This window comes from Allobosea sp. BE125, from assembly GCF_031456075.1.
Taxonomy (GTDB): Bacteria; Pseudomonadota; Alphaproteobacteria; order Rhizobiales; family Beijerinckiaceae; genus Allobosea.
Genome location: NZ_JAVDTY010000022.1, coordinates 1 through 49,566 on the forward strand (window position 1 = coordinate 1; position 49,566 = coordinate 49,566).

The 49,566-nt window shown below is 66.5% G+C and carries 42 protein-coding genes; 16 read left to right on the forward strand and 26 right to left on the reverse strand.

Annotated elements, in window-relative coordinates; translation table 11 throughout:
* Nucleotides 1-150: 150 nt before the first annotated feature.
* Entirely contained in the window at nucleotides 151-441 is a 291-nt protein-coding gene (locus J2Y55_RS29675; protein ID WP_310160468.1) for a peptidoglycan L,D-endopeptidase MepK, read from the reverse strand.
* Nucleotides 442-969: 528 nt separating this feature from the next.
* Here J2Y55_RS29675 and J2Y55_RS29680 point away from each other — a divergent pair.
* The 3 genes from J2Y55_RS29680 (at nucleotide 970) to J2Y55_RS29690 (ending at nucleotide 4,010) form a co-directional block, all read left to right on the forward strand.
* A complete protein-coding gene (locus tag J2Y55_RS29680; protein WP_310160469.1) occupies nucleotides 970-2,142 on the forward strand; it encodes a M20 aminoacylase family protein in 1,173 nt (390 codons plus the stop codon).
* Between the two features lie 111 nt (nucleotides 2,143-2,253).
* Nucleotides 2,254-3,360, forward strand: a complete 1,107-nt coding sequence (locus J2Y55_RS29685; RefSeq protein WP_310160471.1) for an NAD(P)/FAD-dependent oxidoreductase — start codon at nucleotides 2,254-2,256, stop codon at nucleotides 3,358-3,360.
* The gene (locus J2Y55_RS29690; RefSeq protein ID WP_310160473.1) at nucleotides 3,357-4,010 is read left to right on the forward strand and encodes an IMP cyclohydrolase; all 654 of its coding nucleotides are present in this window, start codon (nucleotides 3,357-3,359) and stop codon (nucleotides 4,008-4,010) included. Before J2Y55_RS29685 ends, J2Y55_RS29690 begins: the two co-directional genes overlap by 4 nt.
* Before the next feature lie 15 nt (nucleotides 4,011-4,025).
* Here J2Y55_RS29690 and eda read toward each other — a convergent pair whose 3' ends face one another.
* From eda to J2Y55_RS29730, 8 genes are all read right to left on the reverse strand, one after another.
* On the reverse strand, nucleotides 4,026-4,670 hold the full coding sequence (eda, locus tag J2Y55_RS29695) for a bifunctional 4-hydroxy-2-oxoglutarate aldolase/2-dehydro-3-deoxy-phosphogluconate aldolase (RefSeq protein ID WP_310160474.1): 645 nt from the start codon (nucleotides 4,668-4,670) through the stop codon (nucleotides 4,026-4,028).
* A 26-nt stretch (nucleotides 4,671-4,696) separates the two neighbouring features.
* Nucleotides 4,697-5,410 (reverse strand): 6-phosphogluconolactonase, encoded by a 714-nt coding sequence (locus J2Y55_RS29700; RefSeq protein WP_310160475.1) that lies wholly within the window; start codon nucleotides 5,408-5,410, stop codon nucleotides 4,697-4,699.
* Nucleotides 5,407-6,909, reverse strand: coding sequence for a glucose-6-phosphate dehydrogenase (gene zwf / locus J2Y55_RS29705; RefSeq protein WP_310160476.1), 1,503 nt, complete (start codon nucleotides 6,907-6,909; stop codon nucleotides 5,407-5,409). Before zwf ends, J2Y55_RS29700 begins: the two co-directional genes overlap by 4 nt.
* 152 nt (nucleotides 6,910-7,061) lie before the next feature.
* On the reverse strand, nucleotides 7,062-7,856 hold the full coding sequence (locus J2Y55_RS29710; RefSeq protein ID WP_404979072.1) for an ABC transporter ATP-binding protein: 795 nt from the start codon (nucleotides 7,854-7,856) through the stop codon (nucleotides 7,062-7,064).
* Nucleotides 7,844-8,716, reverse strand: a complete 873-nt coding sequence (locus J2Y55_RS29715) for an ABC transporter ATP-binding protein (protein WP_069693542.1) — start codon at nucleotides 8,714-8,716, stop codon at nucleotides 7,844-7,846. Before J2Y55_RS29715 ends, J2Y55_RS29710 begins: the two co-directional genes overlap by 13 nt.
* 4 nt (nucleotides 8,717-8,720) lie before the next feature.
* The gene (gene nikC / locus J2Y55_RS29720) at nucleotides 8,721-9,611 is read right to left on the reverse strand and encodes a nickel transporter permease (protein WP_310160478.1); all 891 of its coding nucleotides are present in this window, start codon (nucleotides 9,609-9,611) and stop codon (nucleotides 8,721-8,723) included.
* 9 nt (nucleotides 9,612-9,620) lie between these two features.
* Entirely contained in the window at nucleotides 9,621-10,646 is a 1,026-nt protein-coding gene (locus J2Y55_RS29725) for an ABC transporter permease (RefSeq protein WP_310160480.1), read from the reverse strand.
* 158 nt (nucleotides 10,647-10,804) lie between these two features.
* Nucleotides 10,805-12,394, reverse strand: a complete 1,590-nt coding sequence (locus J2Y55_RS29730; protein WP_310160481.1) for an ABC transporter substrate-binding protein — start codon at nucleotides 12,392-12,394, stop codon at nucleotides 10,805-10,807.
* 254 nt (nucleotides 12,395-12,648) lie between these two features.
* On the opposite strand from J2Y55_RS29730, the gene J2Y55_RS29735 reads away from it, so the two are divergent.
* From J2Y55_RS29735 to pobA, 4 genes are all read left to right on the forward strand, one after another.
* A complete protein-coding gene (locus J2Y55_RS29735; RefSeq protein ID WP_310160482.1) occupies nucleotides 12,649-16,056 on the forward strand; it encodes a transglutaminase family protein in 3,408 nt (1,135 codons plus the stop codon).
* 9 nt (nucleotides 16,057-16,065) lie between these two features.
* Nucleotides 16,066-18,636, forward strand: a complete 2,571-nt coding sequence (locus J2Y55_RS29740; protein ID WP_310160483.1) for a circularly permuted type 2 ATP-grasp protein — start codon at nucleotides 16,066-16,068, stop codon at nucleotides 18,634-18,636.
* The gene (locus J2Y55_RS29745) at nucleotides 18,633-19,511 is read left to right on the forward strand and encodes a transglutaminase family protein (protein ID WP_310160484.1); all 879 of its coding nucleotides are present in this window, start codon (nucleotides 18,633-18,635) and stop codon (nucleotides 19,509-19,511) included. The genes J2Y55_RS29740 and J2Y55_RS29745 overlap by 4 nt, the downstream gene beginning before the upstream one ends.
* Nucleotides 19,512-19,661: 150 nt before the next feature.
* On the forward strand, nucleotides 19,662-20,834 hold the full coding sequence (gene pobA / locus J2Y55_RS29750) for a 4-hydroxybenzoate 3-monooxygenase (RefSeq protein WP_310160485.1): 1,173 nt from the start codon (nucleotides 19,662-19,664) through the stop codon (nucleotides 20,832-20,834).
* Nucleotides 20,835-20,875: 41 nt separating this feature from the next.
* On the opposite strand, the gene J2Y55_RS29755 is transcribed toward pobA, so the two are convergent.
* Entirely contained in the window at nucleotides 20,876-21,232 is a 357-nt protein-coding gene (locus J2Y55_RS29755; RefSeq protein ID WP_310160486.1) for a winged helix-turn-helix transcriptional regulator, read from the reverse strand.
* Between the two features lie 101 nt (nucleotides 21,233-21,333).
* Here J2Y55_RS29755 and J2Y55_RS29760 point away from each other — a divergent pair, with 101 nt between their 5' ends.
* Nucleotides 21,334-22,347 (forward strand): zinc-binding alcohol dehydrogenase family protein, encoded by a 1,014-nt coding sequence (locus J2Y55_RS29760; protein WP_310160488.1) that lies wholly within the window; start codon nucleotides 21,334-21,336, stop codon nucleotides 22,345-22,347.
* Between the two features lie 33 nt (nucleotides 22,348-22,380).
* On the opposite strand, the gene J2Y55_RS29765 is transcribed toward J2Y55_RS29760, so the two are convergent.
* From J2Y55_RS29765 to J2Y55_RS29775, 3 genes are all read right to left on the reverse strand, one after another.
* Nucleotides 22,381-24,222, reverse strand: coding sequence for a chloride channel protein (locus tag J2Y55_RS29765; RefSeq protein ID WP_310160490.1), 1,842 nt, complete (start codon nucleotides 24,220-24,222; stop codon nucleotides 22,381-22,383).
* A 180-nt stretch (nucleotides 24,223-24,402) separates the two neighbouring features.
* Complete coding sequence (locus J2Y55_RS29770) at nucleotides 24,403-25,848, reverse strand: aldehyde dehydrogenase family protein (RefSeq protein WP_310160491.1); 1,446 nt, start codon at nucleotides 25,846-25,848, stop codon at nucleotides 24,403-24,405.
* Between the two features lie 118 nt (nucleotides 25,849-25,966).
* Entirely contained in the window at nucleotides 25,967-26,623 is a 657-nt protein-coding gene (locus J2Y55_RS29775) for a glutathione S-transferase family protein (RefSeq protein ID WP_310160492.1), read from the reverse strand.
* 182 nt (nucleotides 26,624-26,805) lie between these two features.
* On the opposite strand from J2Y55_RS29775, the gene J2Y55_RS29780 reads away from it, so the two are divergent.
* Complete coding sequence (locus J2Y55_RS29780) at nucleotides 26,806-28,020, forward strand: polyhydroxyalkanoate depolymerase (protein WP_310160494.1); 1,215 nt, start codon at nucleotides 26,806-26,808, stop codon at nucleotides 28,018-28,020.
* A gap of 28 nt (nucleotides 28,021-28,048) precedes the next feature.
* Here J2Y55_RS29780 and J2Y55_RS29785 read toward each other — a convergent pair whose 3' ends face one another.
* The 6 genes from J2Y55_RS29785 to J2Y55_RS29810 all read right to left on the reverse strand — a co-directional run bounded on the left by J2Y55_RS29785 (nucleotide 28,049) and on the right by J2Y55_RS29810 (nucleotide 34,144).
* A complete protein-coding gene (locus J2Y55_RS29785; RefSeq protein ID WP_310160496.1) occupies nucleotides 28,049-30,607 on the reverse strand; it encodes a patatin-like phospholipase family protein in 2,559 nt (852 codons plus the stop codon).
* Nucleotides 30,608-30,727: 120 nt separating this feature from the next.
* Entirely contained in the window at nucleotides 30,728-30,880 is a 153-nt protein-coding gene (locus J2Y55_RS29790) for a hypothetical protein (RefSeq protein WP_310160498.1), read from the reverse strand.
* A gap of 94 nt (nucleotides 30,881-30,974) precedes the next feature.
* Nucleotides 30,975-31,655, reverse strand: coding sequence for a phosphatase PAP2 family protein (locus J2Y55_RS29795; protein WP_310160500.1), 681 nt, complete (start codon nucleotides 31,653-31,655; stop codon nucleotides 30,975-30,977).
* A 50-nt stretch (nucleotides 31,656-31,705) separates the two neighbouring features.
* Nucleotides 31,706-32,602 (reverse strand): diacylglycerol/lipid kinase family protein, encoded by an 897-nt coding sequence (locus tag J2Y55_RS29800; RefSeq protein ID WP_310160502.1) that lies wholly within the window; start codon nucleotides 32,600-32,602, stop codon nucleotides 31,706-31,708.
* 56 nt (nucleotides 32,603-32,658) lie between these two features.
* Nucleotides 32,659-33,549: a transglutaminase-like domain-containing protein gene (locus J2Y55_RS29805; RefSeq protein WP_310160504.1), complete on the reverse strand. Its 891-nt coding sequence runs from the start codon at nucleotides 33,547-33,549 to the stop codon at nucleotides 32,659-32,661.
* A 214-nt stretch (nucleotides 33,550-33,763) separates the two neighbouring features.
* Nucleotides 33,764-34,144, reverse strand: coding sequence for a PRC-barrel domain-containing protein (locus J2Y55_RS29810; RefSeq protein ID WP_310160506.1), 381 nt, complete (start codon nucleotides 34,142-34,144; stop codon nucleotides 33,764-33,766).
* Nucleotides 34,145-34,367: 223 nt separating this feature from the next.
* On the opposite strand from J2Y55_RS29810, the gene J2Y55_RS29815 reads away from it, so the two are divergent.
* Nucleotides 34,368-34,628 carry a glycine zipper domain-containing protein gene (locus J2Y55_RS29815; RefSeq protein ID WP_069690024.1) on the forward strand — a complete coding sequence of 87 codons (261 nt, stop codon included), beginning with the start codon at nucleotides 34,368-34,370 and terminating at the stop codon, nucleotides 34,626-34,628.
* Nucleotides 34,629-34,707: 79 nt separating this feature from the next.
* On the opposite strand, the gene hutC is transcribed toward J2Y55_RS29815, so the two are convergent.
* The gene (gene hutC, locus J2Y55_RS29820) at nucleotides 34,708-35,463 is read right to left on the reverse strand and encodes a histidine utilization repressor (protein WP_310160507.1); all 756 of its coding nucleotides are present in this window, start codon (nucleotides 35,461-35,463) and stop codon (nucleotides 34,708-34,710) included.
* A 60-nt stretch (nucleotides 35,464-35,523) separates the two neighbouring features.
* Complete coding sequence (locus tag J2Y55_RS29825; RefSeq protein ID WP_310160508.1) at nucleotides 35,524-36,885, reverse strand: formimidoylglutamate deiminase; 1,362 nt, start codon at nucleotides 36,883-36,885, stop codon at nucleotides 35,524-35,526.
* A gap of 120 nt (nucleotides 36,886-37,005) precedes the next feature.
* On the opposite strand from J2Y55_RS29825, the gene hutI reads away from it, so the two are divergent.
* From hutI to J2Y55_RS29850, 5 genes are all read left to right on the forward strand, one after another.
* Nucleotides 37,006-38,214 (forward strand): imidazolonepropionase, encoded by a 1,209-nt coding sequence (hutI, locus tag J2Y55_RS29830; RefSeq protein ID WP_310160521.1) that lies wholly within the window; start codon nucleotides 37,006-37,008, stop codon nucleotides 38,212-38,214.
* Nucleotides 38,211-39,746, forward strand: a complete 1,536-nt coding sequence (gene hutH, locus J2Y55_RS29835) for a histidine ammonia-lyase (protein ID WP_310160510.1) — start codon at nucleotides 38,211-38,213, stop codon at nucleotides 39,744-39,746. The genes hutI and hutH overlap by 4 nt, the downstream gene beginning before the upstream one ends.
* A 265-nt stretch (nucleotides 39,747-40,011) precedes the next feature.
* Entirely contained in the window at nucleotides 40,012-40,818 is an 807-nt protein-coding gene (gene hutG / locus J2Y55_RS29840) for an N-formylglutamate deformylase (RefSeq protein ID WP_310160511.1), read from the forward strand.
* Complete coding sequence (gene hutU / locus J2Y55_RS29845; RefSeq protein WP_310160513.1) at nucleotides 40,815-42,482, forward strand: urocanate hydratase; 1,668 nt, start codon at nucleotides 40,815-40,817, stop codon at nucleotides 42,480-42,482. The genes hutG and hutU overlap by 4 nt, the downstream gene beginning before the upstream one ends.
* Before the next feature lie 2 nt (nucleotides 42,483-42,484).
* A complete protein-coding gene (locus J2Y55_RS29850; protein WP_310160514.1) occupies nucleotides 42,485-43,066 on the forward strand; it encodes a HutD/Ves family protein in 582 nt (193 codons plus the stop codon).
* Between the two features lie 30 nt (nucleotides 43,067-43,096).
* Here J2Y55_RS29850 and J2Y55_RS29855 read toward each other — a convergent pair whose 3' ends face one another.
* From J2Y55_RS29855 to J2Y55_RS29875, 5 genes are all read right to left on the reverse strand, one after another.
* Complete coding sequence (locus tag J2Y55_RS29855) at nucleotides 43,097-44,290, reverse strand: class I SAM-dependent methyltransferase (RefSeq protein ID WP_465247569.1); 1,194 nt, start codon at nucleotides 44,288-44,290, stop codon at nucleotides 43,097-43,099.
* 143 nt (nucleotides 44,291-44,433) lie between these two features.
* The gene (locus J2Y55_RS29860) at nucleotides 44,434-45,219 is read right to left on the reverse strand and encodes an ABC transporter ATP-binding protein (RefSeq protein WP_310160516.1); all 786 of its coding nucleotides are present in this window, start codon (nucleotides 45,217-45,219) and stop codon (nucleotides 44,434-44,436) included.
* Complete coding sequence (locus tag J2Y55_RS29865) at nucleotides 45,216-45,989, reverse strand: ABC transporter permease (protein WP_310160517.1); 774 nt, start codon at nucleotides 45,987-45,989, stop codon at nucleotides 45,216-45,218. Before J2Y55_RS29865 ends, J2Y55_RS29860 begins: the two co-directional genes overlap by 4 nt.
* Entirely contained in the window at nucleotides 45,986-46,495 is a 510-nt protein-coding gene (locus tag J2Y55_RS29870) for a mismatch-specific DNA-glycosylase (RefSeq protein WP_310160518.1), read from the reverse strand. Before J2Y55_RS29870 ends, J2Y55_RS29865 begins: the two co-directional genes overlap by 4 nt.
* 5 nt (nucleotides 46,496-46,500) lie before the next feature.
* Nucleotides 46,501-47,460: an ABC transporter substrate-binding protein gene (locus tag J2Y55_RS29875; protein WP_310160519.1), complete on the reverse strand. Its 960-nt coding sequence runs from the start codon at nucleotides 47,458-47,460 to the stop codon at nucleotides 46,501-46,503.
* A gap of 287 nt (nucleotides 47,461-47,747) precedes the next feature.
* On the opposite strand from J2Y55_RS29875, the gene J2Y55_RS29880 reads away from it, so the two are divergent.
* Nucleotides 47,748-49,304: an acetolactate synthase large subunit gene (locus J2Y55_RS29880; protein ID WP_310160520.1), complete on the forward strand. Its 1,557-nt coding sequence runs from the start codon at nucleotides 47,748-47,750 to the stop codon at nucleotides 49,302-49,304.
* Nucleotides 49,305-49,566: the final 262 nt, after the last annotated feature.

Here is a 49,566-nt window from a genome sequence, read left to right on the forward strand (position 1 = left end):
AACTCGGCTGCCCTGAAACCCGGTGCATCGCGATCAATCCCCTTTATCCAAAGGGAATCACGACACTGCCGGTTATGCAAAGGTCTCCTACGGGAAAGGGTTCCCCGCGTTTCGTTGGAGCTTCTCCCGCGAGGGGAGAAGGAAAAGGCCTCAGCGCCGCCGCTGCGCCAGCTGCGCGTATTGGCGCCTTGCGCGCTTATGGCCGTACCAGGAGGCTTCGCGCTCGCCGACATCGACATGCACGAGTCCGCCCGGATAGGAGCCGACGCCGCCGGTACTCTCCAGCGCCTTGGCGGCCGCGACAGCGGCCCGCGTCGAGGTTGCGAGCGGCCTGAAATCCACGGCCTTGCCGCCGTAATGCTGGGAGTGGCGGGCATGACGGCCGCCACAGGTCGAGGTGATCTGGATCGGACCGATCTTGGCCACGAGTTCGCTGATCATCGCCAGCGTTTCGGGCTTCAGGCAACCCAGCCCCTTGACCTGCGGCTGGAAAGAAATTTTCTCGATGGGAAGGTTGGCCCAGGCGGCCACAGGTACGCAAGCTGTGAGAGACAAAGCCAAGATCAAACGACGCATAATCTACCAGGTACGATTGGGGATGATGGGAAGGCTCAAGCCACCAAATCCTGGTCTGGCAGAGCATGTGATTGCGGACCTATTCTATCGATAAGGCCAAATCATGGCTGAGCCGGCAGAGCTCATCTTTGCAGATCGCTCCAGCGGCCTTCCGACAGATTGTGCCTCGCCCGGAAATAGCCACGACGCCGCTAAGGGCAGCCGGATTTCGACTTCGGAATCCGGGCAGCGGGACTACGGCAGGAGCTGACATCCGGCTCGCGCATTCACCATGCCGCCACCTCCTCCCCCTCATGCCGCAAACGGCTTGGACGGGGCAGGCGAGCCGCGCTAGCTTGCGCGCCTGGGCCACCCGTTTCCTGCGAAGCGCCCCGCAACCCTTTCGAGGATATGATGCCGAAATCCGAACTCATCGCCGCGCTCACCCCCGAGATCAGTGCGATCCGTCGCGATTTCCACCGGCATCCCGAACTGCAATACGACGTCCACCGCACCGCCGGCATCGTCGCCGAGAAGCTCAAGGCCTGGGGCGCCGACGAGGTCGTGACCGGCATCGGCCAGACCGGTGTCGTCGGCGTGATCAAGGGTAAGGGCCAGGATTCGGGCAAGATCATCGCCATGCGCGCCGACATGGACGCGCTGCCGATCCATGAGGAGACCAATCTCGAGCATCGCTCGACCGTGCCTGGCAAGATGCACGCCTGCGGCCATGACGGGCACACCGCCATGCTGCTCGGCGCTGCGAAATACCTCGCCGCCACCCGCGATTTCGACGGCACCGCCGTGCTGATCTTCCAGCCGGCCGAAGAGGGCGGCGCCGGCGCCAAGGCGATGATCGACGACGGCATGATGGACCGCTTCGGCATCCAGGAAGTCTACGGCATGCACAACAAGCCGGGGCTGGCGATCGGCAATTTCGAGATCCGCAAGGGGCCGACCATGGCCGCCGCCGACCGCATCCACATCAAGATCGAGGGCAAGGGCGGACACGCTGCTGCGCCGCACCGCGTCAATGATCCGATCGTCGCCGCCTGCCAGTTGGTGACGGCGCTGCAGACCATCTCCTCGCGCAACGCCGACCCGCTCGACTCCGTCGTCGTCTCGGTGACGGCGGTGAATGCCGGCGAGGCCTTCAACGTCATCCCGCAGACAGTCGAGATCAAGGGCTCGATCCGGACACTGACGCGCGAGATGCGCGAGCTGGCGCAGAAGCGCGTCACCGAGATCACCGATGGGCTGATGAAGGCCTTCGGCATGAAATACGACCTCGAATACCATCTCGGCTATCCCGTCACCGTCAACCATGCCGGCCAGACCGATTTCGTCACCAGCGTGACCAAGAACGTCTTCGGCAAGGATGCGATCGACACCGAGGTGCCGCCGACGATGGGGTCGGAAGATTTCTCCTACATGCTGGAGGAGCGCCCGGGCGCCTTCATCAATATCGGCAACGGCGATTCCGCCGGCCTGCACCACCCCGCCTATGAGTTCAACGATGCGGCGATCCCGGTCGGCGTCACCTATTGGGCAAGCCTGATCGAAATCTCCATGCCGCAGCGGGCGTGATGGCAAGCCGCGACGTATTCCCTTCTCCCCTGTCGAAGTCGGCTGCTGCCGACTTCGACAGTTTGGGCTGCCCATCTCGGGCAGGCCCGAGATGGGTGGGAGCAGGCAAATATGAGTGACATCGATTGCCTGGTGATCGGGGCCGGCGTCGTCGGCCTTGCCACAGCGCGGGCGCTTGCGCTCACCGGCCGCGAGGTCGTGATCGCGGAGGCGGCTGACGGCATCGGCACCCAGACCTCGGCGCGCAACAGCGAGGTCATCCATGCCGGGATCTATTATCCGCCGGGCTCGCTGAAAGCGCGCGTCTGCGTCGAGGGCCGCAAGCGCCTCTATGCCTATCTCGCGGAGCGCGGCCTGCCGCACAAGGCCTGCGGCAAGCTGATCGTCGCGACCTCGGCCAGCCAGCGCCCAGCGCTGGAGACGATCCTGGCGCGGGCCAAGGCCTCGGGCGTCGAAACCGTGCGCTGGGTCGATGCGAGCGAGGCCAGGGCGCTGGAGCCGGAGGTCGCCTGCGAGATCGCCCTGCTCTCGCCAGAGACCGGTGTCGTCGACAGCCATGCGCTGATGCTCTCCCTGCTCGGAGAATGCGAGGCGGCCGGCGGCTCGCTGGCGCTCAACACGCCGATCCTGGGCTGGCGGCGCGAGGCGGAAGGCTTCAGCGTCGATTTCGGCGGCGACGATCCGGCGACCTATACGGCCCGTACGATCGTCAATTCGGCCGGTCACGGCGCGCCGCGCCTGCTCGCCAAGCTCGAAGGCTTCCCGGCAAGCCATGTGCCGGTCCAGCACTTCGCCAAGGGCAATTACTTCTCGCTGCTGGGCAAGCAGCCCTTCTCGCATCTGGTCTATCCGGTGCCGGAGGCGGCAGGCCTCGGCATCCACGCCACGATCGACATGGCCGGGCGGGTCAAGTTCGGGCCCGATGTCGAATGGGTCGCGGACGATCAGGACCTGGTGGTCGACCCAGCGCGCGCCGAAAAATTCTATGCCGCGATCCGGACCTATTGGCCGGGCCTGGCGGACGGCGCGCTCGTCGCCGACTATGCCGGCATCCGGCCCAAGCTGCATTCAGCGAGCGAACCGATGCCGGATTTCCGCATCGACGGGCCGCAGGTCCATGGCGTCGACAATCTGGTCAACCTGCTCGGCATCGAGAGCCCAGGGCTGACGAGTTCGCTGGCGATCGCGGAGATGGTGGTGGAGAGGCTGGCAGCATGAGCCGGGCCGCTTCCTCCTATGTCGGGCGGATCATCGGCGCCGGCCGGACGCCTGACGGAAATCTCACCGTCGCCTACCGCGTATCCAGCCGCTCCTTCCCGAACCGGCACGCGGAGCGCATCGGCGATATGGTTAGGATCGTGCCGCGCGCGGGCTCGGCGGATGCGGCGTCGGACAGCCCCTACATCGCCTATGAATGCCTGCTCTGGAACGAGCGCCATATCGTGGCGAGCAATGGCACGCAGACGAGGCCGATTTTCGAGCGCCTCAAGGCCGGCAACACAGTCAGGGATGCGCTCGTCGCCGTCCTCGCCGGCCTCGACAGGGAGTTCGACTCCCACGATACGCCTCGAATCTGCGCCGTTCTCGATCGAAGCAGCGACGTGGCCTATCTTGCCAGCGTGACCGAAGACGCCCTCTCCGTCACGCCGGTCGTGCTGCGCCCGGGGACGATGGCCTACATCTCGACCTATGGAAGCCCGTTGCCGGCTTCAGACCAGACCGACCCCGCCTTCGTGGCAACCACAGCGTTACAGGCCTGCCGGCATGTGATCGACGGCTCGCTCTTCTCGCGCTTCGACAACCCTGTCTGCTCAACGGCCTGCGTCGCCGGCAAAGCCGGCGTCGATATCGCCGTCCTCAACCCTTGAGAACTCAGGTCGGCGTCAGCCCCGCAGCGCCTTGACGCGCTCGCGCGCCTCTTTGGCGAGCTGCGTCACTCGCGCCCAGTCGCGATTGACGATCGCGTCCGCCGGCACGAGCCAGGAGCCGCCGACGCAGATGACCTGCTTCAGCGCCAGATAATCGGCGAGATTGTTGAGGCCGACGCCGCCGGTCGGGCAGAATTTCATCTGCGGGAACGGCCCCGACAGCGCCTTCAGCGCCGAGGTGCCGCCGGCCTGCTCGGCCGGGAAGAACTTGCAGGTCAAGCGCCCGGCTGCAACGGCGCGCATGCAGTCGGAGGCCGTGGCGACGCCGGGCAGCCAGGGCAGGCCGGCCGCACGCATGGCGTCGTCCACCGCCTCGCTGAAACCGGGGCTGACCACGGCCTGGGCGCCGGCCTCCTTGACGTCGGTGACCTGGGCCGGCGTCACCACCGTGCCGGCGACGCTCAGGATTTCGGGCACCTCGCGCGCGATCGTCTCCAGCGCCGCCAGCGCGGCGGGACGGCGCAAGGTGACCTCGATCACGTCGATGCCGCCCGCCAGCAGCGCGCGCGCCAATGGCACGGCGAGATGCGCGTCCTCGAGCACCACGACCGGCACGACGCCGCAGGCGGCGAGCCGCGCGATTTCAGGTTCATTCGACATGGGCGAAACTCCGTGAGGCTCCGGCTCTAAGCCTTCGCCCAGTAGACGTCGAGCCCCTGCGGCCGTCCAAGCAGCAATCCGACAGGATAAGCGCCGGGCAAGGCCTGCGCCGTGGTCAGGATCTCTGCCTTCTCCGCACCGGAGACGAGGAGCGACGCCCAGGCGGCCCCGGCAAGTCGCGCCGGCGAAAGCGAGATGCGCGCCGGCAGGCCGGCGGGATGGGCCGCCACCGCATGGAGACCGCGCCCGGTCATCGCGGCTGCCGGCTCGCCAGGAAAGAGCGAGGCGACATGGCCGTCCGCGCCCATGCCGCTGACCAGGATGTCGAGCGCCGGCAGGCCTGCAAGCTCGGCCGAGACCGCGCCCGCCGCGGCGTCGAGATCGCCGGCGGCGCGATGAAAGGACAGGAAGCGCGCCCTGCCTCCGCCCAGCTGCGCGAAGGCCTGGCCCAGCGGCGCGAAGGCTGCACGGATCATGCGCTCGTTCGAGGCGGGATCGTCGGCTGAGACGAAGCGCTCATCGGTCGGCAACAGCGTGACCTTGTCCCAGGCGAGATCATGCGCGCCGAGCGCCGCCAGGAAACGCGCCGGCGTGGTGCCGCCCGGCACGGCGACGAGCGCGGAACCTCGTGTGGCAATGACGGCGCGCAGCCGCACCGCGACCGCCTCGGCCAGCGCCTCGGAGGCGTCGGCCAGCGTCTCGAAGCGATGCCAGATCAATGGCCCCGAAGTGATCATCATATCAGGTCCGGATCGGCCCAGGAGCGACCTTCGCGCTCGATCAGGCCGATCGCCTGCGAGGGGCCCCAGGAGCCGGCGGTATAGCGATGCGGATGCAGGCTGTAGTCCTGCCAACCGGCGATGATCGGATCGACCCAGGCCCAGGCCTGCTCGACCTCGTCGCGATGCATGAACAGGGTCTGGTCGCCGCGGATGACATCGGTCAGCAGGCGCTCATAGGCATCGGGCGTGCGCTCGTCGAAGGCGGTGGAATAACGCAGGTCGAGCTGGCGCGGCACGACCTTGAGCCGGCCCGAGCCCGGCACCTTCATCATCAGCTGGAGCTGCACGCCGTCATTGGGCTGGAGCCTGATGACGAGCCGGTTGGCATCGAGCCGGTCGCAGCTGCCGCCGCCGAAGATGGAATGCGGAACGGGCTTGAAGGTGACGGCGATCTCGGAATAGCGCTGCGCCATGCGCTTGCCCGTGCGCAGATAGATCGGCACGCCCGCCCAGCGCCAGTTGTCGATCTCGCAGCGGATCGCCACGAAGGTCTCGGTGTTGCTGGCGTAGCCGAGCTCGTCGGTATAGCCGCGCACGCGCTGGCCATCCATCTGGCCCGGGCCGTACTGCCCGCGCACAGTGTAGCGCTGGACATCGGGGCCGACGATCGGGCGCAGCGCCTTCAGCACCTTGATCTTCTCGTCGCGGACCGCACCGGCCTCCAGCATGTTGGGCGGCTCGATGGCAAAGAGGGTGAGCAGCTGCATGAGATGGTTCTGGACCATGTCGCGCATATGCCCGGCCTTGTCGTAATAGCCGGCGCGGCTTTCGAGCCCCACGGTCTCTGCCACCGTGATCTGGACGTTGTCGATGTCGCGGCTCGACCAGGAGCGCTCGAACAGCGTGTTGGCGAAGCGCAGCACCAGGAGGTTCTGCACCGTCTCCTTGCCGAGGTAATGGTCGATCCGGTAGGTCCGGCTTTCCGGCAGGATCGCCGCCACGGCGTCGTTGATCTCGCGGGCCGAGGCGAGATTGTGCCCCAGCGGTTTCTCCAGGATGACGCGCGAGGTCGGGGTGAGGATATCGGCCTTGGCGAGGTTCTGGCAGATCGGGATGAAGAGCTCCGGCGGCGTCGAGAGATAGAAGGAGCGCACCCGCTCCGAATCGCCGAGCGCATCCTTCAGCGCGCCGAAGGTCTCGGGCTTGAGCGCATCGGCCAGGACCACTGTCAGACGGCGCAGGAAGGCCGCGACCTGCTCGGCCGCGAGGCCTTCCTCGTTGAGGCGATTGGCGACCTGCTTGGGCAGGCCCTCGAGATCCTCCGGCTTGCGGACGATGGCGAGGATGCGGCTCTCTTCCGGCAGCACGCCCTCCCGGTTGCGCTGCGCCAACGCGGGAAAGAGCTTGCGCAGGGCGAGATCGCCGCCGGCTCCGAAAATCACCAGATCGAAGGGCGGCACCGGGGTGCGCTCGGGCGCAGCTTCGGGCCTCAGCGCGCGATCGGCGATGGCATCCATGGGGGTCGACTCCGTCTTGGCCTGTCATGCTTGGCCGGTCATGCGGCTCCACTAAAGCTTAGAGCATGCGGGCTGCGACAAGAATGAGGCGTCGGCGTCGCTTTGCCAAACGCCATGAGCGCGCAGCAGCCCCGCCCGGACCGCTGGGGCCCTCAGGCGGGGATGGCCGCAGCCTGGCGTTTGAAGCCTTCGCTGGCAGTGAGGAGCTGCTGGGCATAGGCGGTCTGGGGCGCACGCGCGGCGAGTGTTGCGGCCGTCATCTCCTCGACGCCGCGGCCGAACTGCATGACGTGCAGGCGCTCGCACATATGGGCGACGACGGCGAGGTCGTGGCTGACCAGGATATAGGTGAGCTTGCGCTCCTGCCGCAGCGCCTGGAGCAGGTTCAAAACCTCGGCCTGGATCGAGACGTCGAGCGCCGAGGTCGGCTCGTCGAGCAGCAGGATCGTCGGCTCCAGCACGAGCGCGCGCGCAATCGCGACACGCTGGCGCTGCCCGCCGGAAAGCTGGTGCGGATAGCGGAAGCGGAAGGACGGCGGCAAGCCGACATCGGCCATGGCGCGGCCGATCCTGGCCTCGGCGTCGCGGATGCCGTGGATGGTCAGCGGCTCGGCCAGCGCATCGTCGACCGTCTTCTTGGGATGCAGCGAGCCGTAAGGATCCTGGAAGACCATCTGGACCTGGCGGTGGAAGGCCTTGTCGCGGATCTTCGGCTGCGCCTTGCCGAGGATGGCGATCTCGCCGCTCCAATCGCGGTTCAGGCCGGCGAGCACGCGCAGCACGGTCGATTTGCCGGAGCCGGATTCACCGACGATGCCGTAGCTCTCGCCGGGCTGGACGGTGAAGCTGAGGTCCTTCACGACATGGGCGTCACCGAAGGAGACGTTGAGCTTGTCGAGGGCGATGGCGGGTTGGGCGATGGCGGGTTGTGTGGTCATGCCAGCCATGCCGGGTCGCGGGTGAGGGTTGCGAGCTTTGCCTTGGGATGGTCGAGGTCCGGCAGGCAGCCGAGCAGGCCGAGCGTATACGGGTGGCGCTGCGACCTTGCGGCTTCGTCGGCGAGCTCGGCGGCCGGCAGCGTCTCCATCGCCTTGCCGCCATACATCACGATGACGCGGTCGCAGAAGGACTGCACCAGATGCAGATCATGGCTGATGAAGATCAGCCCCATGCCGCGCTCGGTGACGAGATCGTCGAGGATCTTGAGGATCTGGAGCTGGACGGTGACGTCGAGCGCCGAGGTCGGCTCGTCGGCGATCAGGATGTCGGGCTCGGCGATCAGCATCATCGCGATCATCACGCGCTGGCCCATGCCGCCCGAAACCTCATGCGGATAGAGCTCGTAGACACGTCCCGGCTCGCGGATCTGCACGGCCTCCAGCATGGCGAGGCTGCGCTCCCTGGCCTCGCGCGCACTCGCCTTGTGGTGGACGCGATAGGCCTCGGCGATCTGCTCGCCGACGGTCTGGACCGGATTGAGCGAGAATTTCGGATCCTGCATCACCATCGAGATATGGCGGCCGCGCAGCTTGCGCCGCGTGCGCTTGTCCATGGTGAGCAGGTCCTGGCCGCGATAGACCAAGCGATCGGCCAGGACCTCGCCGGGATAGGGGATGAGGTCGAGGATGGCGCGCCCGGTCATCGACTTGCCGGAGCCGGATTCGCCGACGATGCCGAGCCGCTCGCGGCCGAGCGTGAAGGAGAGCCCGCGCACGGCGCGCACGATCCCGGTCGGCGTGTGGAAATTGACCCGGAGATTGTCGAGTTCGAGCAGCGGCTGTTCGGTCGGCGTGGTCAAGGCGCGCATCGTCTCACCTCTGGTCCATGACGTCGCGCAGGCCGTCGCCAAGCAGGTTGAAGCCGAGCGCGACGACGCAGATGGCAAGACCCGGGAAGGTCGCGACCCACCACTGGTCGAAGATCTGCTCGCGGCCGGCCGAGATCATCGCGCCCCATTCCGGGATCGGCGGCTGGGCGCCCAAACCGAGGAAGCCGAGGCCCGCCGCGGTCAGGATGATACCGGCCATGTCGAGCGTAGTGCGCACGATCAGCGAGGGCAGGCAGAGCGGCACGACATGCTTCCAGACGATGCGCCATTGCGAGGCGCCCTGCAGGCGCACCGCCGCGATATAGTCCTGCTGGCGGATGATCAGCGTCTCGGCGCGGGCGACGCGGGCATAGGGCGGCCAGGCGGTGATCGCGATCGCGATGACGGCATTCTCCAGCCCCGGCCCGAGCGCGGCGACGAAGGCGAGCGCCAGCACGAGGCGCGGAAACGCCAGGAAGACGTCGGTGATGCGCATCAGCAGGCGGTCGACCCAGCCGCCGAGATAGCCCGAGGTCGCGCCAATCAGGAGGCCGACCGGCCCGACCGTAATGACGACCAGAAGCACGATCACCAGTGTGACGCGCGCGCCGTAGACGATGCGGCTGAAGATGTCGCGGCCGAGCGAATCCGTGCCGAAGAAATTGACGGCCGAGGGCGGCAGCAGGCGCTTGTCGAGATTTTGCGCGAGCGGGTTATGCGGTGCGATCAGCGGCGCGAAGGCGGCGATCAAAAGCAGGGCCACGACGATGACCAGGCCGGCGACCGCGAGCGGGTTGCGCTTGAAGGCGAGCCATTGCCGGTAGAGCTGGCCGAGCCTGGCCTGGCGGCGGGAGGTCGGGGAATCGGTGGTGAGATAGTCGGTCCAGGTCGTCATGGCTCGCCCTCACCGCGTCCTGGGATCGACCAGCCGGCCGAGGATATCGGACAGCAGGTTGACGCCGATGAAGACCGCACCGACCACCAATGTGCCGCCGAGCACGGCGTTCATGTCGGCGTTCAGCAGGGAGTTGGTGATGTAGCGGCCTAAGCCCGGCCAGGCGAAGATCGTCTCGGTCAGCACCGAGCCTTCGAGCAGATGCGCATAGGAGAGCGCGATCACGGTGATGAGCGGCACGAAGGCGTTGCGCAGCGCATGGCGCCAGATCACCCGGAACTCCGACATGCCCTTCACCCGGGCGGCGATGACATATTGCTGCTGCAGCTCGGTGATCATGAAGCTGCGCGCCATGCGGCTGATATAGGCCAGGCTGAACAGGCCAAGCACCGCCGAAGGCAGGATGAGATGCGACCAGGCATCCCAGAACGCCTCCCATTCGCCCTGGATCGCCGCATCGATCAACAGCACGCCCGTCATCGGCGTGACGAAGTCCTGATAGGCGACGCCGATGCGGCCGGGTCCGCCGACCCAGCCGAGCTTGGCGTAGAACAGCAGGAGCCCCATCAGGCCGATCCAGAAGACCGGGATGGAGTAGCCGAACAGCCCGACGACGCGGGCAATCTGATCGGGCCAGCGGCCCTGATAGACCGCCGCGAGCACGCCCAGCGGAATGCCGAGCGCCACGCCGATCAGCGTGCCCAGCGTGGCGAGTTCGAGCGTGGCGGGGAAGACGCGCTTGATGTCGTCGACGACGAGATTCGAGGTCAGCACCGACTTGCCGAGATCGCCGCTGAAGACCTTGCCGACATAAACGGCGAATTGCTGCCAGAGCGGCTTGTCGAGGCCGAGCACGGCGCGCGCGGCGTCATAGACATCGGCCTTTGCATTGTCGCCGACGACCGCCAGCACCGGGTCGATCGGGATCACGCGGGCGATGACGAAGGTCACCAGCAGCAGGCCGAAGATCGTGATCGCCACGGTCGACAGCTCGCGCCAGGCGAGCTTGCCCCAGCGGATGGATCGCCCTGTCATGCTTGCCGCCATATCGACCGACCGCTTCTTGTTGCTGGCGCGTATGTCACCCTGCTTGGCCTAGACCCGAGGCTTGTAACCTCAAGGCTTGGCCTAAACCCAAGCAAGAACCCCGCCGCGGCCTTTTGAGCCGCGGCGGTTCGATCGGAGGCCCGATCTCAGTTCTTGCTGAGCGTCGAGTAGAGGTTGCTGGCCGAGCCCGGCCCCAGGATCAGCCCATCGACATTCTTGCGGTGGGCCGCGACCTCGACCTGCTGGAACATGATGACGAAGGGCGAGACCTTCTGGTGCTCGCGCTCCATCCCTTCATAGCCGACCTTGCGCTTGTCGCTGTCGGTCTCGAAGACCAGCGCGCCGGTCTTCTTGCTCATCTCGGGGATGTCCCAGGCGTTGCGCCAGGCGAGCGTCTTGGAGCGGGCATCCTCGGCATTGTTCTCGTTGATGGCGAAGGTCTCGGCGTTGGTGTGCGGGTCCTGATAGTCCGGGCCCCACTGGCCGATATAGATGTCGTGCGTGCGTGCACGATATTTGGTCAGCGTCTGCTTGCCGTCACCGGGGATGAGTTCGAGCTTGATGCCGGCCTGGGCCCAGTTCGCCTGGACCGCCTGGGCGATGTCGGTGATCGGGTTGACCGAGCGGGTGTCCATGGTGATGGAGAAGCCGTTCGGCAGGCCGGCCTTGGCGAGCAGCTCCTTGGCCTTGGCCGGGTCGAACTTGTAGGGCCGGTCGTCGATGGCGCCGAGGAAGCCCTTGGGCAGGAAGGCCTGGTGCGGCTTGTAGGTGCCGGCCACGATGTTGCGCTCGATCGAATCGTAGTCGACCAGGTATTTCAGCGCCTCGCGCACCTCGGGCTTGGCGAGGTTGGCGTTCTTCTGGTTGAGGCCGAGATAGAGGATGTAACCCTTGTCGCCGACCTGCTGGACGATATCGGCGTTGCTCTTGATCGAATCGAGCTGGTCCTTCGACAGGTTGCGGGCGTAGTCCACGTCGCCCTTCTCCAGCAGCAGCCGCTGAGAGGCGGGCTCGGCGACATGGCGTACGACGACCCGCTTCACCTTCGGCGCGCCCATGAACCAGTCGGGATTGGCCTCGAGCGTGTATTGCTCGTTGGCGCGCCAGGCGCGCAGCTTGTAGGCGCCCGAGCCGGCCGAGTTCTGCTTGAGCCACTCATAGCCGAAATCGCCGGCCTTCTCGTTCGCCTTGACCAGCTTGGAATCGACGATCACCGCGACGTTGGCGGTCAGGCAGTTCAGGAAGAAGCTCGGCGCATAGGGCTTGTCGACCGTGATGGTGACGATCTTGTCGTCGACCGCCTTGACCATCTCGGTGACGTTGTCCTTGGTCAGGCCGAACTGGGTCAGGATGAAGCCCGGCGACTTGTTGAGCACGACAGCGCGCTGGAACGAGTAGACCACGTCGGCGGCCGTCAGCGGGTTGCCCGAGTGGAACTTGACGTTGGGCTTGAGCTTGAAGGTGTAGGTCTTGCTGTCGGGGCTGATGGTCCAGCCCTCGGCGAGGTCGCCATAGAGCTTGGAGGGATCGGCCAGATCGAACCGCACCAGCTTGTCGTAGACATTGCCGACGACTTCGCCGCCGGAGAATTCGAACACTTCGGCGGGATCGAGCGAGATGATATCGTCGATCTGCTTGGCCATCACGACCGTGTCCTTCGGCGTCTGGGCCATGGCGGTGGTCGCCATCAACGCCGTAAAGGCCGATACCGTCAGCAATCTCGCAACATGACGCATGGAAATCCCCATCGTTTGATTTCGCCGGCCTTTCGGTGGCCGTTCAGTCCAATGTGGAACCAGTTGCGGGGCGATGTCCAGCGGCGCCGCGAAGAGCCCAGAGGCAAGCGCTGTGGAGAACTGCCTAATTCTTGCGCACACACTGCGATTGCGGGCGTGCCCTTGCGCAAGTTGCGCCTTTGCGGGTTTTGCCGGCATCGCTAACGTGTGATGGCCCGGCACCCCGCCGGACGACGACAAGCAGGTGCCAAGCCTTGGCCATCATCGCCGCGCTGAACCACGTCACCCATTACAGCTATGACCGGCCGGTCACGCTGGGGCCGCAGATCATCCGCCTGAGGCCGGCGCCGCATTGCCGGGCCGCGATCAACAGCTATTCGCTGAAGGTCACGCCGGCCGAGCATTTCGTGAACTGGCAGCAGGATCCCAGCGGCAACTGGCTGGCGCGCTTCGTCTTTCCCGAGCCGGTGAAGGAATTCCGCATCGAGGTCGACATCGTCACCGAGCTCTCGATCATCAATCCGTTCGACTTCTTCGTCGAGACCGACGCCGAGATCTTCCCCTTCGCCTATCCGGAAGAATTGCGCGCGGAGCTTGCGCCCTATCTCGTCACCGAGCCGGCAGGCCCGCTGCTGGCGGCCTATCTCGCGACGATCCCGCGCGAGCCGACGAACACGGTCAATTTCATCGTCGATCTCAACGCGCGGCTGGCACAGGGCATCGCCTACGGCATCCGCATGGAGCCCGGCGTCCAGGAGCCCGAGCACACGCTCGATATCAAATCCGGTTCCTGCCGCGATACGAGCTGGCTGCTCGTCCAGATCATGCGCCATCTCGGCTTCGCTGCGCGCTTCGTTTCCGGCTACCTGATCCAGATGAAGGCGGATATCGACCCGCTGGAAGGCCCGCGCGGCACCGACAAGGATTTCACCGACCTCCACGCCTGGGCGGAGATCTACATCCCCGGCGCCGGCTGGATCGGGCTCGACCCGACCTCTGGGCTGCTCACCGGCGAAGGGCATCTGCCGCTGGCGGCGACGCCGCATTACCGCTCGGCCGCGCCGGTCTCGGGTGTCGCGAGCTATGCCGAGACCACATTCGACTTCTCGATGAGCGTGGCGCGCGTGCATGAGGTGCCGCGCATCACCCTGCCCTTCTCGGACACATCCTGGAGCGAGCTCGATGCACTCGGCGAAAAGGTCGAGGCCGATCTCAAGGCCGGCGACGTCCGCCTGACCATGGGCGGCGAGCCGACCTTCGTCTCGATCGACGACCAGAGCGGCGAGGAATGGAACATCGCTGCCGTCGGCCCGACCAAGCGCCAGCGCGCCGATGTGATGATCCGCCGCCTGCGCGAGCGCTTCGCGCCGGGCGGCATGCTGCATTACGGCCAGGGCAAATGGTATCCGGGCGAGAGCCTGCCGCGCTGGGCGTTTGCGCTCTATTGGCGCACTGACGGCGAGCCGATCTGGCGCGACGCCGCGCTGATCGCACGCGAGCCCGGCGCACCGACCGGCGGCGACCGCGAATTGGAGGCCGCCGCCTCGATCCGCGACGCCGAGGCGCTGGCGGCCGGCCTCTCGGAGAAGCTGGGGCTGGGCGCCGATTATGTGCTGCCGGCCTATGAGGACACCGGTCACTGGCTGCTGAAGGAGGCGCAGCTTCCCGACAATGTCGACCCGCTCGACCCGCGCCTTGCCGATCCGGAAGAGCGGGCGCGCATGGCGCAGGTCTTCCAGCTCGGATTGGGCAAACCGCGCGGCTATGTCATTCCGGTGCAGCGCTGGCAGTCCCAGGCCGGCGACCGGCGCTGGCGCTCGGAGAAGTGGAAGCTCCGGCGCGGCAAGCTCTTCCTGGTGCCGGGCGACTCGCCCGTGGGCTATCGCCTGCCGCTGGGCTCGCTGCCGGTCGTGCCGAAGGACGAGTTTCCCCATATTCACCCGCAAGATCCGATGGAGCCGCGCGGAACCCTGCCGCCGGCCGCCAGCCTGGGCGGCGGTGGGACGGCGCCTGCAGCTGTGAACGGCGCGCAAGCCGCGCCTCCTGTCGCCGCGCCGCCCGCGCACCACCAGATGTCGCGCTCGGTCGAGACACAGGGCGAAGGCAGCGCGCAGGACCGCACCGAGCAGGAGATCGGCGGCGAGCATGTCCGCACGGCGCTGAGCCTCGAGGTCCGCGACAACATCCTGTGCGTCTTCCTGCCGCCGGTCGAGAAGCTGGAGGATTATCTGGAGCTGATCGCCAGCGTCGAGGCGGTGGCGCAGGAGCTGAACCTGCCCGTCCATATCGAGGGCTATTCGCCGCCCAACGATCCGCGCCTCAACGTCATCAAAGTCACGCCCGACCCCGGCGTGATCGAGGTCAACATCCACCCGGCCAAGAGCTGGCGCGAGGCGGTGGATATCACGCGCGGTGTCTATGAGGAGGCGCGGCAGTCGCGGCTCTGCGCCGAGAAGTTCATGGTCGATGGCCGCCATACCGGCACCGGCGGCGGCAATCATGTCGTGCTCGGCGGCTCGACGCCGCCCGATAGCCCGTTCCTGCGCCGACCGGATCTGCTCAAGAGCATCATCCTGTACTGGAACAGGCACCCGTCCCTGTCCTTCCTGTTCTCAGGCCTCTTCATCGGGCCGACGAGCCAGGCGCCGCGCATCGACGAGGCGCGCTTCGACCAGCTCTACGAGCTGGAGATCGCCTTGGCGCAAGTGCCGGGGCCGGGCGCGCCAAGCATTCCGCTCTGGCTGGTCGACCGGCTGTTCCGCAACCTCCTGGTCGATGTCTCCGGCAACACGCACCGCACCGAGATCTGCATCGACAAGCTCTATTCGCCTGATGGCCCGACCGGCCGTCTCGGGTTGATCGAGTTCCGCTCCTTCGAGATGCCGCCCGATGCGCGCATGAGCCTCGCGCAGCAGCTCCTGATCCGGGCGCTGGTCGCCTGGTTCTGGCGCGAGCCGCAGAGCGGCAGCCTGGTGCGCTGGGGCACGACGCTGCATGACCGCTTCATGCTGCCCGAACTGGTCTGGCAGGATTTCAAGGACGTGCTCGCCGATCTCGGCCGCGCCGGCTATGCCTTCGACCCGGTCTGGTTCGAGGCGCAGGCCGAGTTCCGCTTCCCGTTCTACGGCAAGGTCGAGCATGGCGGCGTCGAGCTCGAACTGCGCCAGGCACTCGAACCCTGGCATGTCATGGGCGAGGAGGGCGCGATCGGCGGCACGGTGCGCTATGTCGATAGTTCGGTGGAACGACTGCAGGTCAAGGCCAAGGGGCTCGTGCCCGGCCGCCACCTCATCACCTGCAATGGCCGCCGCATGCCGATGACGCCGAGCGGGAGCGCCGGTGAGGCGATCGCCGCCGTGCGCTTCAAGGCCTGGCAGCCGAGCTCGGGCCTGCACCCGACGATTCCGGTGCATGCGCCGCTGACCTTCGACATCGTCGATACCTGGGTCGGGCGCTCGCTCGGAGGCTGCGTCTACCATGTCGCCCATCCCGGAGGGCGCAATTATGAAACTCCTCCCGTGAATTCCTACGAAGCGGAGGCGCGCCGGCTCGCACGTTTCGAAGCGATCGGGCATAGTCCTGGCGCGCTGGCGATTCCGCCGGAAGAGCGCAGCGTCGAATTCCCGCTCACCCTGGATTTGCGGCGCCCCACAGGAGTATAAACGCAAGCGATGGCGTTGCAGGGCCGATCACCGTCGACGCGCGTGAAAGCGGAGCGGCGCAACGCTCTGCTGGCCGGTTATCGCCCGCTGGCGGGCGCGTATGACGAGTTCATGGCGCAGGATGGCAGCATCCGCCCGCATTGGGAGCCGTTCCTGACGGAATGGAGCGCGCTCTCGCAGGACGAGCTCAACCAGCGCTTCGGCCTCGCCGACCGGCATGTCCACGACACCGGCGTCTCCTACCGCGTCCATGGCGATATCGACGAGCGCGATCCGCAGGCCGGCGAGCGCGCCTGGCCGTTGAGCCATGTGCCGCTGGTGATGACGGGCGCGGAATGGCAGACCATAGCGGCCGGCGTCGCGCAACGCGCGCAATTGCTGGCCTCCTTGCTCGACGACATCTACGGCCCCGGCGAGATGGTCGCGAAAGGCCTTCTGCCTGCGGCGGTCGTCACGGGAAGCCCGGACTATCTGCGCCCGCTCCATGGCGCGCCCGATGGCGGTTCCCTGCAGCTTTACGCCGCCGATCTCGGCCGCGGGCCGGACGGGCGCTGGTGGGTGCTGGGCGACCGCGCCCAGGCGCCGTCGGGCGCCGGCTACGCGCTGGAGAACAGGCTGGCGCTGGCTCGCGCCTTTCCCGACCTGTTCCGGACGATGAACATCGAGCGGCTGGCCACCTTCTTCCAGGGTTTCCGCGCCGGGCTCGTCGCCAAGTCCAGGCGCGTCGAGCCGCGCATCTGCCTGCTGACGCCCGGGCCACTGAACGAGAGTTATTTCGAGCAGGCCTATCTCGCGCGCTATCTCGGTTTCCTGCTCGTCGAGGGCGGCGACCTGATGATGCGCGACGGCCGCATCCATGTCCGCACCATCGCCGGACCCAAGCGCGCCGACGTGATCTGGCGGCGCATCGACGGCGATTTCTCCGACCCGCTTGAACTGAACGCGCGCTCGGCGCTGGGCGTGGCCGGGCTCGTGCAGGCGGTGCGCCAGGGCCATGTCCATGTCGCCAATGGGCTCGGTTCCGGCGTCGTCGAGGCGCGCGCGCTGATGGGCTTCATGCCCAAGCTGGGCAAGCAGCTTCTCGGCGAGGAGCTGATCCTGCCCAATGTCGCAACCTGGTGGTGCGGCCAGCCGCGCGAGCGCGCCGCCGTGCTCGACCGCTTGGACGAGATGAGCATCGCGCCGGCCTTCCGCTCCGCCGGGAGCGGTCTCGACAGCGATCCGATCCTGGCGGGAGAGCTGCCGGCGGCCGAGCGCGCCGCATTGCGGGCGCGGATCGAGGCGCGCGGGATGGATTATGTCGGCCAGGAGGTGGTGCGGCTCTCGACCATGCCGGTCTTCCAGAACGGCCGTTTGCAGCCGCATCCTGTCACCTTGCGCGTCTTCGCCGCCGCCACGCCCGATGGCTGGAAGGTCATGCCTGGCGGCTTCTGCCGCATCTCCGACGAGCCCGATGCCCGCGCCGTCAGCATGCGCAGCGGAGTGCGCTCCAGCGATGTCTGGGTCACCTCGGATACGCCGGTCGAGCAGGTCAGCCTGCTGCCCACCGGCGACCGCATTGCGATCCGCCGGGTCGTCGGGACCTTGCCGAGCCGCGCCGCCGACAATCTGTTCTGGCTCGGGCGCTATCTCGAGCGGACGGAGGCGACGCTGCGGCTCGTGCGCGCCTTGCTCGGCCGCCTGATCGACGCCGACACGACCAACCCCGCCCGGCCCGACACGGTGCGCCGCCTTGCCAATCTTCTGGTCGCCTGGGGCGCGGCGCCTGCAGCCAAAGCCGCCTCTGCGAGGGGCTCGGCAGCCCGCAATCTCGCTGCTGCCAAGGGCTCGCCGGTTTTGGCGCAGGCGACCTCCGCGCTCTATGACGCGGCCGAATACGGCTCGGCCCGCGCCAATGTCGGCGAGGCGCGGCGCACCGCCTCCGTCATCCGCGAGCGGCTTTCGATCGACGCCTGGCGGCTGTTCGGCGATTTGCAGCGTCAGTTGACGCTTGAGCCGGGACGGCAGCCCAGCGAGGGCGAAGTCTACGAGGTTGCCGATCGCGCCTTGAAGACGCTCGCCGCCTTCTCCGGCCTGAGCCAGGAGAACATGGTGCGCGGCGCGGGCTGGCGCTTCCTCGATATCGGCCGAAGACTGGAGCGCGGCGTCGCGACCTGCCGCTTCGCCCGCCATTTCGCCGAGACGACGGCCCAGAGCGACGGCCTCGACGCCTTGCTCGACCTGACTGATTCGCAGATCACCTACCGCTCGCGCTACATGCTCGGCGCAAGCCTGCAGCCGGTGCTCGATCTGGTCATGCTCGACCCCTATAATCCCCGCTCCGTCGCCTTCCAGGTCGATCGTCTCGAAATCGAGATCGCGCATCTTCCGTCGCTGACGGAGGACGGCATGCTGGAAGCGCCGCGCCGGCTGGTGCTGAAGCTCGCGGCCGAATGCCGGACATCGGAGGCTAGCCGGCTCGACCGCACCAGCATCCTCTTGTTCGAGCAATTGCTGATGGGACTGTCGAGCGCGATCGCCGACCGCTACTTCCTCCAGAACAGCGGGCCGGAAGGCTCGAGGCTGACAGGCATCGCGTGATCTACGACGTTCGTCACCTGACCACCTACGGCTATAGCCGTCCGGTGCCTTTCGCGCGCTGCATCCTGCGCCTGCTGCCACGCGACGATGGCGGCCAGAAGGTGAGGAAGAGCGACCTCGTCGTGACGCCGCGCCCGGCCGACCGCATCGACGGCATCTGCTTCTTCGGCAACCAGATGACGACGCTGACGATCTCCAAGGCGCATCGCGAATTGAAGGTCGAGATGCGCGCCCGCGTCGAGGTCAACCGGCCCGCACCGCCCTTTCCGGGCCTGACCCGGCATTGGGAGGAGGTCGGTGCGCTGGCCCTGGCCTCGACGAGCCTCGCGCCCGATTCGCCGACGCATCACCTCTATCCAAGCCGGCTGGTGCCTGCGGTCAGCGAGGTCGTCGACTATGCCCGCAGGAGCTTTTCGCCGCTGCGGCCGGTGCTGGAGGCGGCTTGCGAGCTGATGGCGCGCATCCGCACCGAGTTCACCTACGACCCTGATGCAACCGAGGTTACGACACCGCTGGCCGAGGCCTTCCGCCAGCGCCACGGCGTCTGCCAGGATTTTGCCCATATCATGATCGCCGGCCTGCGCGGGCTCGGCCTGCCCGCTGCCTATGTCAGCGGCTATATCCGCACGATCCCGCCGCCGGGCCAGAAGCGCCTCGAAGGCTCGGATGCGAGCCATGCCTGGGTCATGCTCTGGTGCGGACCGGAGACCGGCTGGATCGGGCTCGACCCGACCAATGACCTGATCGTCGCCGACGACCATATCGTCACCGCCTTCGGCCGCGACTATGCCGATGTCTCGCCGCTCGATGGCGTGCTGATCGGCCCCGGCTCGCAGAAGGTCGGCGTCGCGGTCGACGTCATCCCCATCGGATGATCCGCCCCGCCGCCATGCACGGCCCGGAGGGGGCTCTTTCCAGAAGTTAGTTGCTATGGCAACTTATCTCCTGCCGCGCCGCCGGCCATTCGCAATGCGCCTCATTCCAGAGGGCGCTCGCGCCGGGCAGCGCCATGGGGAGATGCAGGCTTGCACACACAGGTCGCCATCATCGGTTCGGGCCCGGCCGGGCTGCTGCTCGGCCAATTGCTGTACCTCGCCGGCATCGACAGCGTCATCCTCGAGCGCAGGGACCGCGACTATGTGCTCGCCCGCATCCGCGCCGGCGTTCTGGAGCAAGGCACGGTCGGGTTGATCGACAAGATCGGCGCTGGCGCGCGCCTCCAGGCGGAAGGGCTGAAGCATGACGGCTTCGACCTGCTCTTCGGCGGCCAGCGCCACCGCATCGCGCTCGACCGCGCGACGGGAGGCGGGCATGTCACCGTCTACGGCCAGACCGAGGTGACGCGCGATCTGATGGACCAGCGCGCGGCCCGGAACGGGCCGACCGTCTTCGAGGCCAAAGACGTCGCGCTGCATGATTTCGACCGCGACAGGCCCTTCGTCAGCTATGTCGAGAATGGCGTCGCCAAGCGCCTCGATTGCGATGTCATCGCCGGTTGCGACGGCTATCACGGCGTCTCGCGCGCCAGCGTGCCGGAGGGCGCGATCACGAGCTTCGAGCGCATCTACCCGTTCGGCTGGCTCGGCATCCTCGCCGATGTGCCGCCGGTCTCGCATGAACTGATCTATGCCGGCGGGGAGCGCGGTTTCGCGCTCTGCTCGATGCGCTCGGCCACACGCAGCCGCTATTACGTGCAATGCGCACTCGATCAGCGGGTCGAGGACTGGTCGGACGAGCGCTTCTGGGACGAGTTGCGCCAACGGCTCGACCCGGCCTCGGCGGAGGCGCTGGTGACGGGCTCCTCGATCGAGAAATCGATCGCGCCATTGCGCTCCTTCGTTGCGGAGCCGATGCGGTTCGGGCGCTTGTTCCTGGCCGGCGACGCCGCCCATATCGTGCCACCCACCGGGGCCAAGGGGCTGAACCTCGCCGCCAGCGACGTGCATTACCTGTCGCAGGCGCTGATCGAGTTCTTCGTCGAGCGTTCCAGCGCCGGCATCGACGCCTATTCGACCAAGGCGCTGGCGCGCATCTGGAAAGCCGAGCGCTTCTCCTGGTGGCTGACCTCGCTGATGCACCATTTCCCGGAGAACGGTGCCTTCGCCCAGCGCATGCAGCGCGCCGAACTCGACTATCTCGTCTCCTCCGACCACGCCATGGCGGCGCTGGCGGAAAACTATGTCGGTCTCCCCTACTGACTTTCAGGCCGCCTACTGACCCTCAGGCCGCCTCCTGAGCCTCAGGCTGCGGCCTCCGCACCATCCGACGGCATCACATGCTCCTCGCCCCAGGCCCTGAGCGCCATGATGACCGGCTCCAGCGTGCGCCCCTTGGCCGACAGGCTATATTCGACGCGCGGCGGCACCTCGGCGAAGACGACGCGAATGATGAGACCATCCGCCTCCAGCTCGCGCAATTGAGCGGTCAGCATGCGCTGCGTCACGCCGGGAATGCTACGGCGAATGGCGTTGAAGCGCAGCGTGCCGCCGAGCAGATGGTAGAGCACGATCCCCTTCCACTTGCCCCCGATCAGGCCGAGAGCGGCCTCCACAGGGCAGGCCGGGGAGTTGAACGGCTTCTGGAAACGAAGCGGCATGACAGTATCCTTTTCGATACTATATGCGGAAATTGTGCGTTCTTGCACAGTCTGTTTGTAAGGCGCATCTCGCCTGCATCGCAACGCAGGAGACAAACGTTATGCGCGCCATCGGCTTTCGTGAACCGCAGCCCATCGACTCGGAAACCAGCCTGATCGATCTCGACCTGCCCGTGCCCGTCGCGGCCGGGCGCGACCTGCTGGTCGAGGTGAAGGCCGTGTCGGTCAACCCGGTCGACACCAAGGTCCGCAGGAATGCGCGCCCGGCCGAGGGCGAGGTGCGCGTGCTGGGCTGGGACGCTGCCGGTATCGTCAAGGCGGTCGGCCCCGATGTGAAGGCTTTCAAACCGGGCGACGCCGTGTTCTATGCCGGCGCGATCGACCGTCCGGGCTCCAATGCCGAGTTCCAGCTGGTCGACGAGCGCATCGTCGGCATCAAGCCCGCCAGCTTGAGCTTCGCGGAAGCCGCCGCCCTGCCGCTGACCGCGATCACGGCCTGGGAAGCCCTGTTCGACCGGATCAAGATCGCGGATGCGGTTCCAGGCGCGGCGAAGGCCCTGCTGATCGTCGGTGGAGCCGGTGGCGTCGGCTCGATTGCGATCCAGCTGGCGCGCCAACTGACGGAGCTGACCGTGATCGCCACCGCCTCGCGGCCGGAGACGCAGGCCTGGGCTCGCGAGCTCGGCGCCCAGCACGTCATTGACCACGCCAAGCCGCTTGCGGCCGAAGTCGAGGCGCTGCGGATCGGCGCGCCCGGCCTCGTCTTCGTCACCACCCATACGCTCGACCATCTGCCGGAGATCATCAAGCTGATCGCCCCGCAGGGCCGGATCGCAGTGATCGACGATGCTCCGGCGCTGGATGTCATGCCGCTGAAGGGCAAGAGCCTGTCGCTGCATTGGGAGATGATGTTCGCCCGCTCGCTGCACCAGACCGCCGACATGCAGGCGCAGGGCGATCTGCTCAACGACGTCTCCCGGCTCGTCGATGCCGGCAAGATCCGCACCACGCTGACCGAGACCTTCGGGACGATCAATGCGAGCAATCTCAAGCGGGCTCATGCGCTGATCGAGACCAACCGCGCCAAAGGCAAGATCGTGCTGGAGGGGTTCTGACGCCTAAAAGCTGGAGCATTGCTCCAGCGCTGCTCAGATGCCGGTCAGATCGCGGCTCTGCCGGTCGAGCTCGGCGTTGTAGCGGCGCAGGGCGAATTGTTCGGTGAGCAGGCCGAGGACCCGCAAGGTTTCGCGGCCGTCGACGACGACGAGCTCTTCCGTCTGCGAGGTCGCGAACAGGCTGGCGGCCTCGCGGATGTTCATATGGGGCAGCAGCACGTCCTTGCGATTGCGGGCGAGCTCCGCAATCGTCGCGACCGCGACGTCGGCGTCAAAGGCTTGGGCGCCAAAAGCTTGGACGCCATGAGCGTCGGCGACGAGGACGATGCCGGCATAGCGACCGAGTTCATCGACGAGCACGGCGCGCTGATTGGCGCCGAGCGGAAAATCACGCCGGAACTGCTCCAGGGTCAGGGTCGCAGGCACGGTGCGCACATCCCGGCGCATCATCCGGCCGACGCTCAGCTCCCGCATCCAGCCGATATCGGCGGCGCTGCGGATGGTCTCGCCGCGCAGATGGAAGCGCCAGGTGGCGAAGGAGTAGCCGAAGGTCCGGCGCACCGTCATCGAGGACAGGACGGACGCCGCCAGCACCGCGACCGTGAGCGGCAGGCTGCCCGTCGTCTCCAACGCCAGGAACGACATCGTTAGGGGACCGCCGACGACCGCGGTGGCCATCGCGCTCATGCCGATGACGGCGATGACCACGGAGGGCGTCTGCAGGCCGAAGCCGGTGATCCAGATCACCGCGACGAGCTTGCCGAACATCGCGCCGATGAACAGCGAGGCGAAGAAGAGACCGCCGCGAAAGCCCGAGCCGATCGAGATCGCCGATGCCAGCGACTTCAGCACGATCAGCAGGACGAGAAAGCCCGCCGGATAATAGGCATCGAAGCCGACATGCAGCGCCGAATGGCCCGACGAGAGGACGGCCGGCGTCACCAGCGCCATCAGGCCGACGAGCAGGCCGCCGACCGCAGGCCGCAGCGCCAGCGGAATCCGGCTGCGGCGGAACAGGCTCTCGGCGAGCGCGACGCCGCGCATCAGCACGATGCCGAGGCCGGCGCAGAGGATGCCCATGATCATCACCAGCACGTAGTCGGAGCCCGAGAGCGGGCCGGAAAAGCCGAACTGCAGCGTCACAGGGGTGAGAAACAGCCGCGTGACGCCGACCGCACAGATCGAGGCGACGACGACAGGCGCCAATGAACCGACCGTATAGGTCACGATGATCAGCTCGAAAGCATAGAAGGCTCCGGTCAAGGGCGCGTCGAAGGCGGCTGCGATCGCGCCCGCCGTTCCGCAGCCGACCAGCATGCGCAGATCAGCCCGCCTGACACGCAGAAGCCGCCCGAGCCCGGACGCGAAAGCCGCCCCGCCCTGGGTGTAGCCCGCCTCCATGCCGACGGAGGCGCCAAAGCCGTTCGAGACCATGGTCTGGACCACCAGGATCAAGCTGTCCTTCAGCGACAGGCGCCCGCCATGGAGAGCATTCGCCTCGACCGGGTCGACCACCGTGCCGCGGCCGCGACGAGCCAGGAGGATGCCGATCGCCCCCATCACCAGACCACCCAGGACCGGCATGCCGACGGCCCGCAGCGGATCGACGAAGACCGCCCCGCTGACCTCGCCATGACGTGTCGCGAAGAAGGCGGCATGCAGCGCCTTGGAGACGCCGACCATCGCCGTGACGAGCACCCCTGCCCCGACCCCGATCAGCGCAGCCAGGAGCACGAGCGAGATGTCGTCGCTGCGCAGCAGGCGCGGCAGATTGCGTCGGAAGCGAAGATAGGCGGCGCGGCCATTGCGGCGGAGGCGCTGCGACCGGGTCCGGCTGGCGGTCCTGGCGCTTAGGGTGTCAGCAACGCTCGTCATCAAAGCACGGCCCAGGGTCGAAGGGCGAGACTTCACGGACGAACAGACCGGCGATCCTCAGCCTCGCCGCGCTGTAGGTTTGGCGTCGGGCCAAGTCAACCCAGCCAACACGGTCAAGCCGACAGCAAAAAGGCCGCGCCCGGAGGCGCGGCCCTTCAAAACGATGCGGGGTACGAGGGTTCAGGCCAGCGTGTAGGCGGTCTTGACCGTGGTATACATTTCCTTGGCGTAGGCGCCCTGCTCGCGCGGGCCGTAGCTTGAGCCCTTCCGGCCGCCGAAGGGCACGTGGTAGTCGACGCCGGCCGTGGCGAGGTTGACCATCACCATGCCGGCCTCGCTGTTGCGCTTGAAATGCGTCGCAGCTTTAAGCGAGGTGGTGCAGATACCGGCCGAAAGGCCGAACTCGGTATCGTTGGCAAGATGAAGCGCCTCCTCGTAATCCTTGACGCGGATGACGTTGGCGACGGGGCCGAAGACCTCCTCGCGCGAGATGCGCATGGCATTGGTCGTCTCGGTGAAGAGGGCCGGCTGGAGATAGAAGCCGGGCGTCTCGCGCTTGAGCACTTCGCCGCCCCAGGCGAGCTTGCCGCCCTCATCCTTGGCGATCTGGATGTATTTCAGGTCCTGGTCGAGCTGGCTCTGGTCGACGACCGGGCCGATATGGGTGCCGGCCTTGAGTGCATCATCGACCACGACGCCCTTCAGCCGCTCGATGCAGGCTTCGACGAAGCGGTCATGGATGCCGGCCTGGACGATCAGGCGCGAGGAGGCGGTGCAGCGCTGGCCGGTGGAGAAATAGGCGCCGGTGACGGCGGCCTCGACCGCGATCTTGAGGTCGGCATCGTCCAGCACCACGAGCGGGTTCTTGCCGCCCATTTCGAGCTGGATCTTCTTCATCGGCGAGGAGGCGATACAGGCCTCGGCGACCTTGCGGCCGGTCGAAACCGAGCCGGTGAAGGAGATCGCATGCACGTCCTTGTGCTGCAGCAGCGCCTGGCCGACGACCGAACCGCGCCCCATGACGAGGTTGAGCACGCCCTTGGGCAGGCCGGCACGCTGGATGATGTCGACCAGGGCCCAGGCCGAGCCCGGCACGAGATCGGCCGGCTTGATGACGACGCAATTGCCATAGGCCAACGCCGGCGCGATCTTCCAGGCCGGGATCGCGATCGGGAAATTCCAGGGCGTGATCATGCCGATGACGCCGACCGGCTCGCGGGTGATCTCGACGCCGACGCCAGGGCGCACGGAGGGGATCGCCTCGCCCGACAAGCGCAGGCACTCGCCGGCGAAGAAGGCGAAGATCTGGCCGGCGCGGCCGGCCTCGCCGATGCCCTCGGCGAGCGTCTTGCCCTCTTCGCGCGAGAGCAGGCGGCCGAGCTCTTCCTTGCGGGCGAGGATCTCGTCGGAGGCCTTCTTCAGGATCTCGTAGCGTTCCTGCGGACCCGAGCGGCTCCAGGCCGGGAAAGCGGCCTTGGCGGCAGCGACCGCGTCATTCATCTGCTCGACGGAGCCCTGCGCATACTCGCCGACGACATCATTGGTGTCGGACGGATTGATGTTGCGCGAGGCGTTGCCGGCGCCGGCCCATTCGCCGGCGATCAGGTTCTTGAACATCTCGGTCATCTCAGGACTCCCACGGCGATTATGGATTTCGTGGGTGGTGGTAACGCCTTTGAGCCGCGAAGGCCAATGCAGCAGTCGCTATCGCTTCAGTCCTTTTGCGCATCATGGGCGAGCCGGATCAGAATTCGGCGTCGAGTTCCTCCAGTTCCTCCGGCTCGGATTTCGCCGCCTCGATCCAGCTTTTCAGCGCCGGCCATTGCGCGATCGTCTGGCAATAGGCCTGGCTGACGGAATCGAGCGGCACGTCATAGGTCAGGAAGCGCAGGCAGACGGGGGCGTACATCGCATCCGCCATGGTCAGTCTGTCCCCGAAGAGATAGGGGCCGCCATAGGTCTCCAGGCAATCGCGCCAGATCTCGGTGACGCGGTCGATATCGGCCTGCGCCCCGGCCCAGATCTTGAAGCCGGGGTAATGCGCCTTCAGGTTCATCGGCAGGGCCGAGCGCAGATTGGCGAAGCCCGAATGCATCTCGCCGCAGATGGCGCGGCAATGGGCGCGCGCCTTGGCATCCCCGGGCAGCAGGCCGGCCTGCGGGCTGATCTCGTCGAGATAGGCGGCGATGGCGAGCGTGTCCCAGACCTTGATCTCGTCATGCGTCAGGCACGGCACCAGAAAGGATGGCGACAGCAGCAGGAGTTCAGCGCGGGCGGAGGGATCATCGACCGAGAGCATGCGCTCCTCGACCGCGAGCCCGGCCATCTGGCAGAGCAGCCAGCCGCGCAGCGACCATGACGAGTAGTTCTTGCTGCTGATGGTCAGGGTCGCGGCGGTCATGGCAGGCATCCTCTCCGGAAGAGGTGATGATCGTAGCAAGAGATGTTCCAAAGTGTGATGGCTTTAGAACAATCTTGCGAAAGATCGCTTTTGCAGTGCAACATAGGGGCGTGGGGACAGGCTGCGGACGGCATCTCCGCCAGCCGTAGCCCGGGTTCCGCTCGTTTCGAGGTCGCACGCTGATGCTCTATGCTGCCTACCAGGCCCAGTCCGACCTCATCAATCCCGCCCGCATGATGGCCCAGGCCGCCCTGACCGCGCTCGGCGCCAGGGCGATGACGGGCCAGCCGGTCGACATCCGCGCCGCGGCCGCCGCCTATGAGATGATCGCGCGGGCCGGGCTGACGCATGAGCGGCCGCCCTATGAGATCGACAGCGTGCGCACCGGCAATCACGATGCGGCCGTGACCGAGGAGATTGCGCTGTCGCTCCCCTTCGGCAGCCTGCTGCGCTTCCGCAAGGACACCAACGCCGTCCAGGCCAAGGTCCTGGTCGTCGCGCCGATGTCGGGCCATTTCGCCACCTTGCTGCGCAACACGGTGGCGACGCTGCTGCGCGACCACGACGTCTACATCACCGACTGGCACAATGCCCGCGACGTCAGTCTCGAGGCCGGCGCCTTCGGCTATGACGACTATGTCGACACGCTGATCAGCTTCATCGAAAAGCTGGGACCCGACACCCATGTCGTCGCGGTTTGCCAACCTTGCGTGCAGGTGCTCACCGCAGCTGCCGTGATGGCGCAGGCGGGCAGCCCCGTGCAGCCGCGCAGCATGACGCTGATGGCCGGGCCGGTCGACACCCGCATCAACCCGACCGCGGTCAACAAGCTCGCGAACGACAAGCCGATCGAGTGGTTCCGCAAGAACCTGATCGCGACCGTTCCGTCACGCTATCCCGGCGCGGGACGGAAGGTCTATCCGGGCTTCATCCAGCTCGGCGCATTCCTGGCGATGAACATGCAGCGCCACGTCAACGCCCATATCGACCTCTTCACCCATCTCGCCACCGGCGAGACCGAAAGCGCTGCGACGATCAAGAAATTCTACGACGAGTATTTCGCCGTGCTCGACCTGCCGGCCGAGTTCTATCTGGAGACCGTGCAATGGATCTTCCAGGAGGCGCGGCTGGCGGCGCGAACGCTGACCTATCGCGGCGAAAAGGTCGATTGCAGCGCCATCCGCAAGACCGCGCTCCTGACCGTCGAGGGCGAGCGCGACGACATCTGCGCGCTCGGCCAGACCTCGGCAGCCCATGATCTCTGCAGCGGCCTGAAGCCCTTCCGCAAGCGCCATCACATGCAGGCCGGCGTCGGCCATTACGGGGTTTTCTCGGGCCGGAAATGGGACGGGCAGATCTACCCGATCGTCCGCAACATGATCCTCGCCAATAGCTGAGCGAGCCGACCGCATGCGACGGCCTTCGCTACCAGTCGGGCCCTGACTGCGGCTGCGCGACCAAGGCGCCATGTGCGGCGTGGAAGCCCAGGGCGCGGTAGCACTCGAATTGTTCCTCGGAGAACATCTGGTCGCCGGTGGTTTCGTGCGGAAAATCGGGATAGCGCGACTTGTAGTCGAGGATGTAGTCGTTCTCGTCGCCCGTGAGCGATGATTTGATGTAGATGATCTCGCCATGGTCGTCCGGCCCGTATTCGATCGTGCCCCTCGCCACATGGGTGCGCTGCCCGATCTTTGCCGGATCGGGCCCTTGGCCCTTTGCGTATTCCGCGTTGACCGCGAGCGAACTGGCCTGAATGTCGCGCCAGGGCAAGGTGATGCGGATACCGAGATCGATCCGGGCGTAGCGCTCCGCCTCGACGAGCGAGCGGAACGAGAATTGCGGATCGGCCTCGGCATCGAGGACGATGATCCGCGCGCAGCGCCGGCGCAGCAATTCGTAGAGGCCGAGATTTTCGATGTGGCCACCATCGGTTAAATAGACTTGAGAGCTCTTCTCGGAGAGCAGGCTCAGCATCTCCTGGAGGAGGTAGGGTTTGAACCAGTCGTTCGCATCGCTGCCGGCGCCGGCCTGCAGCACGAAAGCCGGGTTTGTCATCCAGTAGCCCAAGCGGATGTTGAGCAAGGCGAGCGTCGGGGAGAAGCCGCGCATCGTGTTTGCCCCCATATTGGAGGATGCCGCCGCGCCCGAAATCGCCATCGCGGTCGCGAGGTCGATCCCGGCGCAATGGTCGACGAGCTTGTCGGTGCGGATGTAGCCGGTGCTGGCGCTGCCGCAATACACCGGCGAGAACTGAAAGAAATCGGCGTTGCGGCCGCGCTGATTGACGTATTTCGAGCTTTGAATGTTCAAGGCCGCATTGACCAGATGCAATGGCCCATAGGCCGGATGCAGCCCGGTGAAACCGGCATTGTCGAGCCAGGGCGGATCGGTCGAAACGCTCCGGCCGGACTTCAGCTTGCGTATCTTGCGAGGGTCGAACAGGAATGCCTTGCTCAGGCGGTCGCGGTAGAGCCGATGCAGCGAGTTTCCGTTGGGCGTCAGGAACAGCCAGGTGCCGGCGGTCAGGATGAGGCCGGTCGCCGTGTAGAACCAGGGGAAGAAATAGGTTGCGGCGCAGGCATCCCTGGTATCCCCGCCCGACAAGCTACCGACATCCGGCTTGCCGCAGAGCTCGCCGACGAGCCATTGCATCCAGGCCGGGCGGTACGAGAAGCCTATGTCCCCGGCGATGGTGGTGTAGAGATAGGCCACCCATAAGGTCATCGGCAGCGCCAGCGCGATCAGGAACAGGATGATCTTCGACATCAGTCGGCTGAGCAGCGGCCTAAGGCCGCCCTCTCCCTCCTTCGTCTTCAGGATGCTCCCGAAGACATTGCTCGCGAAGGCCGAGACGGCAGCGACAGGCGCAAGATAAGGCGTGACGATCGCCACGATCTGCGAAATCCGGCCGAGCCAACTGTCGGGCCCCTCCTGAACGTAGAGCAGGAACAGGCCGCGCAGGGCGAAGGGTTGCAGCTCGAACAGCGCCGCCAGCGCCGTCAACGCCATCAGCGCCTGCGAGATGCGCGCCGCCGCGCCGACGAATTCGGGCGCCGAATCGCCATGTCCGCTCCGTAGCAGCGCCCAGCCGACATGGAAGCAGACAGCCAACAGCAGAAACCATTTGGTGAAGAAGAAATCGGCCGGTTCGGCTTTCTTGCGAAGATTGGCGAAGTCCTTCGTTTTCGACTGCAGCTGCGTCTGGAGCTCGGCTTTCCGCTCCAACTCCGTCAGCGTCGCATTCTTCGGGTCGAGCTCCTCGAACGGCGCGAGCTGGGATTTCAGGGCTGCGATCTCCTGCCCATTCCTCGCCAGGCTCGCCTTTTCGGGCTCCGTCAGCGCAACAGGATGGCCGGGAAATCGCTCCCAGCCGAGGAAATCCGGACGGGTCAGCGCGTCCTGGTTGGGATTGAGCGCCAGCGTGAAGCCGGCGCAGACCAACAGGACACCGGCAACGATGGCAAGGTTGGCGCCCAGCCCCCGCAAGATCACGGAGCAGGACGCCAGGATATCGCGCCAGCCGCCGGGAATGAGGTAGTTGGAATAATTGCGCAGATGCGCGACGGCGAGATTGTCGCTTTTATCCCCGTCATCGGTCGTGAATGGGAATTCGCCCGCGCCGGTATCCAGACCCAATGTCAGGGATGTCCCGATATAGCCGCCGCCGGAAACGGTCGAGAGATAGTCGATTTCGGCCAGAGCGCCATCCTGGTGCAGAGCCTGCAGGGCACCCAGACTGAACGCGGCACTTCTGATGCCGCCGCCAGAGATTGCCAGGCCGCTGCAATCCCGGCTGATCCGCGTCCCGCCCGGCAATTTCAGTCTGGAGCGCTTCTGGTGCCCCCGCCTGATATTGATGCATCGCGTTTCGAGCGCGATGACATCGTCGATAGATGTCGCAAGCTCCTTGGCGTCGGGAGCGACGATGACGTCGCGATAGGTCTTTCTCTTCTGCGATGTCGTTGCGGACGCTGGCTTTGCCATCTCGCGTCGGTCCCGGAGCCGATGTTTCCAGTCGAATGCGGGATGACGTTACGACAGCTCAACGAAAGGCTGCAAGTCTGGAATGGCACCAGCGGGAGATGCAGCACCCGGCCGGCGCTGTCACTTCTCCTTGATGGAGAGACCGTCCTTGCCGATGGAGATCTGCACGCCGTCGGGCTGCTTCTTCTCCTGATAGAGCGCGTATCCCGTGACGGCGAGGCCCGCGAGGAGCAGCACGACGAGGGCGACCAGAAGATTGCGCGAAGCGGGCATGGTGGATCCTGAATGAGCGTCGCGAATAGCGGCGACGACCAGACAACCCTGTTTTCCTCGCAAAGTTCCGCTGCGCGGCGTTTGCCGACCTGCCTCAGCGCGCCAGTCGCGCCTCGCCGGCAACCGCACCCTCGACTGCCATGCCGCGCCCGAGCAGGGCGACGGCCACGCTCGACCAGGCGACGCCGAGGCACCAGCCGGCGAGGACGTCGGTCGGCCAATGCACGCCGAGATAGACCCGGCTGAAGCCGATCAGGATGATCATCGTCCAGGCGAGGCCGAGGCAGACCCGCGTGATGTCGTCGCGTCGGGCCGCCAGGCCGACGAAGCCCGCAATGCTGAGCAGCGTCACGGCCGAGAGGAAGGCGTGGCCGCTCGGAAAGCTCGCGGTGAAGGTCAGGGCCGTATGCGCGACGATATCGGGCCGCTCCCGCCCGATCAGGATCTTCAGGCCGGTGCTGACCAGCGTCGCCAGGACCACGCTGACGGCGAGCGCCACCGCCAGTCGGCGATAGCCGCACAGCCAGAGCGTCAGGCTCGCCGTGATCGTCATGAAGCCGAGGCCGACGAAGCTGCCGAGCCCGCTCAGGTCACGCATCGCCTCACCCAGCCATGCTGGCCCAAGCGGGGTTGCAGGGTCGCCGGGTACGCGCAGCAGCAGCACCAGGCGACTGTCGAAGGCGAAGCTGTGGCCGGAGACGATGAGCAGCGCCAGGCCGATGAAGGCGAAGCCTGCCGCAAGCGGAACCAGGAGGCGGGGATGAAGGAAAGACATCGGGCTCCGGCTGTTGACGGCGTGCCCTGATGTAGGGTCGCCCCCGCCATTCAGACAAGGGCGCGCGCACCGATGAGCCGGATCGCCCTGGGGAGCAGCCGATAGGCCAGGGCACCCGCCTTGCGCTCGACCTCGCCGTCGAAGGTGATATGCCCGCGCTTCTTGTCGCGCCGCGTCAGCGTGACCTCGTCGGCGGTGAAGGAGGTCAGGTTGTGCGAGCGGCGCCAGCCGCCGGTCACGACCGACAGCGCGGCCTTGCTACGCGAAAAGAGCCCGCCGGCGTTGAGGATATGGACCTCGAAGACGCCGCCATCGAGCCTGGCGCGCCGCCATTCGGCCCCGTCGAAGCGGTTGATGGTCACCAGCACCGCGTCGGCCTCGACATGGCGGAGGCCTTCGGCGGTTCGGATCTCGACCGAGATCGAGCGCGTGAACAGAATCGAGCGCGTCGCCGCGACCGCAAAGGCGATATGGCGGCTGAAGGGAAAGCGCCTTCGCGCATATTCGCGCTCGCGCGCCATCAGGCTGAAGAAGCCCATGCCGGAAATGGAATGGAACAGCCTGTCGTTGACCTGGCCGATGTCGAGGGTGACCGGTTCGCCCTTGCAGAGCGCCTCGATCTGATGCTCGAGCGTACCGTAAAGGCCGAGATCGCGGCCGAGCACGTTGACGGTGCCCAGCGGCAGCACGCCGACCGGCCGGCCGGCCTCGAGCAGGACCGGCAGCACGCCGTTGATCGTGCCGTCGCCGCCGGCGACGACGGGTATGCAGCTCTCGTCCCTGATCGCCAGGGCAAGCGCATCGCCCAGATCGCGCGGATGCACGAGCTTGACCGCGACCGAACAGTCATGGGCGGCGAAGGCCGAGCGGAGGCGCTGTGCGAAGGCGTCCGGACCTGCAGCCAGGACCGTGCCCGCCTTGGCGTTGACCACGACGGTATGGTGCATCGACGGTTCCCCCGGGAGCCGTTTCGGTTCGGTCGGGGATGGCGGATCCGCCAGGCTCATGACAAGGCGGGCTGTTGCCAATGATGCTGGCCGGCCCCTGGCAGCGTGTGAACCGGCTGGGCCTCCTCGACCTCTTCGGTCACCACCTCGAAGCGCTGCAGGATATGCGGGCCGAAGGAATTCACCATCGCGACGTCGGTCGCGTCCCGGCCGCGCGCGATCACGATGCGCCCGATCCGGGGCATGTTGTGACGGGCATCGAACGTGTACCAGCGGCCACTGAGGAAGACCTCGAACCAGGCGTTGAAATCCATCGGAGCCGGGTCCTTCGGCACGCCGATATCGCCGAGATAGCCATTGCAGTAGCGCGCCGGGATGTTGAGGCAACGGCACAGGGCGATCGCCAGATGCGCGAAATCCCGGCAGACGCCGATGCGCTCCTCGAACGCCTCGGAGGCGGTGCGGGTGTTGCGGGCGAAATGGTAGCCGAAGGTGAGATGGTTGTGGACGAAATCGACCACCGCCTGAACGCGCGGCCAGCCGGGTTCGACCTGGCCGAACAGGCTCCAGGCCTGGGCCGCGAGCTTGTCGGTCTCGCAATAGCGGCTGCCCATCAGATAGACGAGCGCCTCGTCGGGAAGCCTGGAAGGCGCAACTTCGCGAGCCGCGAGGTTGACCGGATCAGGCTCGCCGGAATCATGCGCGACGCCTTCGGAGCGAAGCGCGACGCCGCCAGCCGGGGCGACGATGCGGCGGCAGATATTGCCGAACTGATCGAGATATTGCGAAACCGGCACCGGCCGGTGCGGATCGCTGAGCGCGGTCACCATCATCTCGTCGGGCCGCATCAGGTCATGGCGCCGCGAGGGATGGATATCGAGCAGGGTGACCAGCGGCAAGTCCTGCTGGCAGACGAGTTCGATACGATAGCCGTAGCGAATCTGCATGGCGCTCTCCTGGGTTTACCGTGAGGGCAATCGTCGCTCGATCCAATCGTAGCTGGATCATGGAGCGTTCGCGTGTCTCGAATTCAGGACGCGCCACGCCCTGATCGCGCTCCCCCAGAAATGGGCGGGATGCGGACCATAAAGGCCCACATCCCGCCGCCACGGCGATTCGGCTGGGGGGATAGCAACCGCCGCGACCTGCTTAAGGCAGGCCCTACATCATCCAGTAGGGCATCGTGCCGTAATAATCGTGGACGCGCTTGCCATAGGCTTTGTCGTCCCAGTCGGGCTCGCCCTCGCTGTCATACATGGGCGCCGCCTGGAGCTTGTCCTTGGTCAGCGGGACGACGTACCCACCGCGATTGGTGTCGTAGTCGAGCACGCTCCAGGGTATCGGGTGATATTTCTCGCCGAGTCCGAGGAAACCGCCGAAGGACATGATGGCGTAAGCGACCTTGCCGGTGTGCTTGTCCAGCATGACGTCGTAAATCTCGCCGAGATGGTCCCCGGTCGCATTGTAGACGTCAGTACCGGCGACGCGTGCTCCCGCGATCAGCGGATTCTTCGATGAGACGGCCATGGTTTGAGCTGTCATCAGCTGCTCCTCCGGTTCGAGCGGCTTGTCTCGCCGCAGGCTGACTGGAGAACGTCGCTTCCCGAGAAAAGGTTCCGGCCAAAATTCATCTGCCGTTCAAATCGGGGAAGCCAATGATGCCGCCTGCGCACCGCGTGGGCACTCATGTGGGGGAACTTTCCCCGCCACCCCTCGTTATGGGCGCAAGGCATCGGCCGATGCCCGGACGCCAAGGAGAAATCTGATGAAGAAGCTCGTAATCCTCGCCGCATTGGCCGCCTCCCTCGGGGCCTGCACGCAGCGCGAGCAGAATACGGGGGCTGGCGCCCTGATCGGCGCAGGTACAGGCGCTGTCATCGGCGGCCTCGCGACAGGACGCGCCGGCGGCGCGCTGGCGGGCGCTGCGATCGGCGGCGCGGGCGGCGCGATCATCGGCAACGCATCGACGCCTGACACCTGCTATGGCCGCGACGAATACGGTCGCCGCTACCGCTACGCCTGCTGATCGACCTCAGCTTTCAGCGACAGGGCCCGCCTTCCCAAGGGAAGGCGGGTTTTTTTGTTTCGCGTCGCCGACGGTCTGCTCAGACTTGCCCATAAGGCCCGAAGCGTCCGACGAAGCGGTGGCGCGTGCCGGGATAGAGCAATCGCACCGCCGTGACCGGGGCGCCCTGGTTCCAGGTCCGGCGCTCGACCAGCAGGCAGGCCGTGCCGGCCTCGATGGCGAGCAGGCGGGCCTCCTCCGCCTCGGCGGCGATGGCGCTGATCGCGTGCTCGGCCTGCGACCACAGACTGTGCTGCAAGAGCCAATCGCCCGGTGGCGTCTCCTTGAAATCCTCATCAATGGCGGCGGGCACCGTGGCGAGATGGATCACGCGCTCCTCCAGCACATGGGGCTGGCCGCTGCTGAAATGCAGCGTGACGAGATGCGCGACCCTTTCGCTGCGCTTCAGCCCGAAATGTGAGGCGAGCTCGACTGAGGGACGGCCATCACGCCGCGACAGGATCTCATAGGCATAAGCCTGGCCGAGCCCCCTGACCTCGTCGGGAATCGAGAGGATGTCGAGCATGGCGTGGCTTGCCGGCGGGCTCGCCACGATCGTTCCAGACCGCCGCCGCCGCGTGATCAGGCCCTCGCGCGCCAGCTGGACGAGGGCGCGGTGCACGGTCATGCGCGAGGCGCCGAGCTGCTCCATCAGCGCGTGCTCGGGCGGAACCGAGGTGCCCGGCGACCAGACGCCATTCAGAATCAAATCGCGGATCGCCCGCCTGATCTGGTCGTAGACCGGGCCGGCGCCATCGAGCTTCACCGCCTCCAGCCTGGTTTCCGCCATCGTCATGTCGTCACGCCGTTTTCAGCCAAGCCATTTGCAGCCGAGCAATTTTCCGCCAAGTCATCTTCAGCCAAGTAATTTTCGGATGGTCGCGGCAAAGCGCGCCTTGACCGGCTCGCGCCCGAGATGGCGCCCCTGCGCGACCACCCTGCGACCGCCGACGAAGACGTCACGCAAAGGCAGGGCGTTGGCGGCGAAGATCGCGCTGTCGAGCGCGATCTCTCCGGCCTTGCCGATCAGCGCCGGATGGTCCACGGCAAGCGTCACGAGATCGGCGCGGCAGCCCGGCGCGAGCCGCCCGATGGCGCGACCGCAAGCCTGTGCGCCGCCTGCGCAAGCCGCCTGCCAGAGCGCGACCCCGGTCGAGACGCCGGCATCGGCCATCAAGGCGCGGCCGCGGTCGCGCAGGCGCTGGGAGTATTCGAGCTGGCGCAGCTCCGCCCCGGCATCGATCTGGATATTGGAATCGCTGCCCACGCCGAAGGCTCCGCCGGCCGCGCGATAGCGCACGCCGTCGAAGATGCCGTCGCCCAGGCTGGATTCGGTGATGGGGCATAAGCCGGCGATCGCACCGCTGCGGGCGATGCCGTCGCGCTCCGCCTCGGTCAGATGCGTCGCGTGGACCAGGCACCAGCGCCGATCGAGCGTCGTATGCTCCATCAGCAATTCGACCGGACGGCGGCCGGTGATCCTGAGGCTGTCATCGACCTCGCGCATCTGCTCGGCGACATGGATATGCAGCGGGCCATCGGGCCGCAAACCCGCCAGCCAGTCGAGATCCTCGAGCGCGACCGCGCGCAGCGAATGCGGGGCGAGGCCGAGCCGCGCATCCGGCAGCGGGCGGATCGCCGCCGCGCTCGCCTCGATCAGGCGCAGATAGGCATCGCGCTCATTGACGAAGCGGCGCTGGCCATGGACGGAGGGTGCGCCGCCGAAATTGCCGAAACGGTAGAGCACCGGCAGCAAAGTCAGCCCGAGCCCCGTCTCATCCGCCGCCGCAGCGACCGCGCCCGCCATGGCGGCGATGTCGGCATAGGCGCGCCCGTCCTTGTCGTGATGCAGATAGTGGAACTCGGCGAGCGCCGTGAAGCCGCCCTCCAGCATTTCGACGAAGGCCTGGGCGGCAATGGCCTGGACGTCGTCGGGATCGAGCCTGTCGAGGAAGCGGTACATCACCTCGCGCCAGGTCCAGAAGGAATCATCGCTCGCGCCGCGGCGCTCCGACAGGCCGGCCATACCGCGCTGGAAGGCATGGCTGTGCAGGTTCGGCATGCCGGGCAAGGCAAGGCCGGGCAAACGCTCCCCATCCGCTGCGGGCGCAACGCCGGCTTCGACGCGTGTGATGACGCCATCCGCGATCGTCAGCGTCACGTCATCGGCAAATCCGTCCGGCAGGAGGGCCTGCGCGAGATGCAGGGTCTGGTTCACGCGATCGCTCCAGCAGTCATTTGCGGCCCGCTTGCCAATTGCATATGCAATTAGCTAGCATAGTCCTGGAACAGGGATTGTCGAGAGGAAACGCGGGTGGCGCAACGGCCGGATGAGTTCCTGATCTGCGACCGGGTGTGGACGAATGCCCGGCTCGCCACGCTGGCGGCAGGCTCCGACACGCCCTATGGCGCGATCGAAGATGGCGTCATCGCCGCACGCAACGGGCGCATCGTCTTCGTCGGGGCGAAAGGCGACGCGCCTGCCTTCGATGCGGTGGAGACGATCGATTGCCGCAGTCGCTGGATCACGCCCGGCCTGATCGATTGCCACACCCACCTCGTTTATGGCGGCGACCGCGCCCATGAATTCGAGCTGCGCCTGCAGGGCGCGAGCTATGAGGAGATCGCGCGCGCAGGCGGCGGCATCCTCTCCACCGTCAAGGCGACACGGGCCGCAGGCGAGGCCGAACTCTTCGCCAGCGCCGACAGGCGGCTCGCCGCATTGATCGCGGAGGGCGTCACCACCGTCGAGATCAAATCCGGCTATGGGCTGGAGACGGAAACCGAGCTGAAGCAGCTTTCAGTCGCACGCCGGCTCGGGCGCGAGCGGCCGGTCGGCGTCCGCACGACCTTCCTGGGCGCACATGCGGTGCCGCCGGAATATAAGGGCCGCGCCAGTGACTATGCCGATCTCGTCGCCGGGCCGATGCTCGACACTGTGGCCGCAGGGGGACTGGCGGATGCGGTCGATGTCTTCTGCGAGGGCATCGCCTTCTCGCCCGAGGAGACGGCGCGCGTCTTTACTGCGGCCAAGGCCAAGGGCCTCGCGATCAAGATCCATGCCGAGCAACTCTCCAATCTCGGCGGGGCCGCATTGGCGGCCGAACATGGCGCGCTCTCGGCCGACCATCTCGAATATCTCGACGAGGCTGGCGTCATCGCCATGGCTGGGGCCGGCACGGTCGCGGTGATCCTGCCCGGCGCCTTCTATTTCCTACGCGAGACGCAAAAGCCGCCGATCGCACTGCTGCGCCGGCATGGCGTGCCGATCGCGCTCGCGACCGACGCCAATCCCGGTTCTTCGCCGCTGACCTCGCCGCTCCTGGTGCTGAACATGGCCTGCACGCTGTTCCGGCTGACGCCGGAGGAGGCGCTAGCCGGCCTGACCCGCAACGCCGCTCAAGCGCTGGGCTTAGGCCGCGAGATCGGCACGCTGGAAGCCGGAAAGCGCTGCGACCTCGCGATCTGGGAGATCGAGCGCCCGGCCGAGCTTGCCTATCGCATCGGCTTCAACCCGCTTCACGCCCGCATCTGGAACGGACAATGACCTCGCCTCTCCTGCTCACGCCCGGCCACGCCCCCCTGACGCATTGGCGCGACGTGCTCGCCGGCGCCTCGCTCACGCTCGATGCGGCAAGCGCGGATGCCATCGCCGCGGCCCAGGCGATCGTCGACGACATCGTCGCCGCCGGCACCGTGACCTATGGCGTCAATACCGGCTTCGGCAAGCTCGCCAGCGTGCGCATCGCCGATGCGGACCTCGCGACGCTGCAGCGCAACCTCATCCTGTCGCATGCGGTCGGCACCGGCCCGGCCTTGCCCGACAGCGTGGTGCGCCTGATCCTCGCCATGAAGGCGGCGAGCCTGGCGCGCGGCGCCTCCGGCGTGCGCCCCGTCGTGGTCGAGGCGCTGCTCGGCGCGCTCGCGGCCGATGCCTTGCCGGTGGTTCCGGCGAAGGGCTCGGTCGGCGCGTCGGGCGATCTCGCCCCGCTGGCGCATCTGACGGCGGCGCTGATGGGGGTCGGCGAAATCAGGCTGAAGGGCATGGCGCTGCCGGCAGCGGAAGCCCTGTCGCGCATCGGCCAGGCCCCGCTCGCACTCGGCGCGAAGGAAGGGCTCGCGCTGATCAACGGCACGCAGGTCTCGACTGCGATCGCGATCACGGCGCTGTCCGAGATCGCGCGCGTCTTCGACGCCGCGCTCGTTGCCGGTGCGCTCTCGGTCGATGCGCTGAAGGGCTCGGACACGCCGTTCGATCCCCGCATCCAGGCGCTGCGCGGCCAGCCCGGCCAGATCAAGGTCGCCGCCACCCTGCTGACGCTGATCGCGGGCAGCGAAATCCGCGACAGCCACCGCTTCGGCGATACAAAGGTGCAGGACCCCTATTCGCTGCGCTGCCAGCCGCAGGTGATGGGCGCGGTGCGCGACCTCCTCGGCAACGCCGCCGCGACGCTCGGCATCGAGGCCAATGCCGTCACCGACAACCCGCTGGTGCTGGGGCCGGGCGAGATCGTCTCGGGCGGCAATTTCCACGCCGAGCCGGTCGCCTTCGCCGCCGACATCCTCGCCATGGGGCTGTGCGAGATCGGCAATCTCTCGGAGCGGCGCATGGCGCTGCTGGTCGACCCGGTGATGAGCGGCCTGCCACCCTTCCTGGCGCGTGACGCCGGGCTCAACTCCGGCTTCATGATCGCTCAGGTGACGGCCGCCGCCTTGGCGTCCGAGAACAAGCAGAAGGCCTATCCGGCCTCAGTCGACACCATCCCGACCTCCGCCAACCAGGAGGACCATGTCTCTATGGCGACGCATGGCGCCTATCGCCTGCTCGACATGGCCAGGAACGCCGCCAGCATCATCGGCATCGAGTTGATGGCGGCGGCGGAGGCGATCGAGCATCACCGACCGATGAAGACGAGCCCTCGGCTGGAGCCGGTTCTGGCTCTGCTGCGTGGTCGCATCGCGCCGCTCACAGTCGACCGCTATCTCGCCCCGGATCTCGCGGCGGCAACGGACCTCGTGCTGTCAGGCGCGGTCGGTCAGGCGGCAGGGTTGGACGCGTTTACGGAGTTCGGGGCGTGACATGTGGGAACCGCAACGCGCCCCCTCTCCCCTTGCGGGAGAGGGTTGGGGTGAGGGGTCGCGCGACCGTCGTCATTGGCTTGCTGCCGCCGTGCGCCAACGATTCTGACCTGAGCGCCCCCTCATCCGGCGCTGCGCGCCACCTTCTCCCACCCATCTCGGGCTTGCCCGAGATGGGCAACTCAAAGTGTCAAAGCCGGCAACAGCCGACTTTGATGGGGGGAGAAGGGAATGCGCTCCGCGCGACACAGCTAGGATGACAACCATGACCGACATCGTCACCGTCACCCCAGGCCCCTCGCCTTTCATCCTCTCGATGCCCCATCCCGGCACCGGCCTGCCCGACGAGGTGCGCGCCGCTCTCAACGAGACCGGCCGCAGCGTGCCCGACACCGACTGGCACATGCGCCAGCTCTACGGCTTCACCGAGCGCTTCCAGCCAACGATCGTCGAGGCGGGGCTGTCGCGCTATGTCATCGACGTCAATCGCGACCCCTCCGGTGTCTCGCTCTATCCTGGGCAGGCGACGACGGAACTCGTGCCGAGCACGCGTTTCGACGGCGAGCCGATCTGGGCTGCGCCGCCGGATGCGGCCGAGATCGCGCGGCGACGGCAAACCTATTTCCAGCCCTATCATGACGCGCTCGCCGCCGAGATCGCGCGCGTGAAGGCGCTTCACGGCTGGTGCCTGCTTTGGGACTGCCACTCGATCAAATCGGTGATCCCGCGCCTGTTTCCCGGCACGCTGCCGACATTGAACCTCGGCACGAATTCGGGCGCGAGCTGCGCGGCGCCCATTGAGGCGGCCGCCGTCGCCGCGATGGCGGGCCAGCCCTTCACCCAGATCGTCAATGGCCGCTTCAAGGGCGGCTGGATCACGCGCCATTACGGCGAGCCGGCCGAGCATGTGCACGCGATCCAGATGGAGATCGCGCTTAGCGCCTATCTCACCGACGAGGCGCCGCCCTGGACCTTCGACGAGGCCAAGGCCGCCAAGCTCCAAGCCGCCCTCTCCAGCATCATCGCCGCCGCGCTCGACGCGGCCGCCAGCTTCGAAAAGGCTCAAGCATGACCCGTATCGACAACAGCCGCGTCATCCGTAGCCCACGCGGCAGCGAACTCTCGGCCAAAAGCTGGCTGACCGAGGCGCCTTTGCGCATGCTGATGAACAATCTCGACCCCGATGTCGCGGAGAAGCCGGGCGAGCTCGTGGTCTATGGCGGCATCGGCCGCGCCGCCCGCACCTGGGAGGATTTCGACCGGATCTGCGCCTCGCTGCGCTCGCTCGAGGCCGACGAGACCTTGCTTGTGCAGTCGGGCAAGCCGGTCGGCATCTTCCGGACGCATGCGGACGCGCCGCGCGTGCTGATCGCCAATTCCAACCTCGTTCCGGCCTATGCCAATTGGGAGCATTTCCACGAGCTCGATAAGCTCGGGTTGATGATGTACGGCCAGATGACAGCCGGCTCCTGGATCTATATCGGCACGCAAGGCATCGTTCAGGGCACTTACGAGACCTTCGTCGAGGTCGGCCGCCAGCATTATGGCGGCTCGCTCAAGGGCAAATGGATCCTGACCGGAGGCCTGGGCGGCATGGGCGGCGCGCAGCCGCTCGCCGCCACCATGGCCGGCGCCTCGATGATCGCGGTCGAATGCAAGCCGTCCTCGATCGATTTCCGGCTGCGCACCCGCTATCTCGACGAGAAGGCTGCCAGCATCGACGAGGCGCTGGAGATCGTCGAGCGCGCCCATAAGCAGGGCAAGGCGGTCTCGGTCGGCGTGCTCGGCAATGCGGCCGAAGTCTTCCCCGACATGGTCGCGCGCGGCATCCGCCCCGATGTCGTCACCGACCAGACCTCCGCGCATGACCCGCTCAACGGCTATCTGCCGGCCGGCTGGACACTGCAGGAATGGGAGGAGCGCAGGGAGCGCGACCCCGCCGGGACGATCCTGGCGGCCAAGGAATCGATGGCGACGCATGTGCGCGCCATGCTCGATTTCCAGAAGATGGGCGTGCCGACGCTCGATTACGGCAACAATATCCGCCAGATGGCGAAGGATATGGGCGTCGCCGACGCCTTCGATTTCCCGGGCTTCGTGCCGGCCTATATCCGGCCGCTGTTCTGCCGAGGCATCGGGCCGTTCCGCTGGGCAGCACTTTCAGGCGACCCCGAGGACATCTACCGCACCGACCAGCGTGTGAAAGAGCTGATGCCGGACGACACCCATCTGCACAACTGGCTCGACATGGCGCGCGAGCGCATCCAGTTCCAAGGGCTGCCCGCACGCATCTGCTGGGTCGGGCTCGGCGACCGGCACCGGCTCGGCCTCGCCTTCAACGAGATGGTGGCCAAGGGCGAGCTCAAGGCCCCGGTCGTGATCGGCCGCGACCATCTCGATTCAGGCTCGGTCGCCTCGCCCAACCGCGAGACCGAAGCGATGAAGGACGGTTCGGACGCAGTCTCCGACTGGCCGCTGCTGAACGCGCTGCTCAACACGGCCGGCGGCGCGACCTGGGTCTCGCTGCATCATGGCGGCGGCGTCGGCATGGGCTATTCGCAGCATTCGGGCGTCGTCATCGTCGCCGACGGCACGCCGGAAGCCGCGAAAAGGCTGGAGCGCGTGCTCTGGAACGATCCGGCGACAGGCGTGATGCGCCATGCCGATGCGGGCTACGAGATCGCGATCGACTGCGCCAAGGCGAAGGGGCTGAAGCTGCCGGGCATCTTGCGCTGACCATGCGCCTGATCCGAGCCAGCGAATGCCTGATCATGCCGTGGAAGAATGGCGGCGGCACCACGACCGAAATCGCCGTGCATCCGCAGGGCGCCTCGCTCGATACCTTCGACTGGCGCATCTCCATGGCGCATGTCGGCGGCGACGGGCCGTTCTCGAGCTTCCCCGGCATCGACCGGACGCTTGTGGTGCTGCGCGGTGACGGCATCCGCCTCGCCCTCAGTGACGGCGAGACGATCACGCTCGACCGGCGGACAGAACCCTTCGCCTTCGCGGCCGACCGCGCGGTCGCTGGGCAGCTCGTCGCCGGGCCGATCGACGATCTCAACGTGATGAGCCGGCGTGGCGGCTGGGCTCATGCGATGCGGCGCATCACCGGAGAGGCTCCGCAGGCCGACAGGATAGAGGCCGGCCTGCTCGTCCTCGTCGCCCATGCCGGCAGCTGGGGCGTAACAGCTGCCGGGCGAACCGAAACCCTCGCGCCTGGCGACAGCGCGCTTCTGGAAGGCCCGGCGGAGGTTGAGCTCGGCGCCGACAGCCCTGAAAGCGAGATGTTCGCGATCACGCTACAGCCGGTGAGCTGACGCGCTTCTGCCGCGCAATAGCCGCAGCCGCTATTGCGGCTGCTCCATGTAGCCGCGCGTCATCGGCAGCGTATCGAGGCGCTTGGTGAGCTGGAACTGGAAGACGACGAGGTCGTCATGCCGGAAGCTCGCCTCCGAGGCTGCGAGATAGAACTCCCACATCCGGGCGAAGCGCTCGTCATACATCGCGACCGCCTCGGCGCGGCGGGCCAGGAAACGCTCGCGCCAAGCCTTCAGCGTCTCCGCATAATGCAGCCGGAGCACCTCGACATCGGAGATGATCAGGCCCTCATGCTCGACCGCCGCCGTCACCTCCGACATCGCCGGGATGTAGCCGCCCGGGAAGATGTATTTGGCGATGAAGGGGTTGGTCGCGCCAGGCGGCGAACTGCGGCCGATCGTGTGAATCAGCGCGACGCCGTCATCCTTCAAGAGTTCCGCGATCTTGCGGAAGAAGGTGCGGTAATAGCCGACGCCGACATGCTCGAACATGCCGACCGAGACGATCCGGTCGAAACGTTCCGGGATGTCGCGGTAGTCCTGCAGGCGGAAATCGACCGGCAGGCCGGCAGTCGTCGCGCGCTCCCTGGCCACGGCGAGCTGCTCCTGCGAGAGCGTCACACCGGTCACGTTTGCGCCCGTCTCGCGCGCGATCGTCAGGCCGAGCCCGCCCCAACCAGAACCGATATCGAGCACATCATGGCCCGGCCTGATCGCAAGCTTGGCCAGGATGTGCCGCTTCTTGGCGATCTGGGCCTCGGCGAGCGAAGTCTGCGGCGTCGGGAAATAGGCGCAGGAATACTGCATGTCCTCATCGAGGAAGAGTCGGAAGAACTCCGATTTGAGATCATAATGGTGGGCGACATTGCGCCGCGCCCAGCCAAGCGTGTTGTGCTGGTGGAAGCGCCGGACGCTGGTCCTCAGCTTCGCCAGCGCCCTGGCCAAGGCTGACGGGTGGTTGCGGTGAACACCGGCGACCAGCACATCGAGCAGATCATAGAGGCTGCCGCGCTCGACCACGACGCGCCCCTCCATCACCGCCTCGCCCAAGGCCAGCTCCGGATCCAGCGCGAGCTGGAGTTCGGTCGGCCGGTCGGCGATGCGCATCCTGAATGCGGGCGTACTCCCCTTCCCGACGGATTGCAGCGATCCATCGGCGAACACAACATCGATCCGCGGCTCCTTCACCAGCCGGGACAACATCCTTGCAATAAACGCGTGCATCGGCCCCACCTCATCATGGCAGCACCCCTTTAGAAATAAGATGGCAAGCGACTAGCGCAATAAAATAGCCCATTTGATGCAATTCCGACCATCACCAGCCGCATATCAGGCGATCTGCCGGGCGATGGTTGCGCGGCCAGGTTCTAGCGGACCTCCGCCGCCAGCACGGCCTCGACGCGGATCTCCTCGACCAACCGCTCCTTCAGCGCCACGAATTGCGGGCTGGTCTTGATGGTGTAGGGGCGCGGATGGGGCAGATCGACCGCGATATCGGCCTTGATCCGGCCGGGCCGGGCGCTCATCACCACGACGCGCGAACCGACGAAGATCGCCTCCTCGATATCGTGGGTGACGAAGAGCACGGTCTTCTGCTCGCGCTCCCAGATGCCGAGCAGCATCTCCTGCATCAAGGCGCGGGTCTGGTTGTCGAGCGCCCCAAAAGGCTCGTCGAGCAGCAGGATCTTGGGGTCGTTGGCGAGCGCGCGCGCAATCGCGGTGCGCTGCTGCATGCCGCCCGAGAGCTGTTTTGGGAAATGATCGACGAAGGCGGAGAGCCCGACGCGGCCGGCCCAGTCGCGGGCGAGACCGAGCCGCTCGCGCTCGGGCACGCCCTTCTCGCGCAGGCCGAAGGCGATGTTCTCGATCACCGTCAACCAGGGAAACAGCGTGTAGCTCTGGAAGACGAAGCCGCGATCGGCGCCCGGCCCGGAGACAGGCGCACCGTCGAGCAGGATGCGGCCCTCGCTTGCCGTCTCGAGCCCGCCGATGATGCGCAGCAGCGTGGATTTTCCGCAGCCCGACGGGCCAAGGATCGTGATGAAGTCATTATCGGCGACGCTGAGCGTCGTCGGTGTCAGGGCCCGCGTCGCTTGACCGCCGCGCTGGGCCGGAAAGACCTTGCCGACATTCTCGATGATCAGCTTGCTCATCGAGCCGCCCATGGAAACAGGCGCTGGTTGACCGCCTTGAACAGGAAATCCGAGACCAGGCCGATCAGCCCGATGACGATGATGCCGAAGATGATCTGGCCGGTGTTCAGCAGCGCCTGGCTGTCGGTGATCATGTGGCCGATGCCCGATGACGAGCCGATCAATTCGGCAACGATGACATAGGTCCAGGCCCAGCCGAGCACGAGGCGGAAGATCTCGGCGATCTCGGGGGCGGCATTGGGCAGGAGCACGCGGCGCACTACGGAGGTGTCGGTCGCGCCCAGCGTATAGGCGGCGTCGACGAGATCGCGCCGGATCGAGCCGACGGCAACCGCTATCATCAAGATGAGCTGGAAGACCGAGCCGATGAAGATGACGAGCAGCTTCTGCGCCTCGCCGATGCCGGCCCAGAGGATCAGGAGCGGAATGAAGGCCGAGGCCGGCAGATAGCGCGCAAAGGATACGAAGGGTTCGAGGAACGCCTCAACCGGCTTGTAGGCGCCCATCAGGATGCCGAGCGGCAAGGCGACGATGACCGCCAGCACGAAGCCACCGACGACGCGCCAGATCGTCATGCCGATATCGAAGGCAAAGCCGTACTGGACCAGCAGGCTATAGCCTTCCCGCAGCATGGTGAGCGGGTCGGCCAGGAACAGCCGCTGCACATAACCGCCGAAGGTCGCAACGGACCAGAGCACGACGAACAGCGCGAAGAAGGCGACGCCGTAGCCGATCCTTGCACCGCCGGAGACCGGCTGAAGCGGTTTCATGCGGCGGCTCCGATCGTGCCCGCGACCGCGGCCAGTTCTTGCCAGGGCTCGATCGACCAGAAGCCGGCAGCCGCGCCCGAGGTCGAAGGCAGGACGAAGGCCGCGGTTTCCGCGATCTTCGCCGCTTGCAGGCCGTAGGACATCGCCGGGCCTGGGAGGCCGAGAGCCACTTGTGCCGCCCGCTTGCCGTTGAAGGCGACGATGGCTGGGGCATGCGCCCTGATCTTGCTCATGAAGCCCTCGACATCGAAATGGGATCGCAGCAGGGCGGCATCCGGCCCCGACGTCGCCTTGGCGACGTCGGTGAGGCCGATGCCGTATCGCGGCAGATCGTGGAAATCCATCGGGCCGAGCCGCTCGGTGATCAGCCCGACCTCATGCAGGGTTTTCCAGAACTTGTTGCCCGGCCCGGCATAATAGGCCCCGCGGCGCGCCGAGACCGCCCCGGCCTGCGTGCCGCAAAACACGATACGCAAGCCGGGAGCCAAGACATCGGGCAGGATCACCCGGTTCAGCCGCCGATGACGTATTTCGTCTCGACCAGCGTTCCGAGATCCGGCTTCGCCTTGATCAGGCCGATCTCCAGCAGGAGATCGGCGGCCTTGGCGGAGAAAGCCTGCCATTCCCCGGAGAAGAACGTCTTGTTCCCCGCCGCATCCGACCAGCGCAGGAAGGCGGCCGACTTGCCGAATTGCTCGCCGCTCTGCTTCACATCCGCGCCCATGATGCCATAGGCCTTGTCCTTCTCGGCCTTGATCAGGTCCAGCGCCTCGAAATAGCTTTTGGTCAGGGCGGCAGCCGCCTTCTCGTCGACGAGGAAGGCCGGCGTGCAGCCGAACGTGTCCATCACCATCGGGTAGTCGAGCGTGGTGGCGATGATCTTGCCGGCCTCGGGCTTCTCGCGCACAGCCGAGAGATAGGGCTCATAGGTCAGGGCCGCGTCGTTCTGGCCGGCGATGAAGGCCTGCGCCGCCGGGCCCGGCTCCATATTGACCACGGTCACGTCCTTCACGGACATGCCGTTCTCCTTGAGGAACCAGGCCAGCGCGAAATAAGGCGAGGTGCCCGGAGCCGAGGCCGCCACCGTCTTGCCCTTGAGATCCTTGATCGAGCCGATGGCGCTGCGCGTCACCATGCCGTCGGCGCCGTAGCTCTTGTCGAGCTGGAAGATCTGCTTGCTCTTCACGCCCGCGCCGTCCCAGACGATCCAGGTCTCGACGGTGGTCGCGGCGCATTGGATGTCGCCTGAGGCCATGGCGAGATGGCGGTCCTTCTGCGGGATCTTCTTGATCGTGACGTCGAGTCCGTTCTTGGCGAAGATCCCGGCTTCCTTGGCGAGCACCAGCGGGGCAAAGCCGGTCCAGCCGGAAATACCGATGGCGACCTTGGTCTGCGCCTGTGCGGCGCCCGCCGCAACCAATCCGGCGAGACCGATGCCGGCGAATGCCGCGATACGCTTCAAACCTGTCATGACGTGAGCCTTCCCCTGTTGTCGTCGGATGATCCGGGCAGCGCGACGCCACCGCAAGCTGAAGCGGAGCCAGATGCAACCTTCGTTCCAGGGAAGGTTAAATGCATATGCAAATCCGTCAAGCCGCGCTTCAAGCCGCGCCCTCAAACCGCACCCGTGGCACCCATCACGCGTTCTCGACCCCGCCATGAATTTCTCGCGTTTGACAGTGCGCCAAACATCTTTTCCCCTGAGGCCTCCTTTCGCGCTCAGCGCGTTCTCCACCAACCCTGTCCGGGATGATCCGAATGAACGGCGCCGACCGCCTCTGCGACACGCTCCTCGTCAACGACGTGGATGTCTGCTTCGCCAATCCCGGCACCTCCGAGATGCATTTCGTCGCGGCGCTCGACCGCAAGCCGCAGATGCGCTGCGTGCTCGGCCTGTTCGAGGGCGTGGTGACCGGCGCCGCCGACGGCTATGCCCGCATGGCCGACAAGCCGGCCGCGACGCTGCTGCATTGCGGGCCCGGCATGGCGAACGCGCTCGCCAACATGCACAATGCAAGGCGCGCCTGGACGCCGATGATCAACGTCGTCGGCGACCACGCGACCTATCATCTCCAGCACGACGCGCCGCTGACCAGCGACATCGAGAGCCTGGCCAAGCCGATGTCGCATTTCGTCCGCCGCATCGCCTCGGCCGAGGATGTCGGCCCGGCGATCGAGGAAGCCTATGTCGCCTCGCTGACGCTGCCGGGCGTCACCACCGTCATCCTGCCGGCCGATTGCGCCTGGAACGGCGTCGAGCCGGCCGAGCTGAAGCCGGTGAAGCTGCCTGCGCTGAAGAGCGTCGACGCCGCCGCGATTCGCGATGTCGCGGCCGGGCTGCGCAAGCATGGCGCGCGGGCCGCGATCATGCTGACCGGTCTCGCGCTGCGCGAGGCGCCGATGGAGATGGCGGCGCGCGCCTGCGCCGCGACGGGAGCGAAGATCTTCAGCCAGATGTCGAACGGGCGCGTTCAGCGTGGCGCCGGCCGCGTCGCGATGCCCAAGATCCACTACCCCGTCGACAAGGCACTCGATCAGCTCAAGGACGTCGACTATCTCGTGCTCATCGGCGCACAGATCCCGGTCGGCTTCTTCGCCTATCCCGGCAAGCCCGGCCGGCTGGTCCATGAGGGCTGCGAGATCGTGACGCTGGCCCGGCCCGGCGACGATCTGCCCGGCACCGTCGCCGCCCTTACTGACGAGCTCGGCGCGACGAAGACCGCGCCTGCCTTCATCGCCCCGCCGCGCCCGGAGCAGCCCTCGCTGCCGACGGGAACGCTCGACGCCGACAAGGTCTGCAGCATCGTCTCGACCCTGCTGCCTGAGAACTGCATCGTCTGCGACGAATCCGTCTCCTCTGGCCGGATGTTCTATTTCGACTGCCACAGCGCGCCGCAGCACGACTATATCCAGCTCACCGGCGGGGCGATCGGCGAAGGCATCCCGCTCGCGGTGGGCGCGGCGGTCGCCTGCCCCGATCGCAAGGTCATCGGCATGCAGGCGGATGGCTCGGGCATGTACACGGTGCAGGGGCTGTGGACGCAGGCGCGCGAGAATCTCGATGTCGTCACGGTGATCTTCGCCAACCGGACCTATGCGATCCTGCATGGCGAGATGCGCGCCGTCGGCGTCAATGATTTCGGCCGCAACGCCAAGCTGATGCTGAACCTCGACGAGCCGGCGCTGGACTGGGTCTCGATGGCGCGCGGCCTGGGCGTCGAAGCCGCCCGCGCCACGACGGCGGAGGAGTTCACCAAGCTGTTCAAGGGCGCGCTCGGCAGGAAGGGACCGTTCCTGATCGAGGCGGTGATCTGAGGATCAATCGTCGTAGGTAAGGCGCGGGGAACCCTCTCCCGTAGGGAGAGGGCAGGGTGAGGGGTCGGCCGTTTGACGCTTTGGCTACGACCTCACCGTTGCTTCGCTGTGAGGCTGGCGCTCCACTGGTCCAGGGGCCTACACCTCACCCCTGCCCCTCTCCTTACAGAGAGCTTTGCGTAACCGGTCTTTTTGGCGCTTGTGGAAAGTGAGCGGATGGTTTGTCGGGAGCAGGATGTGAGGCTGGACTTGCCCGAGGCGC

Coding starts and splice junctions, on each gene's coding strand:
- J2Y55_RS29675 (WP_310160468.1), bottom strand. CDS start 441: ATGATCAGCGAACTCGTGGCCAAGATCGGTCCGATCCAGATCACCTCG.
- J2Y55_RS29680 (WP_310160469.1), top strand. CDS start 970: ATGCCGAAATCCGAACTCATCGCCGCGCTCACCCCCGAGATCAGTGCG.
- J2Y55_RS29685 (WP_310160471.1), top strand. CDS start 2,254: ATGAGTGACATCGATTGCCTGGTGATCGGGGCCGGCGTCGTCGGCCTT.
- J2Y55_RS29690 (WP_310160473.1), top strand. CDS start 3,357: ATGAGCCGGGCCGCTTCCTCCTATGTCGGGCGGATCATCGGCGCCGGC.
- eda (WP_310160474.1), bottom strand. CDS start 4,670: ATGTCGAATGAACCTGAAATCGCGCGGCTCGCCGCCTGCGGCGTCGTG.
- J2Y55_RS29700 (WP_310160475.1), bottom strand. CDS start 5,410: ATGATGATCACTTCGGGGCCATTGATCTGGCATCGCTTCGAGACGCTG.
- zwf (WP_310160476.1), bottom strand. CDS start 6,909: ATGGATGCCATCGCCGATCGCGCGCTGAGGCCCGAAGCTGCGCCCGAG.
- J2Y55_RS29710 (WP_404979072.1), bottom strand. CDS start 7,856: ATGGCTGGCATGACCACACAACCCGCCATCGCCCAACCCGCCATCGCC.
- J2Y55_RS29715 (WP_069693542.1), bottom strand. CDS start 8,716: ATGCGCGCCTTGACCACGCCGACCGAACAGCCGCTGCTCGAACTCGAC.
- nikC (WP_310160478.1), bottom strand. CDS start 9,611: ATGACGACCTGGACCGACTATCTCACCACCGATTCCCCGACCTCCCGC.
- J2Y55_RS29725 (WP_310160480.1), bottom strand. CDS start 10,646: ATGACAGGGCGATCCATCCGCTGGGGCAAGCTCGCCTGGCGCGAGCTG.
- J2Y55_RS29730 (WP_310160481.1), bottom strand. CDS start 12,394: ATGCGTCATGTTGCGAGATTGCTGACGGTATCGGCCTTTACGGCGTTG.
- J2Y55_RS29740 (WP_310160483.1), top strand. CDS start 16,066: ATGGCGTTGCAGGGCCGATCACCGTCGACGCGCGTGAAAGCGGAGCGG.
- J2Y55_RS29755 (WP_310160486.1), bottom strand. CDS start 21,232: ATGCCGCTTCGTTTCCAGAAGCCGTTCAACTCCCCGGCCTGCCCTGTG.
- J2Y55_RS29760 (WP_310160488.1), top strand. CDS start 21,334: ATGCGCGCCATCGGCTTTCGTGAACCGCAGCCCATCGACTCGGAAACC.
- J2Y55_RS29765 (WP_310160490.1), bottom strand. CDS start 24,222: ATGACGAGCGTTGCTGACACCCTAAGCGCCAGGACCGCCAGCCGGACC.
- J2Y55_RS29770 (WP_310160491.1), bottom strand. CDS start 25,848: ATGACCGAGATGTTCAAGAACCTGATCGCCGGCGAATGGGCCGGCGCC.
- J2Y55_RS29775 (WP_310160492.1), bottom strand. CDS start 26,623: ATGACCGCCGCGACCCTGACCATCAGCAGCAAGAACTACTCGTCATGG.
- J2Y55_RS29780 (WP_310160494.1), top strand. CDS start 26,806: ATGCTCTATGCTGCCTACCAGGCCCAGTCCGACCTCATCAATCCCGCC.
- J2Y55_RS29785 (WP_310160496.1), bottom strand. CDS start 30,607: ATGGCAAAGCCAGCGTCCGCAACGACATCGCAGAAGAGAAAGACCTAT.
- J2Y55_RS29790 (WP_310160498.1), bottom strand. CDS start 30,880: ATGCCCGCTTCGCGCAATCTTCTGGTCGCCCTCGTCGTGCTGCTCCTC.
- J2Y55_RS29795 (WP_310160500.1), bottom strand. CDS start 31,655: ATGTCTTTCCTTCATCCCCGCCTCCTGGTTCCGCTTGCGGCAGGCTTC.
- J2Y55_RS29800 (WP_310160502.1), bottom strand. CDS start 32,602: ATGCACCATACCGTCGTGGTCAACGCCAAGGCGGGCACGGTCCTGGCT.
- J2Y55_RS29805 (WP_310160504.1), bottom strand. CDS start 33,549: ATGCAGATTCGCTACGGCTATCGTATCGAACTCGTCTGCCAGCAGGAC.
- J2Y55_RS29810 (WP_310160506.1), bottom strand. CDS start 34,144: ATGACAGCTCAAACCATGGCCGTCTCATCGAAGAATCCGCTGATCGCG.
- J2Y55_RS29815 (WP_069690024.1), top strand. CDS start 34,368: ATGAAGAAGCTCGTAATCCTCGCCGCATTGGCCGCCTCCCTCGGGGCC.
- hutC (WP_310160507.1), bottom strand. CDS start 35,463: ATGACGATGGCGGAAACCAGGCTGGAGGCGGTGAAGCTCGATGGCGCC.
- hutH (WP_310160510.1), top strand. CDS start 38,211: ATGACCTCGCCTCTCCTGCTCACGCCCGGCCACGCCCCCCTGACGCAT.
- hutG (WP_310160511.1), top strand. CDS start 40,012: ATGACCGACATCGTCACCGTCACCCCAGGCCCCTCGCCTTTCATCCTC.
- hutU (WP_310160513.1), top strand. CDS start 40,815: ATGACCCGTATCGACAACAGCCGCGTCATCCGTAGCCCACGCGGCAGC.
- J2Y55_RS29850 (WP_310160514.1), top strand. CDS start 42,485: ATGCGCCTGATCCGAGCCAGCGAATGCCTGATCATGCCGTGGAAGAAT.
- J2Y55_RS29855 (WP_465247569.1), bottom strand. CDS start 44,290: ATGCACGCGTTTATTGCAAGGATGTTGTCCCGGCTGGTGAAGGAGCCG.
- J2Y55_RS29860 (WP_310160516.1), bottom strand. CDS start 45,219: ATGAGCAAGCTGATCATCGAGAATGTCGGCAAGGTCTTTCCGGCCCAG.
- J2Y55_RS29865 (WP_310160517.1), bottom strand. CDS start 45,989: ATGAAACCGCTTCAGCCGGTCTCCGGCGGTGCAAGGATCGGCTACGGC.
- J2Y55_RS29875 (WP_310160519.1), bottom strand. CDS start 47,460: ATGACAGGTTTGAAGCGTATCGCGGCATTCGCCGGCATCGGTCTCGCC.
- J2Y55_RS29880 (WP_310160520.1), top strand. CDS start 47,748: ATGAACGGCGCCGACCGCCTCTGCGACACGCTCCTCGTCAACGACGTG.